This is a genomic window from Cytobacillus sp. BC1816, assembly GCF_051353635.1.
In the GTDB taxonomy this organism is placed as follows: domain Bacteria; phylum Bacillota; class Bacilli; order Bacillales; family Cytobacillaceae; genus Cytobacillus; species Cytobacillus oceanisediminis_C.
In genome coordinates this window covers 3,821,381-3,878,236 of sequence record NZ_CP195611.1, presented here as the reverse complement: position 1 = coordinate 3,878,236, position 56,856 = coordinate 3,821,381, and the positions used below count along the sequence as shown (strand labels likewise).

The following is a 56,856-nucleotide window of genomic DNA, read 5'->3' as shown; positions in this document are numbered from 1 at the left end:
TAAGGAGCGCGAGCAGGATAGAAGTTTAATGTATACAAAGCCGCCTGCAGACCTTTCAGAATATGTGAATGATTCACGGCAGGAAAAAGCTGATTTGAATGTAAGTCTTTATGATATGCTTGGTGCTCTGCAAAAGTTATTAAGAAGGAAGAAACTGCAAAGGCCGCTTTCCGCGAAAGTCGCACGTCAGGAGATTCCCATAGAGAAGCGGATGGCTGAAATTGTGGACCAGTTAAGGAATTTTAAGGGGAGGAAAAAATTTACCGACCTTTTTCCAATATCAGACAGAGAACATATAGTGGTCACTTTCCTGGCGGTGCTGGAGTTAATCAAGCGTAAAGAAATACTGGTCGAGCAGGACAGAAACTTTTCGGATATCTTTGTAGCTTCCATGGAAGGAGACAAATAGTATGGAGATTATTAATTGGAAAGGAATTGCTGAAAGCCTTCTGTTTGCAGCCGGTGATGAGGGCTTATCCTTAAAGCAAATTGCCCATGTTCTGGAGGTGGAAGAACTTCAGGCCCGTGAAATCATGGACAGCCTTATTGAAGACTACGGCAATAGCAGCCGGGGAATTATGGTGGTTGAACTGGCGGGGACTTTTCAGCTGGTTACGAAAAAAGAGTTTTCTTCGTATTTAAAAAAGCTGGTAGAATCTCCATCTTCCGCCTCCTTATCTCAGGCGGCACTCGAGACATTAGCAGTCATTGCTTACAGGCAGCCTATTACAAGGACAGAGATTGAAGAGATAAGGGGAGTCAAGACAGAGAGGCCTCTTCAGACATTATCGGCAAAAGCACTGATTAAAGAAGTTGGACGGGCAGAAGGAACAGGGCGGGCCTACCTGTATGGAACGACTAAAGAATTCCTTGATTATTTTGGTCTTAAAAGCATAGAAGAGCTTCCGCCGCTGCCGGATAAGATTAGTGAAGAAGAGGATTCATTCCAGGAAGAGGCAGATTTATTCTTTGAGAAGTTCCAGGAGCTAGATTCTTGAGTTTTCTGACACATTACATAGGAAGTGTGGTAAAATAGATTTATATTTTTCCCTTTCCTTAAAACAGCTGTCATACATATCATCTTAAAACCATCGGGGGAAATAGGAGGGTTTTGCTTGCTGATTAAACATTGCAGAGGATACGAGCTTGAAAAAGAAAAGCCGAACACTTCGGAAGACTTTTTTAACAGAAGCGAGATTGTGTTCGAAGAAGATGGGCAGGAGAAAACTTTTCACGTTTTATATGTCCGTTTCTTTGATGAATCCATGAATGAGTTCACACCCTATGAACAGGACCCAGTCTTCATTGCTGGTTCGAGAGAGGTGCAGTTCAAGGATCTTGTTGCTCTTTCATGTTTATTAAAGAACCCGGGTTTTAGGCATCGCAAACGAATTTATCTTAACTCAAAGGCTGATTTTGCATCCTATTTTCAGGATCTGGACTTTTCCAAGCTTCCCTCCATTTTTGAAGCGCTGGAGAATAAAGAATCCTTTGACCTGCGATCACCTTTAGATTTTATTGTTCAACCGCAGTAATAGCCAGTGTACAAATACGGGGGTGTAATGGATGGGGAATTCAATCGTTAAATCACAAATGGAAGATGTGAAAAATTTCCTCGGTAATAGCGTTGCCGCTTTTGAAGATTTCTTAAATAATACAACGATTAAAGATCTTGAAACAGAAAAGCAGGGAAATGTGAATTATTATAAAAGCATTCTTTCACATGTCAGAAAACTGCTTGTTTATTGTGAAGAAGGGCTTGATACCTGCACGATCATTTTAAAAAGTGACCCCTTCCAAAAGGGGGCTGCCGAAAAGACGTTATATCGGATTTACCATCAATGCATTGAAGAGTTTTTCTCTCCGAAAAATGATGCCTGGTTTGAGAATAGCCGTTCAGCCTATACTGGAAAAAACTCAATCCAATTCCATGAGGAAGTTCCTGACAGCCTAAAAACAATGTTCAGGCAGCTGGAAGGAGAGTTCCAGCGGATTCGGGAGGAACTTGAATATTACGAAACTGATTACCGGACAAAAATGATTCAATCAAAATAGGAATGTTGAAGAACAGCTGGCAGCTGTTCTTTTTTTGTGGGCGGGTTTACCGCAGGTCTAGCGGGCAGTAAAATCCCATTAATTGAAGTTTCACTTTATATGCTGGTTTCCAATTTTCTTTGGAAAACGTACAAACTTCCTCTCATACAAATAGAAAGTGAGCTATAAAAAGAAGTGAGTGAGGGATTCTATGAGTAAAATGGAAGATTACATCAAGGAAGTTACAAAATGGAACAAAGAGCTAAGAGATTTTTTAGACTCGGAGGATGTTGAACAAAACAATGAACTATGGCAAAGGCTGGACCATTTTACCGAAATTATGGATGGAGTAAACGGCCCCCTCGATATAGAAGCCCTGGAAAAGCTGCAGGAACACGTGGATACTCTTCATTCCGATATGGAGAATTATTTTACTAATAGACAGCAGCTTGGAAATATCTATATCAATGAACCGTACATCCCTGCTGGTAAGCATTTTTTGCCTCCGCTCCCTTATGATTACAGTGCATTGGAACCGCATATCTCTGGTGAAATTATGAGACTGCATCATGATAAGCATCATCAATCTTATGTGGATGGATTGAATAAAGCAGAGGTGATGCTTCAAAATGCGAGAGACAATAATGACTACAGTCTCGTAAAACACTGGTCCCGTGAACTCGCCTTTCATGGGTCGGGCCATTATTTGCATACGATATTCTGGAATAATATGAGCCCTGAGGGCGGAGGAAAACCTTCTGGGGCACTCCTCAAAGAAATTAACAAATACTTTGGGAGCTTTGAGAGGTTCAAAAGCCATTTCACTGAAGCAGCCAAACAGGTAGAAGGCGTAGGCTGGGCAATCCTGGTCTGGTCGCCAAGAGCACGCAGACTCGAAATACTTCAGTCGGAAAGACATATGCTTTTAACCCAGTGGGATACGATACCATTGCTGGTTTTAGATGTATGGGAACATGCTTATTATCTGCAATATAAAAATAATCGCGGAGATTATGTGAAAAATTGGTGGAATGTTGTCAACTGGAAGGATGTAGAAGACAGGTATTTAAAAGCATCTGAGTTAAAATGGAAGCCATTCTAAATGGAGCAGAAATAAGTAGGAGGGGAGTACCAAGAGTATTCCCTTCATTTTTGATGGACGAGCCTTCTCCAAAGCCGCCAGACAAGTAAACTTAATAGTCATATCACTACTTGTCCTGCATAAACTTGTACAAATAAATGAAAAACATGGAACTCCTCCCTGCGGGGAGATCCTGTATTTCGCTCAATTTGACATTCCACAAAGGAGACGGGGTTTTGTGCAATGAAATGGTTTAGAAGGCTGATGGCCATGGTTTTGGCCACCGCGTTGATTATGATGAATATTTCTCAGAAGGCAGAAGCGTCTGTTTCAGTAAGTGCCCGGAGTGCCATATTAATGGAGCAGGATTCTGGCCGAATCCTTTACCAGAAAGATGCAAATGAAGTGAGGAGAATAGCAAGCATTACAAAAATCATGACTGCAATTCTGGCTATAGAGTCCGGGAAAATGGGCGACATGGTTAAAGTTAGTGATCGTGCTGTCAGAGCGGAAGGCTCCTCGATTTATCTAAAGGCAGGAGAAAAAATTAAGCTTGAAGATCTGGTCTATGGACTCATGCTTCGTTCAGGCAATGACTCTGCTGTTGCAATCGCAGAGCATGTTGGCGGAAGTCTTGAAGGATTCGGCTTTTTAATGAATAAGAAGGCGGAAGAGATTGGCATGAAGAACACACATTTCGCAAATCCTCATGGTCTGGATGATCATGAAAATCATTATTCGACCGCGTATGATATGGCTTTGCTGACCAGGTATGCAATGAATAATGAGACCTACCAAAAGATTGCTGGTACAAAGGTGCACAGAGCGCCAAACCCGAATGAAAGCTGGGACAGGGTGTGGAAAAATAAAAATAGGCTCCTTACTGAATTATATGAGTATTGCACCGGGGGAAAAACAGGATATACCAAAAGGGCAAAGAGAACCCTTGTTACCACAGCATCCAAAGGCAGCCTAAATCTGATTGCAGTAACCTTAAACGGACCCGATGACTGGAATGACCATATTAATATGTATGAGACCGCTTTTAAAACCTATGATATTGTGGAAGTCTTGCCCGAGGGAATTATAGAAGATATTGATGAAGAGTATTATAAAGGCAAAGTTTATTTAAAGCATTCCTACCACTACCCTGTTTTAAAAGAGGAAAAAGACAAGTTTAAGATTAATATAAAGCTGCAGAAACCTGAAACAGAATGGGAAGACAGCCGAAAAATGCCTGAAGTCATAGGACAGGCAACAGTGTATTTTGAAGATAAGCCTGTTAGAAAACTTCCTTTATATTACAGGCATGATAAAGCAAAAGAAGATAAATCGCTTTTAGAATACTTTAAGGGCCTTTTTACCTCCATTGCGGGAGTGAAGATCAATGGTTAACATCATTTGGGTGATGCTTACCGCTATAGGCATTGTCTTTGCCATGATAAACGGCACCATGAGCGAAGTGAACGAAGCCATTTTCAATGGTGCAAAAGAAGCGGTCACGTTATGCATCGGTCTAATCAGCATACTCGTTTTTTGGCTGGGAATGATGAGAATCGCAGAGGATGCCGGATTGCTGAAAAAACTTGCTTCCTTATTCAGGCCTGTTGTGAAAAGGCTTTTTCCAGAGGTGCCCGGTGATCACCCGGCGATGGGATATATTCTGTCAAACATGATGGCCAATATGTTCGGTCTTGGAAACGCAGCTACCCCGCTTGGCATAAAAGCTATGGAAGAGCTGAAACAATTGAATGGGGGCAAAAATGAAGCGAGCCGCTCTATGATTACCTTTTTAGCCATCAATACATCAAGTCTTACTTTAATCCCTACAACCGTGATTGCAATACGGATGAATTATAATTCCGCCTCGCCGACCGATATTGTAGGTCCCACTTTAGTGGCTACATTCTGCTCAACATTGGCCGCAATAATGATTGATCGTTATTTCTATTACCGAAGAACGCGTAAAGGATGAGGTTAGGATGGAGATTGTGTCAGCTGTTTCCCTTTGGTTAATTCCTATTTTAATAGGCTTTATATTAATATATGGAACTTTTAAGAAAGTTCCTACCTATGAAAGTTTTACTGAAGGCGGAAAAGAAGGCATAAAAATTGCTGTATCCATCATTCCGTTTCTTGTCGGCATGCTTGTAGCCATATCGGTCTTCAGGGCTTCCGGCGCTCTGGAGTATTTTATGGATCTGATCAGGCCTGGACTAAATGCCATTGGAGTACCTCCTGATATCGTACCCCTTGCTATCATTCGCCCTATTTCTGGAACTGCAGCGCTGGGAATGACCAGTGACTTAATTGCAGTCCATGGGCCCGACTCGTTCATAGGCAGACTTGCCTCAGTGCTTCAGGGCAGTACAGATACAACTTTTTATGTACTGACGGTCTACTTTGGGGCGGTAGGAATCAAAAAAATGGGAGATGCCCTCAAAGTCGGACTCTTAGCCGACTTGGCAGGCATCATTGCCTCCATAGTGATCGTGACAATTGTTTTTGGAAATATGTAAAACAGAATGGAAAATAAAAGGCATTTTAAATAGGGGCTTAACGACGATTCAGGTTACTGCTATTTAGCTGCAATCGAAGTTTAATCACTGAGCTGATTGGAGCGGAGAGCACTTGATCCTCGAAATGCATACGCATTCTTCGTACGGTGTATTCACAGAAGCAAATTCAATATCCAGCGGAGGAGGCTTTCGTTCATCCCTGCGGGTTCGCTGAGTGCCCGCAGCGGAAATCAACGGACATCAGTTTAAAAACAAAACATTCTATTAAAAAAAGGTACCTAATTAGGTGTCTTTTTTTATTTTTATCTAAATTCCAACATTCAGTAATTACAGACTATTTCTGATGCAAGCTGTTTTAACTATGGTTTGCTTTGAAAACTTGACGAATTATGTCATAATTCAGTAGGAGTGAAAAAGTATGAAATACTGTTAATAAAACTTTGAGGTGACATATATGGAAAGATTGCAGAAGGTTATTGCCCATGCTGGGTTTGCTTCGAGAAGAAAAGCGGAAGAGCTAATGGCTGAAGGCCGTGTAAAGGTTAATGGAAAAACAGTGAAGGAGCTGGGAGTTAAGGTCTCTCCTTCAGATCGGATTGAAGTGGATGGAATTCCAGTTGAGAGAGAGGAGCCCGTTTATTTCCTTCTCTATAAGCCAAGAGGCGTAATTTCTGCCGTTTCGGATGATAAAGGCAGAAAAGTCGTCACGGATTTCTTTATGGGAATCAAACAAAGAATTTACCCTGTTGGAAGACTGGATTACGATACATCCGGAATTCTCATTCTTACCAATGACGGGGAGTTTGCAAATCTTTTAATGCACCCAAGCAATGAGATTGAAAAAGTCTACGTTGCCAAGGTCAAAGGCATCCCTTCGAAAGAAAGCATGAGAAGCCTTCAAAGAGGTGTGGTCCTCGAAGATGGAAAAACAGCGCCTGCGAAAACCAAACTTTTATCAATGGATAAGAAAAAACAGACAGCCATAGTGGAAATCAGCATCCATGAAGGACGCAATCGCCAGGTTAGAAGGATGTTTGAAGCCATTGGCCATCCCGTTCTGAAACTGAAGAGGGAGAGATACGGCTATCTTACTTTGCAGGGTTTGTCAGCGGGAGATGCGAGAGAACTTACGGCCCATGAAGTTAAACAGCTGCGGGCACTTGCTATGAAGAAGAAATAATGAGGTGAGCACAAAAAATTCATAGAAGTGTCACAGTTACGATAATTTGTTAACAATATAGGTATGATGAAAAATGCTATAATAGTAAACAGCTATGAGGCTCAATTCATTTTCCATATGTTACATATTAACTTGTTCAAGGTACGATTTTTATCTGAAAAGGATGCCTTAGGAGGGAAGTTTTTTATGAAGAAGCAGCGTCTGGTAATGAGAACAATCATATTGCTTGTCCTTGGTGCTGCCGTGGCATATACGCTATACGCTAATTTTACGAAAGACAAGATTCAAAAGGTTGCCGTAGGAGAAAAGGCACCTGATTTCGTTTTGACAGACATGGATGGAAATAAACACCGGTTATCAGATTATGAAGGGCAGGGTGTTTTCCTGAACTTTTGGGGGACATGGTGCAAGCCCTGTGAGAAAGAAATGCCATATATGAACAACCAATACAAGCAATTTAAAGATGAGGGTGTTCAGGTTTTGGCTGTCAATGTAGGAGAAACAGATTTGGCAGTAAATAAATTTTCTGAGCGTTACGATTTATCGTTCCCGATTGTCATTGATAAGAATACCCAGGTCCAATCAGCTTACGGGATTAATCCTCTTCCTGCAACTTTCCTTATCGATAAAGACGGGAAGGTAGTCAAGTATATTACAGGAGAGATGACTGAAGATACGATCAAGAACTATATGGAACAGATTAAACCATAAGTTACGGGGAGTTTTATATATGAAAGAAGTAAAATGCGACTGCGGCCATGTAAACCCCATCGGTACGATTTTATGTGAGTCATGCGGCAAGGTATTGGAAGAAAAAGAAAAAGATAAGAAACTTCTGGATATGCGGTATGAAGGAAGTGCACGCCGTTCGCAAACCTATAACAAAACGATAATTGATAAAATCTGGAATTTCTTTTCATCTGTAAAGGTTGGAGTCTGGCTGATTGTCATAACGCTGATTGCTTCTGCCCTTGGAACAATTCTGCCTCAGGAAATGTATATTCCGCCGATCATGCCTGCTGAAGAATATTACGAAGATCAATATGGCTGGATAGGTAAATTATACTATGATTTAGGGTTTCATAACCTTTACAGCTCATGGTGGTATTTGATTTTGATTGCCTCAATCGGCATATCGCTTGTGATATGCAGTCTGGATAGGGTTATTCCTTTGTACAGGGCTCTAAAAAAACAGAGGGTAAGCCGTCATGAAAGCTATCTCCAGCGCCAGCGGGTTTTTGGGGTTTCACAGCCAGAAGCCACTGATCAGGCATTTACTATGGCAAAAGAAAAGTTAAAATCCAAAAAATACAGCATCAGAGAAGAGAATGGAAACATCCTTGCCGAGAAGGGACGTTTTTCAAGGTGGGGCCCATACGTTAACCATGTAGGGCTTATCATATTTTTAATCGGCGGAATGCTGCGTTTTGTACCAGGCATGTACGTTGACAAAATACTTTGGATCCGGGAAGGCGAGACAAAGGTCATTCCTGAAACCAATGGAGAATACTACCTTAAAAATGATGGCTTCATCCTTGAAATGTACGATAAAGAGAAAGATAAAGAAGTGTTTGAAGAAGCGATTGATAAAGCAGGGATGGTAGCAAAGAATTATCAGTCCAATGTAACTCTTTATAAAAAACAGGGAGATACAGTTGCGGGGGAAGAGGCTGATCTCGAGAAAGTTAAGGACTTTGAAATTAAGGTAAATAAACCTCTGAAGTTTGAAAAATTTGCATTATACCAAGTAGATTATAAGCTTAATGAGCTTAACAAAATGTCCTTTGCCCTGACAAATAAAAAAACGGGTGAAGAATATGGTGATTTAACAGTCGACCTGAACGATCCTCAGGATGTATATGATCTTGGAAATGGCTATAAAGCTGAAGTTGTCAGTTATTTTCCCGATTTTGAATTTGATGAAAATGGGGAGCCGATAACAAAGTCCAGAGTTCCTAATAATCCTGCCTTCGTTTTCAAAATGTTTACTCCGGATAAGCCGGATGGCGAAATTAGTTTCGTTGCAATCAGACAGACAATTGAACCTTTTGGTGATAATGAATATAAGATGGCATTTAAAGGCATAGATACTAAAAATGTATCGGCTCTGACTGTCCGAAAAGATTTGACCCTATGGATTATCGCTTTGGGCGGTGTTATTTTCATGATAGGTGTTGCACAGGGGTCTTATTGGAACCATCGAAGAATCTGGCTTCGCCGTGTCAATGGAGAAGTATGGGTAGCCGGACACACTAACAAAAACTGGCATGGACTTAAAAGGGAAATAGAGGCAGCATTGGACGGAACCGGAATTAAGGTACCGGAAGACCAGCTGCAAAATCAAAGTGAAAAGAAAGGCTAAGGAGGAATCTGAGTGGTTACAATAAGCAGCAATTTACTATACACAGCTTTTATCCTCTATTTAATTGCTACTGTCTTTTTTGCTGGCTCCATAAAGGATAAGAAAAATACAAACAAAGGGCCAAACAAGTGGGCGGCAATCGGATTATGGATTACCATTATCGGGTTTGGAGCACAGTTGGGCTACTTTATTACAAGATGGATTGCAGCCGGGCATGCGCCTGTCAGCAATTTATTTGAATTTACAACATTCTTTGGAATGTCGCTTGTAGGTGCTTTTATAGTGATTTACTTAATTTATAAAACACCTATCTTAGGAGTCTTTACGCTTCCTGTTGCTGTGCTAATGATCGCTTATGCAAGTATGTTTCCGCGTGAAGTTTCACCACTGATCCCGGCTTTGCAGAGTGATTGGCTTCATATTCACGTTACAACTGCAGCAGTTGGACAGGCTATATTAGCTGTAAGCTTTGCTGCAGGAATTATCTATTTGGTTAAATCAGTCGATCAGTCTAAGCAAAGCAAACAGAGATTCTGGCTAGAAGCCGTTATGTTTGGCTTAGTTTGTACGCTTGGCTTTATTATTATAAGCTCAAGCTTTTCAGTTTCCGGCTACAAGGCAGAATTTAACTGGGTTGATAAGAACGGACAGGAAGATGTCCTTGAGTATCATATGCCTGCTTTAACTGGTCCTAACGAAGCAAAGCTGATTACGGAAGGGAAATTTGAACCGCTGGCGGAAATGCCTGCAATTATTAATGCAAAAAAATTAAATACAGTTATATGGTCATTGGCTTCAGGTATCATTCTATATCTTGCTTTAAGATTGATTCTCCGAAAAAGAGTTGGAGCTGCACTTCAGCCGCTTGCAAAAAATATTAATCTGGATTTGGTTGATGAGATCGGCTACCGTTCTGTATTAATCGGATTTCCGGTATTTACGCTCGGAGCGTTGATATTTGCCATGATATGGGCACAAATAGCCTGGACTCGTTTCTGGGGATGGGATCCAAAGGAAGTATGGGCACTTATTACCTTTCTTTTTTATGCTGCCTATCTTCACCTTCGCCTTTCAAAGGGCTGGCATGGTGAAAAGTCTGCGTGGCTTGCAGTAATCGGCTTTATCATTATCATGTTTAACCTGGTTGCGGTAAACCTGGTCATTGCAGGATTGCACTCCTACGCCGGATCATAACGAACACATACAAGCCTTCACTTCACAGCAGTGAAGGCTTTAATTAAAGCTATAATTCTTTCTATGGTTTTCTGCTCTAAATATACTATGTTTCACCAACGTCCTACGGGAGTAGCGCACCAGGAATGACCCCGCAGGCGCAGAACGTCAAAGGGGCTCCCGGCAGCCCTGTGGGTTTGCTGAGCTGCAGCGGAGAATTCTTTAGCTATAATAAATTTTGAGAAGAGCCATTTCTATTGAACGTTAGGGGGATTGGAAAAATGGAAAACCAAGTAAAAATTTTACTAGTGGATGATGAAGAAAGAATCCGCCGTTTATTAAAGATGTACCTTGAGCGTGAAAATTATTCGATTGATGAAGCGGAAAATGGAAACCAGGCTTTGTCAAAAGCTCTGGCAAATGATTACGATGTCATCCTTTTGGATTTAATGATGCCAGGCAAAGACGGCATTGAAGTCTGCAGAGAGCTGAGAGAGAAAAAAGCTACTCCTGTGATCATGCTGACAGCCAAAGGGGAAGAAGTTAACCGCGTACAGGGGTTTGAAGTGGGCACAGATGATTACATTGTAAAGCCCTTCAGCCCAAGGGAAGTAGTACTGAGAGTGAAGGCATTATTGCGCAGGTCTTCTAAAACTACCTACCTTCAAACAGAAACAACAGCAAAAGATGTAATTGTTTTTCCTCATCTAACGATCGATAATGATGCTCACAAAGTGTTGGCTGATGGGAAAGAAGTCAGTTTAACGCCAAAGGAATATGAACTTCTCTATTTCCTGGCAAAGGCACCGGAAAAGGTTTTTGACAGGGAACAGCTGCTTAAGGAAGTTTGGCACTATGAATTTTTCGGAGATTTAAGAACAGTTGATACACATGTGAAGCGCTTGCGTGAAAAATTAAATAAAGTTTCTGAGCAGGCTGCCAGAATGATTGTCACTGTTTGGGGAGTGGGCTACAAGTTCGAGGTTATTAATGAATGATGCTCTTTCGGAGTGTTGCAGGTAAACTATGGGGCACAATTCTTTTATTAGTTTCCTTTGTACTGCTGATTTTAACAGTCATGCTGCTTGAGTTTTTTGAAAATTACCATATAAATGAAACAGAAAAAGGATTATCGAATACGGCCCATAAAATAACCAGAATTTTAAAAGAGCATAATCGTGAAGTCGGTTTGGAGATTTCCTGGGAACTTGTCGACGATGTAACAAAAGTAGTCATTATTAATTCGCCGAAAGAGTACTACTATTCTCCAAATCATACAGGTTCATTAAAACTCCCCATCTCTTACCTCACCGAGGAAGATGATTTAAAAGAAGTCCTAACGGAAGGTAAGACTGTAAAAAAAGTAACATCCGTTAACCCTGAGTATACAGATGTAGCCGCAGATGATGACAGCAATATTCTTATAATTGGGGTCCCTCTCGAAGGTGACAGCAGCAATGGGGCCGTCTTTATTTATCAATCCATTGAAGTTATGCATGAAACACTGCGTTCTACGACTAAGTTTATTTTGCTGGCTGCAGGAGTTGCCATTATTTTAACAACCATCTTTGCATTTTTCTTATCTACAAGAATTAATGCTCCGCTCAGAAAAATGAAAGAAGCTGCCTTTGAGGTAGCAAGAGGAAAATTCGATACAAAGGTTCCGATTCTGACTAATGATGAAGTTGGCGAATTAGCCATGGCTTTTAATCAGATGGGCAGACAGCTGAAATTCAATATGAATGCTCTAAGCCAGGAAAAGGAACAGCTGGCAAGCATTCTAAGCGGGATGGCTGATGGGGTAATCACCTTCAACCGCGATGGCACGATCCTCATCACAAATCCTCCTGCAGAGCGGTTTTTGCAAAGCTGGTTTTATGAACTGGATGACATTGAGAATAATACAGAGGAAGTGCCATCCAAAGTCATGGAGCTTTTCCAGCTTGCTGTAAATACCGAGAAAGAGCAGATTGGCGAAATCTCTATACAAGGACGTTCCTGGGTGATAATCGTCAGCCCTCTTTATAATAATAAATATATAAGAGGAGCGGTTGCGGTTATCAGGGACATGACGGAAGAGCGTAAGCTTGATAAGCTCCGGAACGATTTTATAGCGAATGTTTCTCATGAATTAAGGACGCCGATTTCTATGATGCAGGGGTATAGTGAAGCGATTGTCGATGATATTGCCGGAACGGACGAAGAGAAAAAAGAGATGGCAAGTGTCATTTATGATGAGTCTCTAAGAATGGGCCGGCTTGTGAATGAATTGCTGGATCTTGCCAGAATGGAAGCCGGACATATTCAGCTGACAATGGAAGAAACTGAAGTGAATTCCTATCTGCAAAGAATTATCAGGAAGTTTCAGGGGCTGGCAAAAGAGAAGGAAATTAGTCTGGAACATGATCTGCAAAGCAAGGGTGTCCCTATTCAAATTGATCCGGACAGAATTGAACAGGTCATGACTAATCTGATTGATAATGCCATCCGGCATACCCCTCACAATGGTGAGGTAAAAGTGCTCGAAAGAAGTGATGAACGGGGACTGTTTATAGAAGTGAAAGATTCTGGCTCAGGGATTCCCGAAGAGGACCTGCCATTTGTATTTGAACGCTTTTACAAAGCGGACAAAGCAAGAACGAGGGGCCGATCTGGAACTGGCCTTGGCCTTGCAATTGCAAAAAATATAATTGAAGCTCATAAAGGCCATATTACCGTTCAAAGCAAGACCGGACACGGTACGACATTTTCAATCTTTATCCCTCGAAATGAAGGATAAAGACGAGAAATGTGGCGATTGTTCTTGATACACGGGAAACAATTTATTATAGGCTTAGGGAAGGAGATGCATAATGTTTCCTTCCCTTTTTTTTTGAAATATAGTTCTAAGCAATGGGCCGGGCGTTTTTGATGGCAGGGAGTAATCCCTCACCCAAACAGCCTCTTGCGCTTTTCTGCAAAATAATAATATAGTTAAACTGTAACTTTTTTTAAAGAGAGAACGACTATTTTATTGAACGGGGAGGGGAATCCATGGACTCCGTTTTTGATGAACTTTATAAAAAATACCATCAGGACGTTTTTCAATTTCTTTTTTATATGGTCAAAAACAAGGAACTGGCTGAGGATTTAGTCCAGGAAGTCTATATAAGAGTATTAAAATCATATGAAAAGTTTGAAGGGAAAAGCAGCGAAAAAACATGGCTCTTTTCAATTGCGCGGAATGTTGCCATAGATTCTTTTCGCAAGCAAAAGGGCTGGAAGCAAAGGATTATGGAGAAATTTGACTGGTCAACTCAGGAGGTAAAGGATGTTCTGCCCTTGCCGGAAGAAATTGCCGTGCAAAGAGAAGAAATTCAGCTGATCTATCGCTGTCTGGATTTATGCACCATTGACCAGAGGCTTGTCATAATTATGAGATATATACATGAACTCAGCATTAATGAAACAGCTGATTCACTTGGCTGGACCGAAAGCAAGGTTAAAACAACCCAGCATCGTGCTTTAAAGGTGCTTAAAAAACATATGGAAGATTTTAAGGTAAAGGAGGGAATGGATAATGAAGGAATCAAAGTGGAGCGATGAGCAGCTTCAGGAATTGCTGAACCAGCTGCCTAAAATTAAAGATGATCGTGATCCGAGAGACATTTATCAAGCTATCGAAATTAAGATGGGAAAGCAAAAAAACAGAACATGGATCCTGCCATCTATTGCAGCGGCTGCTGCCTTGCTCCTGCTTTTTATTCTCGTCCCAAACCTTATGAGCTGGCAGGAGTCTGCCGATAAGCAGGTCGAATTGAAAGCGGACCGATCAACCTCATCTGAACAAATAGCAAGTGAAAATAACACTATTCTGGAAGCGAAAGAGGAAGACTCCGAATTAATTGCTCAAGATAAAGGCTCAGAAGAACAGGACCAGGCACAGCTGTTTACTGAGCCGGAAGCGGAAATAAATGATGAGATAAGCAAGAAGACAGTTGAGTCAGAATCAAGTCCTACTGCCGTTTATGAAGAAGATTTGGCAGGGAAAGAGGTACTGACTTATGCGATTCCAGATAAGGCAGCACAAAATATTGTACCCGTCAGTGTTTTAGTTGATGAAAATCCTGCCAGGACGAAATTTGAATTATTTGAAGACACGATGAGCAGGCTAACCGAAGATAAATGGGGTTTAGAGGATTACTATCCTCTGAAAGCAAATTTCACCTATGATCAGGGAAATAAGATGTTAACTGTCGATATGCCAGCGGATCATCCATATAGCATGTCTTCCACGACAGAAATACTATTAGAGAAGGTCTTGTCCAATATAATGAATAATCTTGATATAGAAAAGATTAACTTCATGACTGAAGGGGAAATCGGCATTGAATTTAGCCATTACGGATATAGGAAGGAATTTATCCCGGAAAATAGCAATGGTAACTTAATTTATTATTTCTTATATCCAAATGGCGCAGATTCAACACCATTCCTGGTCCCGCTAAGAGAAGAGCTCAATTCTATAAAAGATGCTCTACTAGCCATGAAGAAAAACCGGACTGAAAATAATTTACAGGCATCCATACCGGAAGACATTGATTTTGAAACAGAAGAAATACAGGATGGCAAACTCTTAATCCGTTTTAATAATGAATCAGAAATAATTAATGATGAATCAACACTTCATGCGATTGAAGCAATACTTCTGACGGCAAAAGACTTTGATTTTGACACGGTTAAATTGGAAAATGCAGATGTTGATAAAATCGGCAAGTTTGACCTTACTGAAGAATTAAAGGTACCAATAGCAGCTAATAAACGAGATTTGCCAAATTAGGGAGGCGGCCATATGGCTGTCTTTTTTTATGGAAAAAATCCCTCAGGTCTGCATAAAAACTATACTGCTGGAAGTATACTAATAACTGTGCTTTTAAGAGCTTTATTGTTAATTGTTCTAAAAGAGTACAAGCTGTCATAGGGTGGAAGAGAGTGCGGTCAATGACCAGGCATTCGTACAGATATTTCAGCTTACAACATAGGAGGAAAAGAATGAAGGATTACATAAGGCGTTTCTTTATCGCAGGAATAATGGCTCTTTGTGTGAGTCTGTTATTTCTGGGTGGGAAGCATTCTAAAGCTGCCGAGCCAATAATTCCGGAACTGACAGAGCTTTGGGTATGGCCTGCAGATGGTGTAATTACAGACACGTTTGGGACAAGAGAAGGACAGCATAAAGGCATCGATATAGCTGGAGATTCCGGGTCTCCAGTTTATGCTGTTGACGCAGGAATTGTGTCCAGGTCTTATCATTCCCAAACATATGGAAATGTGATATTCATTAAACATAACAACCAAACTGAAACAGTATACGCCCATCTGGATAAACGCTTTTCTTCTGAAGGCGAAAAAGTTGTGCAGGGACAGAAAATCGGACTGATGGGAAGCACGGGTGACTCCTCAGGAGTGCATCTCCATTTTGAAATACATACGCAGGCATGGACAGCTGATAAAATAAATGCAATTGATCCCTCTGTTGCATTTGGGACGGGAGAAGTTGGACAAGCTGTAATTGCAGTGATGAAAGATGAAAATGCGCGTGAAGTTTCAGCACCGCCGTCTAATCTTGAGTCAGGGAAAATAAAAAATGATTCCGTGGAAACTTACCATATAGTTAAAACAGGGGAAACATTATGGTCTATTGCTGCACACTATAATTTGCGGGCCGGGGATATTGCGGATTTAAATAATATTAATCCTGATCACATTATTTCAGGTCAAAAGCTATTGATAAAACCCGAGAACTCTATAGAATACACTGTTAAACAGGGAGATACTCTAACTTCTATAGCAAAAATGCATGATACAACTGCAGAAACAATCAAAGACTTAAATAATGCTGATTCAGATACTATAAAAATTGGACAAATTCTAATCATTCGCAAAAAATAGAATAGAAATGATTGCACCGCTTTACTCCCTTAAAGTATAATGGGTAAAAAACTGGGGGAGTTAAGAAATGCTTACAGACTATCATAATCATCTCGAAAATGGCACGTTAAGCCTGGATTATTTAAAAAAATTCACAGATGCGGCAGCCCGGAAAGGGATTGAATCTTTTGGAATCTCAGAGCATGCCTATCATTTCTATCAGACAGCAGACATCCTGCAGAATCCATGGGTAAACGAAAGGCGTTTTTATGATATGAAAGACTATGTGAATGTTTTTCATGAAGCTTGGAGCAATGACATAGATGTGAAGATGTCAATTGAAATGGACTACACGCCCGGCAAACACGATGAAATGGCGAAGTTTATCAATAGTTATTCTTTTGACTATGTTATCGGATCCATTCATTGGGTTGGAGATTTCGGCATAGACCTGGCTGAATTTAGGAAAGAATGGGATAAACGGGATCTATACGAAGTATATCGAAAGTACTTTGATCAGGTAGTCACTCTGGCACAGTCAAATTTATTCGATATTGTTGGCCATTTAGACCTCGTGAAAATTTTTAAGTATGTTCCCCGGGACGAAGAATTTTTGCTGGAGCAATATGATCGTGCAGCCAACGCGCTGGCAGAATCCAAGACATGTGTTGAAATCAGTACAGCTGGTCTGCGAAAACCAGTGGGGGAACTATACCCGGACAAACGACTTCTTCAGAAATGCTATGAAAAAAATATCCCGATTGTTCTATCGTCTGATGCGCACTTTCCTGAACATGTAGGTGCAGATTTTGAAAAAGCAATTGATCTTGCAAGAGAAGTGGGGTATCAGTCCATCATGACTTTCTCAAAAGGAGAAAGAAAAGAATTTCCGCTTGGATAAAATAAAAAAGATGGCATATCGCCGTCTTTTTTTGTTATATCAATAAAAATCTGTAAAGGTTCTTGGATAGAAAGATTCTCTAAACCTGACAGGTAAACATATCCCTTCACAGAATAACTTTTTTTCAGTATAATTAATCTGTATAAATAAATACGGTCTATCTTCGGGGCAGGGTGAAATTCCCGACCGGCGGTGATGGGTTATTCTTGACTCTAAGCCCGCGAGCCTGAAAGCAGAGTTTTTAAATTAAAAGCTTTGCGGTTAATTTGGGCAGGATTTGGTGCGATTCCAAAGCCGACAGTACAGTCTGGATGGGAGAAGATGGAGGTTCTGCAAACGTTCAAAAATGCAGGTTTTGAACGTTATTAAGCATGCCTTTGCAACTCTCCCTCAAGCTATATTAGCTTGAGGGTTATTTATTGCAAAGATATTTGCTTAGCTGAACCTTTCTTCTTTAGGAGAGATAGTCCTAAAAAGGAGAGAGGAACTTGAAAAAACTTAATATCAAAACTATGGTTGCCATCGGAATGCTAAGCAGCATCTCTTACGTATTAATGCTGCTCAATTTTCCAATCCCGCCGTTTCCGCAATTTCTGATGATTGACTTCAGCGATATTCCTGCATTAATCGCAGCGTTAATCTTTGGTCCAGCAGCAGGGATTTTAGTGGAACTTATTAAGAATATTCTTGATTACTTCATGACAGGGAGTGCAACAGGAGTACCTGTAGGACATATTGCAAACTTTGCCGCTGGCATCTTGTTCGTCCTGCCAACTTATTATGTGTACAGTAAGCTGAAAACAAAAAAAGGCATGACGTTTGGACTTGTAATCGGCACAATGGTTATGGCTGTCATAATGAGTGTACTTAATTACCTTGTAATTCTGCCGGCATATACATTCTTTCTTAATTTCCCTGCAATGTCAGCACCTGAAATGAGAACAATGATTGTGACAGGGATCTTGCCATTCAATATTATAAAAGGTGTAATCATTTCTTTTGTTTTCATGCTTATTTTTACACGCATGAGAACTTGGGTGGAGAAGCAGGCTGTTATAAAAAGCGCAGCTTAATAATATATAAGTTTAAAGCAGCGGCAAATGTGCCGCTGCTTTTTCTGTTCACTCCAAGCATGCTTGTTAAATGTAAATATAAAAAACTCCCTTTCATGATGAAAGGGAGCAGCAGCTTAACATAGGGTAAAGTATGGTTGAAGGATTATTCGTATTTAAGCGGATCGCCATCAAAAGCATCATCAGCTACTTTGATTGAATCGGTTGGGCAGCCTTCAAATGCATCCATCATATCATCAACTAATACATCAGGAATTTCAACGATACCCTGGTTATCATCAAGGGTAACGAAAGCGATGCCTTCATCATCATAATCATAAATGTCCGGTGCAGCTGCGCCGCAAGCTCCACATGCAATACATGTTTCTTTGTCAACAATTGTATACTTTGCCATGAAAAAAACCTCCCAAGATTTAAACAATTAATCGTCCATCAAGATGATGGTAACACATTCCTCACATCTATTGTAAAACTGAATGTTCAACTTTTCAATAGAAAATGTATTGAGAATGCTTATCACACAAGGGTTTAGGCATAATTTGCCCTGTGGAAAAATAATTAAAACGGCCTGCAGATTTCTTTCATGATAAAATGGAAGAAGGACAACAAGCTTATTAAAACAAGAAAAAAATCTTTGGCCGTTAGGTGAAAAAAATGGAAAGATCTTATTTGAAAACTGTAATCATGTACTGTGTTAAAGAGTTACAGGGACAAAGAACTATATATTCTATTTTACATTTGCTCAATGGGAAAAAATCTTCCCAAACCATTCAAGATGCTCATTTATTTCAGCTAACCCCGCTTTTTAGAACATTTGGAAGTTTAAGCCGGGATGTTCTGGATCAACTTGCACAAGAACTTGTAAGCAGCTGCTTGATGGCTCCAACTGATGAAAAGCATTTCATTTTGACTTCAGAGGGTCAGGAAGAGCTGGGAAGGTCTCTTTTAGAATGTCCAATACCGTCTTCATTAAACGGATGGCTGTATCATAGTGCAGGCGACCTGTTTTGGGAGAGGATTACTCTTTTAATTCAGGTTATATCACATTTAAATAATAACAATGTAAAATACCTTCCGATTCAAAGAAAAAGAGATGTTCATGAATGGCTGAAATATTTTTTGAGAACATCTGGATTCGCCCGCAATGAAGTAGGAGTTGTGCTAAACAGGGAACTTTGCCAGTGCCTTGAAAGACTAAGTGATATTAATCCTGCTGTACTGACATTGAGGCTGACAGGCTATAACCGTATTGGCCTTACTGCTGTTCAGACTTCAGAACAGCTGGGAATCAGTCATGATTATTATCACCATCAGTTCCTTGGAGCCATTCATCATATCCTTGCAAGCGTAAAAGAAAATCCTGCCGAATATCCGCTTATCGATAAATTAGTGAGCGGGACAGGAAATGAAGTTCAGTTAACGTTGTCTGCCCAAAAAACATACACACTTCTAAAACAGGGACTGAACTTGGATGTTATAGCAAAAACGAGAAATTTGAAAAAAAGCACAATTGAGGATCATGTTGTGGAGATAGCGTTAAATGACAGCGGCTTTAATATCACAAGTTATGTTTCAGAAAAGAAGCAGAAATTGATTCTTCAAGCAGCGAACAGTGCTGATTCATTGCAATTAAAGCAAATACGTCAAATGGTGCCGGAATCCGATTATTTTGAAATCAGATTAGTCATGGCAAAGCTTGGAGAGGGACAATGAGATTAGAAGCGGTATTGCAGAGCAAATTTGGATATCCTGCCTTCAGGCCTGGACAAAAGGAGATCATAGAATCTGTGCTTTCAGGGAGGAATACTGTTGCCATGCTGCCTACAGGAACTGGTAAATCCCTTTGTTATCAGCTGCCGGGATATGTGATTGAAGGTCAGGTGATTATTATATCTCCTTTGCTGTCCCTGATGCAGGATCAGGCTGAACAGCTTATGATGAATGGAGAAAAAAAGGTGATTGCATTCAATTCCTTTTTAACCAGCGCAGAAAAGAAACAGGCATTGATTCATCTGAATCAATATAAGTTTATCTTTATTTCACCAGAAATGCTTTATTATGAGTCATTACTATCACAGTTGAAAAAATTGCGCATTGCTTTATTTGTTGTGGATGAAGCTCATTGTATTTCCCAATGGGGATATGATTTCAGGCCCGATTATTTAAAGCTGGGGGAAGTCAGAAAAATTATAGGGAACCCGGTTACACTGGCATTAACTGCTACAGCTACCTCTGAAGTTAAAGGCGATATAAAAAAATCACTTGGCATACTGGATGATTGCAGTGAATTTATATACTCCGTTGACCGTCCTAATATTGCATTATCTGTAGAAAGGTTAGACAATTTCCGTGAAAAAACAGAGAGGCTTGTGGAGCTTGCTGAAATCCTTAAGGGGCCAGGAATTATTTATTTTTCCAGCAAAAAAAAGGCGGAACAATCAGCTGAGCTGCTTAGGGACAAAGGAGCAAAAAGAGTGATGGCTTACCATGGGGGAATGGACCAGGAAAGCCGTATCCTTGTGCAGCAGCAATTTATTCATGGACAGCTCGATCTTATTTGTGCTACAAGCGCCTTTGGCATGGGGATTAATAAAGATAATATCAGGTATGTAATACACTTTCATATGCCTCTTCAAATTGAATCCTATTTGCAGGAAATTGGCCGGGCAGGGAGAGATGGGAAGCAAAGTATAGCCATTATGCTCTATTCACCGGGTGATGAGCAGCTTCCCATACAGCTTGCAGAAAGTGAATTGCCTGACAAAGCACAAATTGATTGGATTATGGAATGGGTAGAAGTAAACCCAAATGCGATCCCGAATATCGGTCTATTTGAAGAGCAAATTAAGCAGCGTTCGGGTTTGACCGATGTTCAGTGGAGAATTTTTAATGATTTTTTTGATAGGAAAAGCAAATCTGGACTCGATTACAGAAGGATTCTGCAGGATATGAAGGGGTATTATGAAGGCAGGATCAAATTAAAAAGGGATAGCATTGAGGAAGTATATAAGTGGATCCACAAGAAGACATGTCGGAGAGAGAATATACTTTCCTACTTTGATGAGGGAAAAAATGCCTCAGTCCCATCCTGCTGCGATATTTGCGGTTTACAATTGGGAAATTTCACAAGAAATACAAATTCAGATAATCAGGAAAGCCCGCTGTATGATTGGAAAAATCATCTGGAATACCTCCTGATTCCAAGTGAGTGAACCAAAATGAGGAAAAGATACGCGGACATCATTAAGGAATTGACGGACAAGGAACTATTATTCCATCTTTATCTTACTCAGGTGCTTATTTTATCCATTTCTTTGATTCTGAGTATAATATTTTTTAATAGTTTTGAGGAGTTCCAAGCTCTTTTTGAATTCAATGATATAAACATTCTTGTAATTGGAGCGACAGTAGGAACGGCAGTTGTCCTGATTGATATCGTCTTAATGAAGGTTATTCCTGAAGTGTTATATGATGATGGAGGATTAAATGAGAAAATCTTCCAGAGACGCGGTTTTATTCAAATTGCTTTTATTGCTGCTGTGGTTGCGTTTAGTGAAGAACTTCTATTCAGGGGAGTCATTCAGACCCATTTCGGCCTTGCCGTTTCCAGCCTTATTTTTGCGCTTGTTCATTATCGATATCTTTTTAATTGGTTTTTGTTTGTAAATATTATTACATTAAGCTTTTTAATAGGTTATATTTATCATATAACCAATAATTTGCTTGTTACGATTGTTATGCATTTTCTGATTGACTTTCTTCTTGGTATTCTTATTCGAAAACGCTACCTGAAAAAAACTAAAAGGAAAGCGGAAGAGGAGAATGCATTTAACGATCATTAACAGCAGCACCCAAATATACTTCTTATGATTTTTTTATTACAGGAAGGGATGAAACATGAATAAAGAAGACCCATATAGAGATCAAGCTGAAAGACTCCGTAAGAAGATCGAGCGAAAACAGGAAACGGATTACAGCGGGCAAAAATCCGCTTTGCCGCCACGGAGCCGTGTTCATCATGAAAAAAGAAAAAAGAGTAAATGGAAGGTTAAATACCCTGTTATTCGCTTGCTTGCTTTATTTTTTATCCTTCTGCCCATCACCATTTTCAGTATATATCAATATGTAAGTAGTGATAAAAGCATCAATGCCGGGTTAAATGCAGAAATTGAAGAAACCGGTTCTGAAACGGTCGTTTTTGCCACAAATGATGAAGGTAAAGGGACAACTATAGAAGTAAGAGAAGAGCCGGAATCCGAGGAACCTGCAAAACCTGAAAAAGCTGAGGGCGTTCAGGAAAAAGAAGATGCCAAAGTCCAGCAGGAAAAACAGGCCCCTCAAACGACTGATACAGAAGATAAAGGATCTGAACCCAATTCCAATAAGCAAGCCCAGCAAACCGCTCCAGAAAGTACAGACTCTTCCAAAACTGCCGGGACACAGGAACAGGAAGAATTAAAAACGGAAGGCAAAGTTGTTTACCATACCGTCAAACCAAAGGAAACAATCTTTAGAATTGCCATGACCTATTATAAATCCCAATCAGGAATTGAAAAAATAAAGCAAGCCAACAATTTGCCGTCGAATGAAATACAAACTGGCCAGGTATTAAAGATTCCGCTTGAGCAATAGAAGGAGCGGAAACAGATGAGGCTGCGCTCTCTCTTTCTTAGTCATATAATAATGTACAAGCTCATACATTATTGAGAAAGGGAGGGAGACTTTTGGAATCGCCGATTAGAATGCTTGACGATCGTACAGATCAGGCTACAAGGAAAATGCTTGAGAAAGTGGTAGAGAGAAAGCAAAAATTTAATCGATTCAAGTCATGGCATTTAATTGCCATGTGGGCAACTGTTTTTATTTCTTTTTTATTCTTTTTTTATATTTACAAAAGTGTCATGCAGCCCTACTCTTACTCGTTTGCTTCCATGTTTTCGGCTTTTGTCAGTAAGTCATCTAATTTTTATTTGCTCGTTTTTACGGTAGGCCTATACGGGCTTATGAATCTTCTGAGGGAAAAAAGAGAAAAAGCGGAAAAAGAATTTCATGCTCTAAGGTGTGAAATAATAGATAAGAGCAAAGACCTATGGAAAAAAGAAGATGAATGGAAAAACCGCCATACCGTTTTCGAAATGATGAAAAAAAATTATGATATAAATCTTTATCATGAGAATAAATGACACCACAGTAAATGGAAAAAGAAGCAGCCCTCTGCTTCTTTTTTGTTAAGTATCATTTTAAAAGAATTTCTTCTTATCCCGTTCTTCCTTAAGAATTTCCACGGCTTCTCTAAAGCGCTGGGAATGAATAATCTCTCTTTCTCTTAAAAACCGGAGTCCGTCATTTAAATCCGTGTCATCACTCATATTTATGATCCACTGATAGGTTGCTCTGGCTTTCTCTTCTGCTGCGATATCTTCGTATAAATCTGCAATTGGGTCCCCCTTTGCCTGGATATAAGTAGCTGTCCAAGGGACACCTGCAGCATTATGGTAAAACAGTGCGTTATCATGGTTAGCATAATGGTCACCGAGACCGGCGGCTTTCATTTGATCAGGTGTAGCGTCCTTCGTTAATTTGTATACCATTGTTGCAATCATTTCCAGGTGGGCAAACTCCTCTGTTCCAATATCTGTAAGGAGCCCGATTACCTTATCAGGTATAGAATAGCGCTGGTTCAAATATCTTAGGGCAGCAGCAAGTTCGCCGTCAGCCCCCCCATATTGTTCAATTAGAAACTTTGCCAGTTTGGGGTTGCATGTGCTTACCCTTACTGGATATTGCAGCTTCTTTTCATAAACCCACATTCTTTCTCAGCCCCTTTCAAATGTCCGGATATATTCCTATTTAGCGCCTTCATACAAGAAGGCGCCGGGAAAAAAGTTTATACTTGCCATGGCCACGGGGCATCATCCCAATTCCAAGGCTGACCGGAATAGCTGTGTCCAAATTGCATTAATGGACCATACTTGCTCTCAATGGCATTTCTCAGTTTTTTTCGTTCCTTTGCATAGTGATTGAATTGCTTAATGGCTTCAGTATCTTTGTTATGAGTGTCAAGGTATAGAGTAAGTTCAACAAGGACAAAATCCACAGCCTGGAGCTGTTCAAGAAGCTGATAGTAATCTGCCGGCAATTGTTTCATGGCTATTGTCCCTCCCTGGCTTTTTCATAGGGACTGTACCATGGATCATAGAAAGCCTTCCAAAGCGTTCCTGCTCTTAAAGCCTCCATTGGTGTAAATTGTTCAAGTCCTGGCGGCTGAAATCCCATATATAGATTTGGAGGAGTGGAATAAGTTTTGACCTTTATAGGAGTGCAAGGGTCAAACGGACTTATATAAGGATGCCAGGTTTTACGGAGTGTATTCATCATAATCCCTCCTTTTTATGCGTCATTGAAACTTATGAAAAGTGCAGTGTTTTTATGATTGTTTACTCTAATAAAAAGAAGGGAAAGTTCAGGTGATGGCGAAATTAAATGTTAGGTCTAATTAATATTACTCTGAGGTGATGGCAATGTTTGTGAAAAGTATCATGATCCCCAAACATACCTGTTATACAATCGGACAGGATGCACCATTGAAAGAAGCTCTGGCTCTGCTGGAGGACCATCAGATTGACGGGATTCCTGTATTGGATGGCGACCAATATGCCGGCATAATTACGAGATATGGAATATATGAAAACTTCTTTTTGTCAGGTAAATCAAAGGAAGATTTCCTGGAAGGAACACTTGTCAAGGATATTGCGATTCATCAGGAGCAATATTTAAAAGGAAATGAGATTTTTGAAAAAACGCTTTTGGATTTAAAGGATTTCCCTTTACTTGCAGTTTTGGGCGATAATCGTAAATTTCTGGGCATTGTTACACGCTTTGATGTTCTCGCTCAATTCCAATCGGCCTTCGGAACCAATAAATCCGGTGTCAGGATTGCGTTTACTTCTGTAGAAGCGGAAGGGCGAATTGCACGTTTAGCCGAAATCGCCCATTATTTCCATGAACACATCATCTCCCTTGTTACCTTTGATGAAACAGACAAACTGGTCCGCCGCATTGTGATGAAGGTTGAAAAAAATAATAATATGGATAAGTTCATCAGCCGGCTAGAAAAATCCGGTTTCCGTGTTCTGGACATAACTGAGGATTAATGTAAATATAGTCAACAAAATAAATCCTTCTCATACACTTTGTATGGGAGGGATTTATCTTGTTTTTTATTTTGCTGAAGCTATTTACAGGGTTTATTAGCGGCATATTATTTATTAAATTTTTTCCGGTGTCTATTCCAATGGGCATCTCGGATATGATTGTCATTTTTGTACTGGAGCCGGCTGGCTTCGTCATGGGAATGACTTTTTTCCTTATCTCCTTTATAGCCAACGCAGAGATCATCAGAAGTATCATCGAGTGGACTGCCAGGCTTTTAAAAAATATGAGGTCATTAAAACATATTGATGCTTTATTTGGGCCTTTGCTGAGTTTATTGCTTATTGGAGGCTTTTTTGTTTTGTTAGTCCTTTCGCCATGGGAAGCATTTGCCCTTTTCTGTTTTTCAGTAATTTATGGTATTATTTCTTTAGATTTCAAGAAAATCAATCTTGCCGAAGACTGATTGAAGGCAATTGATGGCAGGAGGATTTATGATATACCTAATAGCTTTGGCCCTAATTGGCGGTGCATGTTTACTAATGTATATGCTTAGGGAGGCATTTGCAGATAGAATTGTATATAAAGAGCTTTCTTTTCCTGAATTTCCGGAAAGCTTCGGTGAAGTAAAGCTTTTTTTTATTTCGGATATTCATAAGAGGACGGTGTCAGAAACGATAATCGGGGAGATTAAAGAAAAGAAGCCTGACCTGGTCATCATCGGCGGCGATCTCTTGGAAAAAGGAGTCCCTTTTGAAAGAGTAAAGAAAAACCTTATGGGTTTAAAGAAATGCGGGCCCGTCTATTTCGTTTGGGGGAATAATGACTATGAAGCGGATTACCACCAGCTCGATGCTCTGCTTCTAGAATGTGGAGTGAAAATTCTAGATAATACTGCCCTTTCATTTGAATCAATTGAAGGAGAACGTTTTATTTTGATGGGAACGGATGATCTCAGCAAGGACAGGGATCGGCTCGACCTGGCACTTAAGGATGCGGGTTCAGGAGGGTTTCGGGTGCTGGTAAGCCATGATCCAAGAATCATTAACAGTATAACAAAAGAACAAAATATTCACCTGGTCTTAAGCGGCCACACCCATGGCGGGCAAATTCGTATTTTCGGGTTTGGTCCTTATGAGAAGGGTCGGATAAAAGCGCTGCCGCAAACAACCATTCTGATCAGCAACGGCTATGGTACGACCGGTGTGCCATTGCGGCTCGGGGCAAAGCCGGAAACTCATTTCATTACTCTTAATAAAAGCTGAAAATAAAATACACCCAGATTTTACAGTTCCAACGGCGGTTTTTTATAATTAGTAATGAATGGAGGGCTGGGTATGGCAACTGAAGAAGGAAAATATAATATTAAGGCTGTATCTAAGATGCTCGGCATTCAGCCAGGAACGTTAAGAGCATGGGAGAGACGGTATCAAATTGTTGCTCCAAAGAGAAATGAATCTGGCCACAGGCTATATACAGAGGAACATATCAAAGTGTTAAAATGGCTGATCAGGAAAGTGGATCAGGGTTTTTCCATAAGCCAGGCTGTTTCCCTTCTGGAAAATAAGGAACTGAATGCCGAGCCGCTTCAGATGAATAAGGAAGGTGATCGGTCTGGTGCCCTCACCAATGAGCTGCTTGAAGCTCTTCTTCAGTTTAATGAAACAAAAGCACATGATTTAATTAATCAGGCTTTCAGTTTTTATACAATAGATAAAGTCCTTATTGATATATTAGGCTCTCTTCTTGTGAAAATCGGACATCAATGGGAAGAGGGGAAAATAACAAGTGCCCATGAGCATTTTGCCTCTTCCATATTAAGATCCAGAATTGGGATGATTCTGCATTCTTTTCCCCATAACGGAGTCCTGCCAAAGGTGATAGCAGTCTGCGGACCAGGTGAAGCTCACGAATTAGGGCTTTTAATTTTTACTTTATTTCTGCGCAGAAGGGGATTTGAAGTCGTTTACCTTGGGACAAGCATCGCTGAGGAAGATATCGATACTGTGATTGAGATTGTTAAACCTAAATTTGTATTTTTATCCTGTACGATGAAGTCCAACGTACCAGAAACCCTTAAACTGTCAGAGAGACTTGCAGAAACTTATGGAAAATTGAATGTAGGCATTGGGGGATTCGGCATTGATACCCTTAGTAATGAAGATAAGACGAAGTATGAACAGTTTATTCCCGGCAGTTCCACAAATGAATGGGAAGAATGGATTAGAGAACGGCTCCAATAACATAAGATCTGGCGGTAAATTGCCGGGTCTTTTCTTTTTAACCATACAAATTAAGACGACTCACAAACTTCGCAATGTTTCATACACTAAATCAAAGAGTTGGTTCAGGGCAGGGGGCTTATTATGCGCTTAGAACGTTTGAATTATAATAAAATCAAAATCTTTCTCACATTAGATGATTTAAATGATAGAGGACTGACTAAGGAAGATGTCTGGAAGGATTCACTTAAATGGCATCAGCTTTTTCATGAGATGCTGGAAGAAGCAAGTGAAGAATTCGGTGTAGACATTCAAGGTTCAGTTGCTGTGGAGATATTCTCCATGCAGGCTCAAGGAATGGTTATGATCGTTACAATGGAGGAGCAGATGGATGATGAAGAGCTCCTTGAGGATGGTTTTATTGAAATGCAAGTAACTGTTGAGGGCAGTGAAGATATATTATTCGAGTTCCAGGATTTTGAAGATGTAATTCAAATGGCTAAAGAGCTGAATCGTGTGCAGATTGAGGAGGGAAGCCTATATTGTTATAAAGAGAAGTATTATTATCATGTTATTGACATAGCGGGAGAAGACATTCCCAGAGTAATTGCCATATTAGCCGAGTACGGTGATTCAGCCTTTACCAGCATATATATAATTCAGGAATATGGGAAAGCACTTATCGAGTCTAAAGCAGTAAAAGAGCTGGTGAAATACTTTTCATAAGATTGAAAAGGGGGAAATCCTCTTTTTTTTTTGAACAAAAGAAACCTCGTTTTTGCAGGTTTCCACAGAGATTAGCAGGGAGGATGAGTGCAGGGAAATGCAGTGATTTGGATTAAATGGTCATGAACTATATAAAAATTGGGTAAAACAAGTATAGTCAATTGTCTGCAATAATAGCATAAAAATGGAAAAGTTTTTAAATAAACAGTAAAGAGGGAAATGGGATGTTTCTTTTAGGCTAAACCGGGAAAACGGGTACTAGGAGTAAACAGAAAATTCCCTTTAATACCAAGGCTGAGAGCGGTTTCATGAAAATATTAAAAAATGAGGAAAAGTACATTATTCTTCTTGCATAAATTAGGCAAAGGTGTATACTAATCCATGGAAGCGGACAACTAATGAAAGTGATTTTTCTAGGAGGTTTACAAATGGTAGCCGAGAAAGGTACTGATTCAAATAAAGCTGAAAAATTGGACGTCTTAAGGTCGACTCAAACTGTCATACATAAGGCTTTAGGGAAGCTGGGATATTCTGATGAGGTCTATGAGCTTCTAAAAGAGCCAATTCGCATGATGACAGTGAAAATTCCTGTACGGATGGATGACGGAACAGTAAAAGTCTTTACTGGCTACCGGGCCCAGCATAATGATGCAGTTGGTCCTACTAAAGGCGGTATTCGTTTTCACCCGAATGTCACTGAAAAGGAAGTAAAGGCACTGTCAATCTGGATGAGCTTAAAATGCGGAATTGTGGATCTTCCATATGGCGGAGGAAAAGGCGGAATCGTTTGTGACCCTCGCGATATGTCCTTCGGTGAGTTAGAGCGGCTAAGCCGCGGGTATGTACGGGCAATCAGTCAAATTGTGGGACCGACAAAGGATATTCCTGCACCTGATGTATTTACCAATTCGCAGATCATGGCATGGATGATGGATGAATACAGCCGGATTGATGAATTTAACTCTCCAGGCTTCATTACTGGTAAACCACTTGTACTAGGCGGCTCACATGGACGGGAATCAGCAACAGCTAAAGGGGTTACAATTTGCATCCGCGAAGCTGCAAAGAAAAAAGGCATTAACCTTGAAGGTGCAAGAGTTGTTGTTCAGGGATTCGGTAATGCTGGAAGTTTCCTCTCAAAGTTTATGCATGATGCTGGTGCAAAGGTTGTTGGCATTTCAGATGCTTATGGCGGTTTATATGATCCAGATGGCCTTGATATCGATTACCTCTTGGATCGCCGTGATAGCTTTGGAACTGTGACAAAATTGTTTAATGATACAATTACAAATAAAGAGCTGCTTGAACTTGATTGCGATATTCTGGTTCCTGCGGCCATCGAAAATCAGATAACAGAAGAAAATGCACATAATATAAGAGCGAGCATTGTAGTGGAGGCGGCTAACGGCCCAACTACTTTGGAAGCAACACGAATTCTTACCGAGCGCGGAATTCTGCTAGTGCCTGACGTGCTGGCTTCGGCCGGAGGAGTAACGGTATCATATTTCGAATGGGTGCAAAACAACCAGGGATATTACTGGACCGAAGAAGAAGTAGAAGAAAAGCTTGAGAAGGTAATGGTTAAGTCATTTGATAATATTTATCAGACCTCCCAAACCCGCCGAGTGGATATGCGCCTGGCTGCTTATATGGTTGGTGTGAGAAAAATGGCGGAAGCTTCAAGATTCCGCGGATGGATTTAATTATAAATCTCCATTGATGAAAGTAAGACATTTGAATAATTATAAAAAATCTCCTATCATAAACTGATGGGAGATTTTTTATAAACTTAAATATGGAATTTTTTTCCTTGGTATTGATTAAGGAGTGAGAACCTTGAATATAGACGTTATTATTGTTGGCGGAGGACCATGCGGATTGGCAGCTGCCATAGCCCTTCAGGAAGCTGGGAGAAACCCGCTTGTTATCGAAAAAGGCAATATTGTAAACGCAATTTACAACTATCCAACACACCAAACCTTCTTCAGCACGAGCGAAAAGCTTGAAATCGGCGGGGTACCCTTCATAACGGAAAATTATAAGCCTAAGAGAAACCAGGCGCTAACTTATTACCGGGAAGTTGTGAAGAGAAAAGGCATTAAGATAAATGCCTTTGAAAAAGTTCTCAAAGTAATTAAAAATCCATCTAAGCTATTTGAAGTAGAAACAGATAAGGCGACTTATACCGCCAATAACGTAGTAATTGCTACAGGCTATTACGACCATCCAAATTACATGGGAGTTCCAGGAGAGGACCTGCCAAAGGTTTTTCACTATTTCAAAGAAGCCCATCCTTATTTTGATAAAGACGTAACGGTAATTGGCGGGAAAAACTCAAGCGTGGATGCTGCCATCGAACTGGTTAAAGCAGGAGCCAGAGTTACGGTGATCTATCGTGGAACAGAATATTCACCCAGCATAAAGCCATGGATTCTCCCTGAGTTTGAGTCCTTAGTCAGAAATGGAGTCATCAAGATGGAATTTAATGCCCATGTGAAAGAGATCAGTGAAAATAAGCTGACCTACATGGCGGATGGCCAGCAATTTGATATTAAGAACGACTTTGTATTTGCCATGACCGGCTACCATCCTGACCATGAATTTTTAAGGAGTATGGGAATTCAAATAAATGAAGAAACAGGCCGCCCTCAATTTAATCATGAAACGATGGAAACGAATGTCCCAGGAATATTTATTGCGGGTGTAATAGCTGCCGGAAATAATGCCAACGAAATTTTTATTGAAAATGGCAGATTTCATGGCGGACAAATAGCAAAAACTATAATTGATAAAGGCAATAACAAAGGCTGATCACATGTGATCAGCCTTTGTTATTGCCTTTTTATATTTGGAAAATCTCTTCGATATTTTGCTGGGTTTCCAGTCCGATTAGCAGTTTAATTCTTGCTTTTTGCCCGTTTAGTCCATTTGAGAAAATAACACCCATATCCTTTAGATGCTTTCCCCCTCCGTCATAGCCATATACATCTTGTGCAATTCCATTGAAACATCGGGAAACCAGTACAATCGGAATGTTCTTTTCTGTTAGAGCCTTAATGCCTTCAATTGTGGCTGGAGGCAAATTACCTTGTCCAAGTGCTTCAATCACAACTCCGTCAAAATCTAAATCACCTATCGCATAAAGCAGAGAAGAATCCATTCCGGCAAATGCTTTAATAAGTGTGACTTTTTTTACAATTGCATCCAAAAGGTAATATTCTCTATTTGTGGGAGTATTATGGAATAATACACCTCTCTTTGTGACTATTCCGATTGGTCCATATTGCGGGCTTTGAAAAGTAGATACATTGCTTGTGTGTGTCTTTGTCACATTTTCCGCAGTATGAATTTCATCATTTAGAACAACTAGAACCCCTTTGTCTTTTGCTTCTTCACATGAAGCTACGCGAATGGAGGAAATTAGGTTGTAAAGTCCGTCAGAGCCAATTTCATTACTTGATCTCATTGCACCAGTAACAACGATGGGAAGGGATGTTTTAACAGTCAGATCCAAGAAATAGGCTGTCTCTTCTAGTGTATCTGTCCCATGGGTAATGACTACGCCGCTAATTTTTTCCTTTGCCAGTTTTTTTTCAATGATTTCCTTCAATTTAAGCATTTCTCTAGGTGTTATGTGCGGTGAAGGGAGATGAAAAGGCTCTTCAACCAGTAATTCTGCAAGGGAAAGCAGTTCCTTTGTTTTTTCAGTTAATGGATTATTATCTGTTGGCTTAACAGCGCCAGTTGCTGCATCCTCACTCATTGAAATGGTGCCTCCAGTGTGTATAACAAGTATCTTTTTTTTCTCCATGTTAATCCCCCAATTCTAGCTTTGACTCAAAATATGATGCGAAATATTTGTTTTCCAATATTTGAATAATCATTTTAATTCTTTCTATATCATGATACGATTAAGGAAACAGATTGAAAAGAGGGCAGCTCATGCTGGGAATATTATCCGCTGGCATCGCGCCGGGGTTGGCATTATTAAGCTATTTTTATTTAAAAGATCAATATGAGTCTGAACCCATATCAATGGTTTTTAAAACTTTTTTGTTTGGTGCTTTGCTCGTGTTCCCCATTATGTTCATCCAGTATGTTTTAGAGACTGAAGGGGTGCTGCAGTCTAGTTTGATGGATGCATTTCTGTCATCAAGCCTGCTGGAAGAATTCTTTAAATGGTTTATATTATTTTATACTATCTATCAGCATATAACATTTGATGAACCATATGATGGAATTGTGTATGGTGCATCTGTATCACTTGGCTTTGCTACTGCAGAAAATATCTTCTATCTCGTCGCTCTCGGTGTGGAACACGCTCTTGGAAGGGCCTTACTTCCGGTTTCCAGCCATGCTCTTTTTGGTGTTATCATGGGCTATTATATAGGAAAAGGAAAATTCTCGGCAACCTCTACAAAAAAATGGATAGCCTTTTCGCTATTTATACCTTTTCTCCTTCACGGTATTTACGACTACATCCTGATCTCTCTAAAACATTGGATTTTTATCATGTTTCCATTTATGATCTTCCTTTGGTGGCTGGGCTTAAGAAAAGTCAAAAAAGCAAGGGCACATAGTGTAAGCCACATGGATAACCAATTTGATTTACAGAAAACTCTCCATTCCTGATGGAGGGTTTTTTATTTTGCGAAAATAAACCAAAAGCAAAAAGACTCAAGTTATTGAATAAAAAGCCAAGGACTACAAAAAATAGGGTCAATGAAAAAAGATTGACTTTTGGAGGTTAAAATCCATGAAAAAGAATTTTTTGGCAGGAAAGGTTTTACTCATAATCTCCCTTTGTGTTCTAGGAATTCCTTTGAGCGGGAATATGGACAAAGCTAATGCCTTTTCCAACCAGGTTATCCAGCACGGAGCAGTGGGAGATGATGTAATCGAGCTTCAGTCCCGCCTGCAGTATTTAGGATTCTACAATGGGAAAATCGATGGAGTGTTTGGGTGGGGAACCTATTGGGCACTCAGGAATTTTCAATATGAATTCGGCCTTCCGATAGACGGGCTTGCTGGCCAGGAAACAAAAAACAAGCTTGTAAAAGCATCCAAGTATAATGAACAGTATGTGAAAGAACAAATTAATAAGGGCAATAAATTCACCCATTACGGCGGGGTGGACACTGAAAAGCAGACTAAGCCTCAGCAAGGGGGATCTTCCGGGGGAACGGCACAGCAGGAAGCTCCTAAACAGCCGACTGCTGCAAATGTGCCTAACGGATTCTCAGAAAATGATATACAGTTAATGGCCAATGCGGTTTATGGAGAATCAAGAGGGGAGCCGTATACAGGCCAGGTGGCAGTTGCCGCAGTCATCTTAAACCGTGTAGACAGTGCATCATTTCCGAACACTGTTTCTGGGGTTATTTTTGAGCCGCGTGCTTTTACGGCCGTTGCCGATGGCCAGATATGGTTAACGCCGAATGAAACAGCAAAAAAAGCCGTCCTTGATGCCATTAATGGATGGGATCCAACAGGAGAGGCGCTGTATTACTTTAACCCGGATACAGCTACAAGCGGATGGATTTGGACACGGCCGCAAATCAAGCAGATTGGAAAACATATATTCTGTAAATAGAGGGGTGAATGATCATGCTTAGAGGAATTCTCATAGGCGTACTTGCACTGGGTGTTGCCGGTACAGCGTTTTGGGGTTATCAGGAACACCGGGAGAAAAATGCAATCCTAATTAATGCCGAAAATAATTATCAAAGGGCATTTCATGATTTAACTTACCAAATTGACCTATTGCATGACAAAATCGGAACAACCTTAGCAATGAATTCAAGAGCTTCACTATCACCTGAATTGGCAGAAGTATGGAGATTAACTTCAGAAGCGCACTCAGATGTTGGCCAGCTGCCTCTCTCGCTTCTTCCTTTCAATAAAACAGAAGAGTTTCTATCCAATATCGGAGATTTCAGTTATAGGACAGCAGTAAGGGATTTGGAGAAAGAACCTTTATCGGATAAAGAATATCAAACACTAAAGCAGCTCTATAAACAGTCGGCTGATGTTCAGCAGGATTTGCGCAAAGTTCAGCATATGGTGCTTGAAAAGAACTTACGGTGGATGGATGTAGAAATGGCGCTGGCCTCCAATGAGGAAGCTGCAGATAATACAATCATAGATGGATTTAAGACAGTGGAAAAAACGGTTGAAGGCTATGGAGAGACAGACTTTGGACCTGCATTTGTAAATATGCAGAGGAAGGATGAAAATTACAAATATCTTAAGGGTAAAGAAATAACAGAAGAAGAAGCTGCACGAATAGGTCAGCAGTATGCAAAGTTGGGGAATAATGTAAATATTAGAGTGACTGAAAACGGCAAAGGGTCTGATTACGGGTTTTATAGTGTCAGTATTCAAAATAAGAAAACAAAAGAAGAAGCAAACATGGATATTACTAAGAAAGGCGGCTATCCTATCTGGTTTATACTGGATCGGGAAGTGGCGAAACAAAAGGTAAGCCTTAATGAAGCAAGCAATAATGCGGTTAAATTTCTGAAAGACAATGGCTTTAAGGACCTTGATTTATTCGAGAGTGCCCAGTATGACAATTTAGGCGTATTTACCTTCGTGTCCAATCAGGATGGCGTAAGGATTTATCCGGACTCCATTCGTGTGAAAGTTGCGCTTGATAATGGCAGAATGTCAGCCTTTTCTGCTGAGGATTATTTAAAGGCTCATCACCAGAGAGAAATTCCTGAGCCTTTAATCACTGCAGAAGAGGCGAGAGCCAAGGTGAATCCCCAGCTGAAAGTCATGGAAGATAGACGGGCAATCATCATTAATGATTTAAATCAGGAAGTTTCCTGTTATGAAATTCTAGGCACATTGGGTGAAGATACCTACAGAATCTATATAAACGCAGAAACAGGACAAGAAGAAAAAGTAGAAAAGCTAAAAAATGCTGAACCAGTATTTGAAGATGTACTGTAGAGAAAGCCGGATAGGCTTTCTTTTTTTGCCTTAAAAAGCATTTGGGCCTTTTTGCCTAAATCTTTTAAAAATGCTATTGCAGGATTCTTTTATACCGGTCATAATGAAATGACAAGATTATCCTTTTAATAAGGGGAAGTGAGTCAGTGTGATAAATATTGGAGAGACAATGCTGCTCGAATTAACATACTCGGAAAAATCCGAGAAATATAAATGCAAGCTTGTTGAAAGAGAAGGAAATAATTTATATATTGATTATCCGATAAAACAGGAAACGAATAAAACTGCATTCCTGATCGATGGAACCCAGCTGAAGGCAACCTTTTTGGCTGAAGATGGGACGGTATATCTTTTCGAAAGCGAGGTTATGGGAAGAGTTAAGCTGAAGATCCCGATGATGGTTTTATCATATCCGGGGGACGAACATTTGGTGAAAATCCAGCGGCGTCAGTTTGTCCGGGTTGAAACACCAGTTGATGTTGCTATCCACCCGGAAAGTAATGAGTTTACTCCTTTTGTATCAATTACGGATGATATTAGTGCGGGCGGTGCTGCAATCATCGCACAAACGAGCAGCTCTTTAAAAGCGAGTATGCAAATACAAACTTATTTCGTATTAGCTATGCAGAACGGCGACAATTATTATTTACGGCTTAAAAGTAAGGTAATCAGAGTTTCTGAACCCCAGAATGGAAAATCGCTTATTTCTGTTCAGTTTTTGGAGGTAAGCCCCCAGGATAGACAATTGCTCCTGCGATTTTGTTTCGATAGGCAGCTGGCAATGAAGAAAAAAGGCCTGGTAATATAAATAAAGGAATATTTTTTATAATCATCTCTCATAATAGATGGTGAAGTCTATTGGCTTATTCTTATTTTATCAGTTGGAGAGATGGCATTGATGAAAACGGTGGAGAGGATTATTCTAAAGTTAATTATTCTGCAATTTGTTTTCTTGCTTTTCACACAATTTTTTTTTCATCGTATGGATGCTTTTCCGGAATTAAAGCAGCTGACTCAGTATGAGGGTGTTACAGATCAGAATTTCACTGAGCTGCTTGAAACGTTCAGGAAAGATTATTAGCAGGCAGGCGCCTGCTAATTTTTTGTTCTGGCGTCGGAAATATCGATCATTTATAAGCCTTTCAGGGGCTATTTTTAAAAATTTGCAAGACTTAAAAAACAGCTTAATTATGCACTGATGCAGACTTGTTATGTTAAAATAAAGCTGAACGAACCTGGGGAAGAAGCGGCCAGGGGTACAGGAGGAACTATGAGCAAACGTATATCAATTGCAATTGACGGCCCAGCTGCTGCAGGGAAAAGTACAGTAGCGAAGATTGTGGCAGAAAAATTATCTTACATATATATTGATACTGGTGCCATGTATCGCGCCTTGACTTATAAAGCTATTCAGAAGAATGCAAGTCTTGAAGATGAAGCTTCTCTTATGGAGATTCTAAACAATACAGTTATTGAACTGCAGCCAGGCGAAAAAGGGCAATTAATTTATCTGGACGGGCTGGAAGTGACAAATGAAATCAGGACTTCTGAAGTGACAAATTCTGTTTCTATAGTCTCCATGCATAAGCTTGTTAGAGAAGAAATGGTATTGCGCCAGCAAAACTTTGCTTTAGATGGAGGAGTGGTAATGGATGGCCGGGATATCGGAACCCATGTCCTGCCCCATGCAGAAGTAAAGATTTTTCTTTTAGCCTCAGTTGATGAAAGAGCTGTTAGGCGTCATAACGAAAATATCCAGAAGGGATATCCATCTGATCTTGAAAAGCTAAAGGAAGAAATTTCCTTAAGGGACAAACTGGACTCTGAGCGTGAAATAGCTCCCTTAAAGAAAGCAGATGATGCAAAAGAGATTGATACAACTTCTTTGTCAATTGGACAGGTAGTCGATAAGATAATGCATCTGGCTATTGAAAGGATTGGTTCAAAGTGAATCTCTATTCTTTTGCCAAAGCAGCAGTCTATGGAGTTCTAAAACCCATTTACAGATTTGAAGTAATTGGGAGAGAGAACTTTCCTGCTGAAGGGGGCGTCCTTTTATGCTCCAATCATATAGATAATCTCGATCCTCCGGTAGTCGGCATTAATGCTCCAAGGCCAGTTTATTTTATGGCCAAAGAAGAGCTCTTTAAGGTACCCGTCCTGGGGAAAATTCTTCCCGATTTAAATGCATTTCCTGTCAAGAGAGGAATGAGTGACAGGGAGGCATTAAGAAAAGGGCTTGGAATCTTAAAAGAAGGAAATGTTTTAGGGCTGTTTCCAGAGGGTACTAGAAGTAAAACGGGGCAGCTGGGTAAAGGGCTGGCGGGTGCAGGTTTTTTTGCTCTCAGGTCAGAAGCGCATGTCGTTCCCTGCGCCATTATTGGCCCCTATAAAGCTTTTTCTAAATTGAAAGTTGTTTATGGTAAACCAATTGATATGAAAGAGCTAAGGGAAAAAAAGGTTTCGGCGGAGGAAACCACCGAAATGATTATGTCAGAAATACGTAAATTAATTGAAGATTATTCATAGACCTTCTTGCTTGACAAAAAACTTCTTTTGTAAGAAGTTAGTAAAAAGGCATTTTTTAAAAAGGCGAAAATATTCGAAAAATAAGGCTGTCCTTTACTTTGAACTTCAAGAATTATCTAGCGCAAGCAGCCTAACCCCTTGAGGTCACAAGCTTGTCTTGTTTCGGGCGGTCCTCCCAAAAAGGCAATCTTTCCGTGAGGCCGTCTGTGCTTGTCGGGGGTGGGCAAGGCGCTTGCGCTTTTCTTATGAGGGCAGGAAGAGACATTCAACTACAGTTGAAAAATAGCCTGCAAAATAAATAGCTATTCGAGTATTTCTGCTGCTGACACAGGGTTCTTGCCTGGATGGCAGGCAGTTGAATACAGATTAAAAATTTAAAAGCAGCCATTGGATTAAGGAGGAATACATATGTCAGAGGAAATGAATCAAGTAGAAGTTAAAAATTTTGAGGTGGGTGACAAGGTAAAAGGCCAAGTTACCAAAGTGGAAGAAAAGCAAGTCATTGTTGACCTTACTGACAGCAAATTGGATGGGATTATCCCAATCAGCGAGCTTTCAAGCCTTCATATTGAAAAAGCAGGCGATGCGGTCTCAGAAGGAGATGAGCTCGAGCTTGAGGTTTTAAAAGTGGAGGAAGAAGCCCTTATTCTTTCTAAACGAAAAGTTGATGCTGGTAAATCATGGGAAACTCTTGAGAAGAAATTTAATGAGGGCGAAGTTTTTGAAGCAGAAATAAAAGATGTTGTTAAAGGCGGCTTAGTAGTAGACTTGGGTGTGCGCGGATTTGTTCCTGCTTCCCTGGTTGAAGCTCACTTTGTTGAGGACTTTACTGATTATAAAGGCAAAACGATGACATTTAAAATTGTAGAGCTTGATAAAGATAAAAATCGCCTGATTCTTTCTCACCGTGCTGTAATAGAGGAAGAAAAAGGAAAACAGAAGCATCAAGTGCTTGAATCCCTTCAGGCAGGTCAGGTTTTGGATGGAACAGTTCAAAGAATTACTGACTTTGGAGCATTTGTTGATATTGGCGGGATTGATGGTCTTGTCCATATTTCCCAGCTTTCTTATGAGCATGTAGAGAAGCCTTCAGATGTTGTGGAAGAAGGCCAAAAAGTGAAGGTTAAAGTATTAAGTGTAGACCGGGACAATGAACGCATCTCACTTTCCATTAAGGAGACTTTGCCAGGGCCGTGGGATAACATCAGTGAAAAGGCTCCTAAAGGAAGCACTCTTGAAGGAACAGTAAAAAGACTTGTGTCTTATGGAGCATTTGTTGAAGTTTTCCCAGGTGTGGAAGGCCTTGTCCATATTTCACAAATTGCGCATAAGCATATTGGAACTCCTCATGAAGTATTAAGCGAAGGACAAGAAGTAAAAGTAAAGGTTCTTGATGTGAACGAACAGGACCAGCGCCTGTCATTGAGCATCAAAGATCTTCTTGAAAAAGAACAGGAAGAAGTGACTGACTACGAACTTCCTGAAGAAAACAAAGGCTTCTCGCTTGGTGATATGATAGGCGACCAGCTAAAGAATTTAAAAAAGTAATGGTGATAAATTTTGTCTAGATCAAAACGTAAATGGGATCATATCCAGCATGCTTTGGCAACGGGCCAAAACAGCAATACCGGTTTAGAGGATATTGCATTTATTCATCAAAGTCTTCCTGATGCGTTTCTTGATCAGGCTGATTTAGGCACTTCAATTGGCGAACTTTCATTAAGTTCGCCAATTTTTATAAATGCCATGACAGGGGGCGGAGGAGAAAGAACGGTTCAAATTAACCGGGATCTAGCCCTTGCTGCCAGATCCACAGGCCTTGCTATGGCAGTGGGGTCTCAAATGTCTGCACTGAAGGATCCCGGTGAAGCAGAATCCTATAGGGTTGTCAGGAGAGAAAACCCCGGTGGAATTATTTTTGGCAACTTAGGCAGTGAAGCTACAATCGATCAGGCAAAAGCAGCGGTGGATATGATTGAAGCAGATGCATTGCAAATTCATTTAAATGTAGTCCAGGAATTGACCATGCCTGAAGGTGACCGTGATTTCCGGGGTGCCCTAAAAAGAATTGAAAATATCGTCTCCCATTCTGAAGTTCCAGTAGTTGTAAAAGAAGTGGGATTTGGCATAAATAAAGAAACAGTTTCAATGCTTGCATCAGCCGGTGTTACAGCAATCGATATTGGCGGATTTGGCGGAACGAATTTCTCCCGCATAGAAAATGCAAGAAGAGATAGACTGTTAACGTTTTTCAATGAGTGGGGAATCCCGACGGCTGTCTCCATTGCAGAAGCTGCATCTTTGGGAAAAGATATTGCTGTCATAGCTTCGGGGGGCATCCAGACAAGCCATGAAATAGCTAAGGCAATTGCTCTTGGTGCAGGAGCTGCAGGGATGGCGGGATACTTTTTGAAAGTTCTCATGAAAGAAGGACTTGAAGCACTCATTGAAGAGATTAACAATATGAATACCGAATTGAAAGTGATCATGACTGCCTTGGGGGCGGCAAACATCGCCCAGCTTCAGCAGTCTCCAATTATCATAACTGAAAGGACCCATCATTGGCTGAATGAACGTGGCATTGATACAAAGGCATATTCTCAGCGGATAATACAAAAATAAAACTCTTGTCAAATGACGAGAGTTTTATTTTTGCCTTCAGAGGCGTGTATATTAGATATTTGACCTTCGATAACTGTCCTGCTTCACAAATAACGCTTCGACAGGATGATTAGCGCACGATTAATAGCGTTAGCTTTTAAGAGGAGCGCCTAACCCCCTCGAGGTCACCAGCTTTTCCAGTTTCGGCTCCCAGCCGCCTCCACATTTCGGGCAAGCCTCCCAAAAAAGCAAAAACGCCTTTCCGGGAGGCTCGTCTTGTGCTTAAGGCCTACAGGACAAGGTAAGGCTTCTTCAGCATAATTTATCGCACGACCAAAAGCGTCAGCTTTTGAGAGGATGGGGGTCAGGCAGACATTGCCGCAGGGCGTGGCGTTCTTAGTCTGCGTTTCTTTGGGAGCAAGGCGCTTCCGCTTTCTTTTTTAACTGTATTTTGAATCATTCAAAGATCTGGCTTCTTCGGGGCTCTGCATCTTGGCAGCTCCAGGATAATGAAGTGCCTGGTCGCGATCGGATTCCACTTTTCCGCTATTTTTAAGCTTTTTTTCCTGTCTGTCTTTGCCCATATTAAACACCTCCATGTTATTAAGATGAAATGAGTGCAAAAGAATTATGCAAAAAGTTGATTCAAAAGGAATTATCCTTTTGAATTGACAGGGTTATTTTACATACGAAAAAGCCATAATGGAAATGATAGGAGGTAGAGGATGGAAGGATTAATTTTCTATTGGATTTCCTGGATGGTTTGGATTGTGACGACTTTTTTTATGGATCGAAATAATAAATACAGGTTTCTATTGTCTGCCTGGATTTTATTTTTTATTATGCTGTCACCCTGGACACTTAAAATCTTCAATGTTGAAACTGGTATTGGTGGCCTTTATCTGCTTGTTTCTTTATATATTTTTGCTGGGAGATTAAAAAAACTGGGTAAACTTTATTTCCTTTTTTGTGCTTTCATCCTGATGATGGCATATGTCACATTTCATCTGTTTGAACTGTTTGATCCGGTTTGGGTTATATTCTCACGGAATTGGATGCTGTCAGTCCTTCTTGTTTATTTGGCTGTCCTCCTGCAAAAAAACAGAATGCTCAGACTGCCGTTAATATTGCTCGGGGGCATCCAGGGAGAGGTTCTATATGCGCTCATTCTTAATCAATTTTCCTTTCCGTACACTATTGGATCATTGGCCTTTCTGGATATCATGGCAACCTCTATTTCTATATCGGCTGTATGGATTGCAGTGCAATGGGCCGTCAAATATATTGAAGCCAACTTTAAACATTTTGAAAGGGAGAAACAAAAATTATCATGAGCGAATATACCTACCCGATACTTTTTGGTCTGGCAGCTGGAACTTTGACCCGTATTTATATGCTGCGGACCGATTACCGGCAATACCCTACATACTTACATGGAAAGATTATACACGTTGCATTGGGATTCATTGCTGCCGGACTGGGAACGGTGGCCATCCCTTCAATAATGGAGGAAGAATTCACAGCCGTTACCTTCCTGACCCTTGCTGCATCGCAGTTTAGGGAAGTCAGAAACATGGAGAGAAACACGCTTACTGAACTGGACAGCTACGAAATGGTTCCCAGAGGCAAAACGTATATAGAAGGCGTGGCGATAGCCTTCGAAAGCAGAAATTACCTTGTGATTTTCACATCTTTATTAAGTACGCTTGGCTATCTGGTATTTAATATATGGGGCGGGCTTGCGGCAGCCATTCTGGCCGTGCTTATTTCAAAGAAATTAATGTCAGGGGGAAGGCTGAAGGAAATCGTTGAAGTTGAGTTTGTAGAGCCGCGATTTGATGGAGCAGGCTTGTATGTTGACAATATTTATATCATGAATATTGGTTTGCCCGAAAGACAAGAGGAAGTGCTGCGATATGGGATGGGATTTATTTTAAAACCTAAAAATTTCAATGCCCGCTCCACTATTGCCAATCTTGGGCAGAGGCAGGCTATATTGCATGATGTCTCCACTGCTTTGGGTGTTTACCGGGATTCCGGAACTCCTGCGCTTGTTCCGCTAGCGAAAAGGGACCTTGATGATGGGCGTATAGGGGTTTTTGTATTGCCGCAGGAAAAGAATATCAATAAAGCCATAAAAATCATCGAAGCGGTTCCAACACTTGAAAACGCGATTAGGATGCCTACTGAACGGCAAACGAATGAGAAAGGAAGTTAGGGAATGGTGCTTGAAAAATTCATACTGGCTGCAATTACAACAAATCCATCCAAGATACCATCAGGAACCGCCGTATTTCATTGTGAAGATAAAAAAGAAATGGAAATCATCGCAGCCAATCTTGAAGCTATTCTTGACGGTATTGCCCATGCTTTAACAGAAGAACTATATGTAATTGTTAAGCATTAATGAGGCTGCCAAGTTTTTATAAAATCAGAAATTATATCTTTGAACTTCGATGACTGTCTAGCTCCAGGCGCTATCGGCTCTCGGGTCTAAGCCAATCCGTCCAAAAGGTTAAAGAACAGCCTTTCAGCATGCTCGTCTTATGCTTGAGGCCCACAGGACAAGGAAGGCTTCGACAGCAAAAAAATCGCACGACCGAAAGCGGCAGCTTCTGGGAGGATGCGGGTCATGCAGAAGTTGCCGCAGGAAGTGGTGTTTTTAGTCTGCGTGCCTTCATTAAACGGTCGCCTTCCGCTTTTCCTATTGCTAGGAAGGTTTCTCTTTGTTAAAATATCTAAGTTAGACCCTTCTATCTTTGAGAAGGGTTTATTTTATAAATGTACAGCTGTTTGGATGGTTTTAACATCAATGTAGTGTTATTGTGGACAGCCATCTGTATGCTTACTCAAGGTAAAGGCATTTCTGGAACATAGATGGGATGTTTAAACAATTTAAATAAAGAATTGAAAGGGTGATGTTCATGGCAAAACCAGTGGTGGCTATTGTCGGGCGTCCTAACGTTGGAAAATCAACGATATTTAACAGAATTGTAGGAGAACGGATATCCATTGTCGAAGATATTCCGGGAGTGACAAGGGACAGGATTTATAGTTCGGCAGAATGGCTGACTCATGATTTTAATATTATTGACACAGGCGGAATTGATATTGGTGACGAGCCATTTTTAGAGCAAATTCGGCTTCAGGCAGAAATTGCGATAGATGAAGCAGATGTCATTATTTTTCTTGTAAACGGGCGAGAGGGTGTTACCTCTGCAGACGAGGAAGTTGCCAAAATTTTATATAAAGCCAAAAAGCCTGTAGTTCTTGGGGTAAATAAAATCGATAACCCTGAGATGCGGGATTTAATTTATGACTTTTATGCACTTGGCTTTGGTGAACCATTTCCTATTTCAGGTTCTCATGGGCTTGGTCTTGGAGACTTGCTTGATGAAGCAGCCAAGCATTTCCCGAAACATGGCCAAGCTGAATATGGAGAAGAGGTCATTAAGTTTTCATTAATTGGACGCCCGAATGTCGGGAAATCCTCTCTTGTAAACGCAATGCTTGGTGAAGAACGGGTCATTGTCAGCAATATCGCAGGCACCACAAGAGATGCTATCGACTCGAAGGTGAAAGTTGACGGACAGGAATATGTCATCATCGATACTGCAGGTATGCGAAAAAAAGGGAAAGTCTATGAAACAACAGAAAAATACAGTGTTCTGAGAGCTTTGCGGGCAATCGAACGTTCTGATGTTGTCTTAGTGGTCATCGATGGGGAAGAAGGAATCATCGAGCAGGACAAGCGCATTGCCGGTTATGCTCATGAAGCAGGCAGAGCTGTTGTTATTGTAGTCAATAAGTGGGATGCAGTTGAAAAAGATGAGAGAACAATGAAGGAATTTGAACAAAATATCCGTGAGCATTTTCAATTCCTTGATTATGCACCAATTGTTTTCCTTTCAGCTAAAACGAAAAAGCGTATTCATACCCTAATCCCAATGATTAACACAGCCAGTGAAAACCATGCTTTACGTGTTGAAACAAGCGTCCTCAATGATGTCGTCATGGATGCTGTTGCGATGAATCCGACACCTACAGATAAAGGAAGACGCCTAAGAATTTATTATACAACACAGGTTGCTGTGAAGCCGCCGACATTTGTTGTGTTTGTTAATGATCCTGAACTTCTTCATTTTTCATATGAACGTTTCCTTGAAAACAGAATCAGAGACGCTTTTGGTTTTGAAGGCACACCTATTAAGATATTTGCAAGGGAAAGAAAATAATGCGATGATGCCAGCCAGAAAGCTTTATTATTGTCTGGCTGGCAGAATTGGATTAATTTTTGATCCATCCCAATACATTAAAAGGCAGTGATCAAATGGAGCGGAAAAAAGAAAGTGTAGCTGTAGCAGGTGCTGGGAGCTGGGGTACTGCCCTGGCGATGGTGCTTGCGGATAATGGGCATGACGTCAGACTGTGGGGCCATAATCCTGATCAGATAGAGGAAATTAATAAGCACCATACTAATCAAAAATATTTATCAGGGGTACATCTGCCTGTAGAAATAAGAGGATATACGTCGCTTGAAGAGGCTTTAAACGGAACTGACACTTTGATTTTGGCAGTACCGACAAAGGCCATTCGTGAAGTAATCGGCAAGATCAAAGGAATTAGAAAAGAGCCTTTAACCATAGTGCATGTAAGTAAAGGCATTGAACCTGATTCACTTCTCCGGATTTCTGAAATGATTGAAGAAGAAATGACTGGGAATCTTCTGGATAGTGTAGTGGTACTCTCTGGACCAAGCCATGCAGAAGAAGTTAGTCTGCGGCATCCAACTACTGTTACGGTATCATCAAAAAATATGGATGCTGCCGAAAAAATTCAGGATTTGTTTATCAATAACAATTTCAGAGTATATACAAACCCGGATATCATTGGAGTGGAAATTGGCGGAGCTTTAAAAAATATTATTGCCCTTGCAGCTGGAATTACAGATGGCTTAGGCTATGGAGACAATGCAAAGGCAGCCCTGATAACCAGAGGTCTTGCTGAAATTGCCCGTCTCGGTATGAAGATGGGGGCAAGCCCGCTTACTTTCTCCGGATTAGCGGGAATCGGTGATTTGATCGTTACATGCACTTCTGTCCATTCACGCAATTGGCGAGCTGGAAATCTTCTTGGAAAGGGACATAATCTGCAGGAAGTCCTTGATAATATGGGCATGGTCGTAGAGGGAGTCAGGACAACAAAGGCAGCACACCAGCTGGCTCAAAAATATGACGTGAAAATGCCGATTACTACTGTCCTGTATGACGTTCTTTTTAATAATGTAAATGCGAAGGATGCTGTTGATCTTCTGATGGCAAGAGGAAAAACACATGAGATGGAAGATCTTGCGAACGTTTTGGAAGATCAAAGCGGGAATAAAAAGAACTGAAATGTTTATTAATTGAAAAATATAGGCATTAGATGATGCGAGACAGCAGGTTCCTGCATACAATGCAACGAAGCAAACTAGTGTAATGAACAGGGTGCTGGGTTATTTAGTCAAATGGCTGAGGTAAAGAATTGCCCCTTCTTTGCCTCAGTTTTTTTGTGTTTAATTTTATTCGTAATGAAAAGCTGTTAGATTTATTCATTTAATATGTTATAATACATTTCGGAAAAGGGAGTTGATTTGTATGTCGCCGGCTTTAATGAAAATGTGGATATCCCTTGCTTCTATGGGATTTATGTTTTTATCTATAATATTAATTTATCTTAGCCGCTACAAGCTGAAAGCTGGGGTTTTTAAGATTATAACAGCCATTGTTGCCTATCTTTTAATGATAATAAGCGGGATTATTATAGTGCTTGTCGTGTTCAGCGGTCCGACAAGCAGCTAGCACTTTTACATAAAGGGTTGATTAAATGAAAAAAGCTTTTAACATATTTTTGCTTTTGTTGAGCGGTGCTTTGATTCTGACGGGCTGTATGTATCCTGAAGAGAAGTTATCTCAAAATCAGATAGCCTATAAGGATCAGCTCCAGTCTGTCCAGTCGGCAGTGGACCAATATCGGGAAGCAAATGGAGGCCTTTTGCCGATCAAAACCAAGGATCAGACAACCCCTATTTATCAAAAGTATCCAATTGATTTTAAGAAAATTGCCCCCAAATTTATGGCAGAGCCGCCTGGGAATGCCTTTGAATCCGGCGGAGTTTTTCAATATGTGATCGTTGATGCGGAAACAGATCCAAAAGTAAAGATTTTTGATTTAAGAATTGCTGAAACCATCAGGGATATTAACCTGAGGGTTAAGGCGCATGGGTTCCCTCCATATAAAGAGCAGATTGCAGAAAATGTCTTTACGATGGATTTCAAAAAATTAGGGTTTAAGGAAGAACCTAAAGCCCTCAGTCCATACAGCGGCAAGACCCTCCCGTATGTTGTTACCGGCAATGCAGAGGTATACGTGGATTATCGGGTTGATTTATATCAGGCATTGGAGAATAAGGAGAATAAGCCTAAACCTGGAGAAGATATTAGAGATCTTCTTGTGGAGGATTCTGACTTTGTTCCCGCCTATTCTCTGCCTTACACAATCGATTCCGCCACGAATGATCCAATCTTTTTGGTGAAATAGTCATAACCCTTCTCCTGCAAAATATATTGTAGGAGAAGGGTTATTTTTTTATATACTTTTATAACCACTCTTCAACTATTGACTATAAGCATAAAGGTGAAGAAATAAAGAAGTAAGGGGAGTTTGAAAATAAAAAAGGAAATTTGGAATGGTAAGCTGTCCATTTCAGACTGTCATTGGTTTGGAGATTTCCAGCTGGCCTGGCAGGTGCAGTGCACATTCCTGTTAGGGGGTAAAAATTTTAAAAAACTGTCATAACAATGTAGGACAACATCATACACATATAATGTCCAAACATAATAGATAGGATAATATTATCCCATTAACTCAAGATTTCAGGAGGGGATCACTTGGAAAAGGTTGATATTTTTAAAGATATTGCCGAAAGAACTGGCGGCGATATATATTTTGGAGTAGTTGGCGCAGTTCGCACCGGCAAATCTACATTTATAAAAAAGTTTATGGAACTGGTTGTACTGCCAAATATGGAGAATGAAGCAGAACGTGCCCGCACACAGGATGAGCTTCCTCAAAGTGCTGCCGGCAAGACAATTATGACAACAGAACCGAAATTTGTCCCTAACCAGGCAGCTACAGTGCATGTTGCAGAAGGGCTGAATGTAAATATCAGGCTTGTGGACTGTGTGGGATATACAGTACCGGGGGCGAAGGGCTATGAAGACGAAAACGGCCCGAGAATGATCAATACACCTTGGTATGAAGAGCCGATTCCTTTTCATGAAGCAGCTGAAATAGGAACAAGAAAGGTAATTCAGGAGCATTCGACTATCGGAGTGGTGATTACAACCGACGGAACAATTGGAGAGATCCCGCGTGCGAATTACCTGGAAGCCGAAGAAAGGGTTATTGAAGAGTTAAAGGAAGTTGGCAAGCCATTTATCATGATCATTAACAGTGTCCAGCCCCATCACCCAAATACGGATGCCCTTAGAAATGATCTGGCTGAAAAATACGATATCCCTGTCCTGGCCATGAGTGTTGAGGGCATGAGGGAATCAGATGTACTAAACGTTATGCGTGAAGCTCTTTATGAGTTCCCGGTACTGGAGGTCAATGTAAATCTTCCGAGCTGGGTAATGGTGCTCCATGAAGATCACTGGCTTCGTGAAAGCTATCAGGAAGCTGTTAAAGAAACGGTTAAGGATATAAAGAGGCTAAGAGATGTAGACCGTGTTGTCCATCAATTCAGCGACTTTGAATTCATTGATCGGGCTGGCCTTGCAGGTATTGAAATGGGGCAGGGTGTAGCCGAAATTGACCTATATGCTCCAGATGATCTTTATGATGAGGTACTTAAAGAGATAGTGGGGGTTGAAATCCGCGGAAAAGACCACTTGCTTGAGCTGATGCAGGAATTTGCTCATGCTAAAGCAGAGTATGACCAAATTTCCGATGCATTGAGAATGGTGAAGCAAACCGGCTACGGCATTGCTGCTCCTTCGCTGGCTGATATGAGCCTCGATGAACCGGAGATTACACGCCATGGTTCCCGCTTTGGTGTAAGGCTAAAAGCCGTTGCCCCATCCATTCATATGATTAAAGTGGATGTAGAATCTGAATTCTCACCTATCATCGGAACAGAAAAGCAAAGTGAAGAGCTAGTCCGCTACCTGATGCAGGATTTTGAAGACGATCCGCTTTCAATCTGGAATTCCGACATCTTTGGACGCAGCCTAAGCTCCATCGTTAGAGAAGGAATTCAGGCCAAACTCTCCCTGATGCCTGAAAATGCAAGATACAAACTGAAAGAAACATTAGAAAGAATCATCAATGAAGGCTCTGGCGGATTAATTGCGATCATTCTTTAATGAAGGCTCCTTTTGGAGTCTTTTTTTCGTTTATCCTAATTTAAAGGAAACGATTGAAATATCCTCTGCTTAATTTGCAATTGATTTGCTATAATAGTGTTTTAAAAAGCGCCGTTAGGGTAATAAAAACAGGTCAACTTATTACAAATATGTTGCAAAGAAGAAAAGATTCCCATTAAATCATGAAATATTCTTGATAACCGCATTTGATTGTGATAATCTTTTAACAGAATTACCGTTATGGCGGCCGAAACCCTTATATTTAAAGGGTTTATAATGATTTTTGGATTGAAAAATTTCAATTTATCATTTATTATAGGGCTTGTTAAACAAAAAAACGCCATAACGTATAGAATTCAGTAATTTTGTTTACAAATGTATGTAAGGAATCTTATTTTACTGGGTTTTATCCATATTTGGGAGGAGGTGAAAGGCATGAACAAAACAGAACTAATTAACGCAGTTGCTGAAGCTGGCGAACTTTCTAAAAAAGACGCGACTAAAGCAGTTGATGCTGTTTTCGATACAATCCTTGATGCTTTGAAAAATGGTGATAAGGTACAACTAATCGGTTTCGGAAACTTTGAAGTTCGCGAGCGTGCGGCCCGTAAAGGACGCAACCCGCAAACTGGCGAAGAAATCGAAATCGCTGCAAGCAAAGTTCCTGCTTTCAAACCAGGTAAAGCGCTTAAAGATGCAGTTAAATAATCTACATACAAGTGCTTAAAGCTTATGCTTGAGCTAAAAACCGCGAATAATCGCGGTTTTTTCTTTTTTATCCGTTCTGAAATCACGCTGCCTACAGGGGAAAGAGCCGTATACTTATATTAGAGAGAGACACGGAAGTTTCAGTTTTGCCTGAATGAAAGGGTTATGCTAATATGAACATATTATTACCATAGTGTTAATACATAGGAGGCATAATTATGGCAGAAGTGAATCGTGCCCAGATAGAAGATGCGGTGCGTTTAATATTAGAAGCAATCGGAGAAGACCCGAATCGTGAAGGCCTTCTTGATACGCCAAAGCGAGTCGCAAAAATGTATGAAGAAGTTTTTATGGGGCTTAACCAGGATCCTAAAGAATACTTTGAAACAGTATTTGGCGAAGATCACGAGGAACTTGTTTTAGTTAAAGATATTCCTTTTTATTCTATGTGTGAACATCATCTTGTACCTTTCTTTGGTGTGGCTCATGTAGCTTACATCCCGAGGGGCGGCAGAGTAACAGGTTTAAGCAAACTCGCCAGAGCAGTAGAGGCAGTTGCCAAGCGTCCTCAGCTTCAGGAACGCATTACATCTACTGTAGCAAATTCCATCCTGGAAAAGCTTGAACCCCATGGTGTAATGGTCGTTGTGGAAGCGGAACATATGTGCATGACAATGCGCGGAGTTAAAAAGCCTGGTTCAAAAACGGTGACATCAGCAGTAAGAGGTGTGTTTGCAGAGGATGCAAGAGCACGGGCTGAAGTGCTTTCGCTTATTAAACAATAAAAATGAGAACTCTGTAATGATGGAGTTCAGGCTATAAATAGGTCAAAGGCTGAAAGATAAAACTTTTAGCCTTTTTTTGTAAGTAATTATCATGAACAATATGAAGCAAAGGATGGTTTAAATGGAAAAGAAAAGTCCATCAGCGAATGATTATATTGTGATAAAAGCCAAAGAAGACGGTGTTAATGTCATAGGGTTAACAAGAGGCTCTGATACAAGATTCCACCATTCAGAAAAACTTGATCAGGGAGAGGTAATGATTGCACAATTTACCGAGCATACGTCTGCGATTAAGATCCGGGGGAATGCAAGAATAATGACAAGCTGCGGGGAACTTGAAAGTGAAGCTAAGAAATGACCTTCCCTTTGAGCAGAAGGATAGGATATTTTCACAAGAGAATGTCCTGACATGTTCCTGTAATTTATGATATAATTGTCTCTGCTTGATTATTTCTCTTGAATACAAGATACCGGGAAAAGGCTTTTTTTTGCCCGTTTTACTTTAATAGTAACCAATGAATTGGCTAAAATAATAAGATGTGTAAGGCAATATGTGCCCGTTCTCTTTGTCGCAGTATTTACATGGAGAAAGCGCAGCTGTGGAAATAGAAAACTAAGGGGAAACAAGGGTGATGGCATGCATGATGTGAAGATTAAATTAGCAGATGTAAAAGAACAGATTGAGAAAAAAGTTAACCACCCTTATCTGCTCAGGTATATTGATTCTCCTGTTATTGATGAAGACAAGCTTCTGCTTCTGATCTCTTTCCTGGATGATGTGGAAATACCTGACACAAAAGCAGAAAAATATGCAGTAACTGCAATGCTTATCCAAATCGCCCTTGATACCCATGAACTTGTTAAGAACGATGAATCTGAAGACAAAGGTCTTAAGCATAGACAGCTCACTGTCCTTGCAGGTGTTTATTACAGCGGTTTATATTACAAGATTCTTGCAGCTTTTGATGATATCAAAATGATCAGGGCCTTCGCAGATGGGATTAAAGATGTAAATGAGCATAAAATATCGCTATATCAGAAGTCACCTGATGCAGTTGACAGCCTGATGAATTCAGTCAAAAAAATTGAGGCGTCCCTTTTTGAAAAACTGGCTGATGCATTCAGCAAGGCAGCTTGGAAAGAGGTAATATCCAATCTTTTATTCATCAAGCGATTGATAGCAGAGAAGCAGGAGTTCATGAAGGAAGGCACCTCAGTTGTTTTTGAAGCCCTGAAAAAGCTGACTTTCCCAAAAGTGAAAGACATGTCTGAGGAGCAGCGGAGATATCTGATTCTCATTTGTGACAGATATATTGATTTTTCAAGGAATATAGTTGATCAATCCATGAGGAAATTCCCTCTTGCAAATGAATTATTAGAGCAGCGCATTCACTGCATTTTTAATAAAAGTCAGTCTGTGGCTAAAACTTTTGTGGAAGAAGGATAAAATATGCAGCAATCAAAAGAAGAACGCGTTCATAGCGTATTTGAAAAGATTTATGGCAGCTACGATAAAATGAATTCAGTTATCAGCTTTCAGCAGCATTTAAGATGGCGCAAAGATACAATGAAAAAGATGAATGTTCAAAAGGGTTCAAAGGCGCTTGATGTTTGCTGCGGTACTGCCGATTGGTCCATTGCGCTTGCTGAAGCCGTGGGTGAAAGCGGTAAAGTAGTAGGTTTGGATTTCAGTAAAAATATGCTGAAAATCGGTGAGGAAAAAATTAAGGATCGGAAACTGACGCAAGTGGAGCTTGTGCATGGAAATGCAATGGAGCTTCCGTTTGCGGATAATTCCTTCGATTATGTTACAATCGGTTTCGGTCTTCGCAATGTTCCGGATTATCTGCAGGTATTGAAGGAAATGCACCGTGTTGCAAAGCCTGGCGGTATAGCAGTGTGTCTTGAGACTTCTCAGCCAACGCTGTTCGGATATAAGCAGGCTTATTATTTCTACTTCCGTTTTATCATGCCTATGGTTGGCAAGCTTTTTGCCAAAAGTTTTAATGAATATTCCTGGCTGCAGGAATCAGCCAGAGACTTTCCTGGGATGAAAGAACTTGCGGGAATGTTCGAGGAAGCAGGCTTTAAGAACGTCACATTCAAGCCTTATAGCGGCGGTGTGGCTGCAGTACACATTGGAACGAAATAAAAATAATAACTTGTTCTGTATGTTTCTCATTGAACGATAGAGAAGAGATCAGACGGGATCGATAAGCTGGGTGAGTAAGCAAATGAAATTGAAAATGATGTATTCATTTTTAAATTCAGATTTAACTGTTATAGAGAACGAGCTTGAGGAGACGATTAAAGCTGAGTCTCCTCTATTGCATCAGGCTTCCCTGCATCTGCTGCAGGCCGGGGGGAAGAGAATCCGGCCAGTTTTTGTTTTGCTTGCTGCAAAGTTCGGAGACTACGATATTGATAAAATTAAAAACGTAGCGGTATCACTGGAGCTTATCCATATGGCGTCGCTTGTCCATGATGATGTTATTGATGATGCAGAACTGCGCCGGGGACAGCCTACTATTAAAGCAAAGTGGGATAATAAGATTGCCATGTATACAGGTGATTATATTTTCGCGCGCGCTTTGGAATTAATAACCAATGTAGAAAATCCGCATGCTCACAAAATTCTTTCTCATACCCTTGTGGAACTATGCATAGGAGAAATTGAGCAAATTAAAGATAAGTATAACTATGATCAGAATATAAGAACATATTTCCGGAGAATTAAAAGGAAAACAGCCATGCTTATTGCGGTGAGCTGTCAGCTTGGCGGCATTGCAGCTAATGTAGAGGAAGATATACATAAAAAACTCTTTAAATTCGGCTATTTTGTGGGAATGTCCTATCAAATTATTGACGATGTCCTGGATTTTGTCGGTACAGAAAAAGAACTTGGCAAGCCGGCAGGAGGAGATCTCCATCAGGGTAACATTACGCTCCCTGCTTTATTTGCAATGGAGGACAGCATCATCTGCGACCAAATCAGCAGAGTCCACGAAGGTTCTGAACGAAGTGATATAGAGAAGATAATTGCCTTGGTCAAAGAATCCGGTGCAATTGAAAAATCTCTGCAAATTAGTGATAAATATCTGCAGAAAGCCTTGGGGGTTCTCGAAGAGATGCCTCCTTCCAGGTCAAAGAAAGCTTTGCGGGATATTGCAAAATTTATAGGCAAAAGAAAATTTTAATCCGCCATTAATTGCCAGCACTTTTACAGGTGCCGGCAATTTTGTTTATGAAGAAATTTTTTAGTAAAAGCGCTTACAGATTTCTGTTGCTAAATTTTCAAAACAATGTTAATATTTTCGTGGATTAACATAAATCACTATACATAAAGTTTTAGGAGTGGAATCAATGGAAAGAACATTTTTAATGGTTAAACCAGACGGAGTACAGCGCAATCTAATCGGGGAAATCGTTTCCCGTTTCGAAAAGAAAGGCTTTCAGCTTGTTGGCGGCAAGCTGATGAGCATCAGCAAGGAACTTGCAGAAGAGCATTATGGAGAGCATAAAGAGCGTCCATTCTTCGGAGAACTTGTTGATTTTATTACGTCCGGACCAGTATTCGCGATGGTTTGGGAAGGTGAAAATGTTATCGCTACAGCTCGTCAGATGATGGGTTCAACAAATCCTAAAGATGCTGCTCCTGGAACAATCAGAGGAGATTTCGGCATTACAGTTGGAAAAAATGTAATCCATGGATCAGATTCACCTGCAAGTGCAGAACGTGAGATCGGCCTGTTCTTCAAAGAGGAAGAAAAAGTGGAATACAATAAACTAATGAATGAATGGATTAACTAATATTCAAAAAAGTACTTGTCCCTGACAAGTGCTTTTTTTGTAACCGAATTCATTTTTACAGCCGGGCGGGCATAGATAGAAGACAAAAAGCTCACCAATTATTATCAGAGGGGAAAAGGAATGGCTAACGACTATCAGGATTTTATACTAAATATTAAAAGAAAAACAGGAATCGATCTTTCTCTGTACAAAGAAGCACAAATGAAAAGAAGGCTCATATCGTTGTATGAGAAAAAAGGCTTTAATTCATTTGGTGATTTTTTTAATGGCATAGTCAAGGATAGGGAACTTCTGAATGATTTTTTGGACAGGATGACGATAAATGTTTCCGAATTTTACCGTAACGCGCAGAGATGGGAGGTGCTCGAAAAAAAAATCCTGCCGCGGTTATTAGAGCAGAACAGGAATCTGAAAATCTGGAGCGCAGCATGCTCCACTGGTGAAGAGCCCTATACAATTGCCATGATATTATCAAAAATGCTGCCGCTATCCCAAATAAAGATTACTGCAACAGATATTGATGAAAATGCCCTTGCGAGGGCCAGGATGGGAGTATACCCTGAGCGTTCGCTTAATGAGGTCCCTGAAACGATGAGACAGAAGTTCTTTGGCCGTGAAGGAAGTTTCTATAAAATATCCGGGGATATAAAAAGGACGGTAAACTTTAAAAAGCAAAATCTCCTTGCAGACGATTTTGGCGGGCCGTTCGATTTAATTGTATGCAGGAACGTTCTCATTTATTTTACAGAGGAAGCAAAGGATCAGCTATATCATAAATTCAGCAGCGCATTAAGAAAAGATGGCATATTCTTTGTTGGGAGTACTGAACAGATTTTTAACTCTAGCCGCTATCACTTGGAATCTGCTGAAACCTTTTTCTATAGAAAAGAATAAAAATAGCTGCAGAATAGGGGATGATTTTCTGACATCCTCTTTTCTTTTGTTATTCTCCGTTTTGTAGTAAATATCTATTCGTGTTAAAATGGCTCCATTCATAAGAAGAAATAAAATATTATAGGAATTTTCAATTTTATCTATTCTTATATTTATCATTATGTTATATTGATACATAATCCTTTAATGAGTTGAAGGGGGAAAGAGTTTTGAGATATCTTACATCTGGTGAATCTCACGGACCGCAGCTGACCACTATAATTGAAGGGCTGCCTGCAGGAATGCCGCTGATTGATTCAGATATAAATGAAGAGCTTGCCAGACGCCAGAAAGGCTATGGCAGAGGCAGAAGGATGCAAATTGAAAAGGATACTGTTCAAATAACCGCGGGGATCAGGCATGGATATACATTAGGATCGCCGGTGGCACTTGTTGTTGAGAATAATGATTGGAAGCATTGGACAAAGATTATGGGCCAGGACCCTCTTAGTCCTGAGGATGAGGGTGAAGTGAAGAGAAAAATATCCCGTCCCCGTCCAGGCCATGCTGACTTAAATGGAGCACTTAAATATGGGCACAGGGATATGAGGAATGTGTTGGAGCGATCTTCAGCCAGGGAAACCACAGTGAGGGTGGCAGCCGGTGCAGCTGCCAAAAAACTGCTCTCTGAATTGGGGATTGAAGTTGCAGCCCATGTTATTGAAATTGGCGGGGTTGTTTCAGGGAAAAGAGATTATTCTTCACTAAAAGAGTTAAAGGAAGTCACAGAAGAATCACCTGTTCGCTGTCTTGATCAGGATGCCGGCCAAAAAATGATGGATGCCATTGATTCCGCGAAAGAAAATGGCGATTCCATTGGCGGAGTAGTGGAGGTTATTGTTGAAGGTATGCCTCCGGGAGTAGGAAGTTATGTACACTATGACCGCAAGCTCGATTCAAAGCTTGCGGGGGCAATGGTGAGCATTAATGCGTTTAAAGGTGTTGAGTTTGGCATTGGCTTTGAAGCTGCAAGGAAGCCTGGAAGTGAAGTTCATGATGAAATCACATGGGATCCTGATAAAGGCTATTATCGGAAAACGAACCGGCTTGGCGGCTTGGAAGGGGGCATGACAACGGGTATGCCTATTGTCGTCAGAGGAGTAATGAAACCAATTCCTACCCTCTATAAGCCCCTTCAAAGTGTCGATATTGAAACAAAGGAACCCTTCTCAGCAAGCATAGAGCGTTCTGACAGCTGTGCAGTGCCTGCAGCTGCAGTCGTTGCAGAAAATGTAATTGCCTGGGAACTGGCTTCAGCCATTGTGGATCAATTTTATTCTGACCGGTTTGAAGCATTAAAAGCTTCGGTTGAACAGCAAAGAAAATTTGCGAGGGAGTTTTAATGAATAGTATTTCAATCAAAACCCCCGGGAGGACCTATCCAGTTTATATAGGATCAGGAGCAATTGAGGGATTGGGATCATATATTAAAGATACTTTTCCGGTCATGACCAATATAATGATAATCACAGATGAAACGGTCCGGGCCATACATCTGCCTGCGCTGGAAGCAGCACTTAAGGGGATAGATGCAAAAGTCTGCACAGTGCCAAGCGGGGAGAAAGCCAAGACATTTGAAGTTTACTATCAATGCTTGTCATTTGCTTTGGAACATAAGCTTGATCGAAAATCTCTTATTCTGGCGTTTGGCGGGGGAGCGGTTGGAGATTTGGGAGGTTTTGTAGCGGCCACATTTATGAGGGGGATACCTTTCATTCAGATTCCTACTACCATATTGGCGCATGATAGCGCCGTTGGGGGGAAAGTGGCCATCAACCATCCTTCAGGAAAA

General features: G+C 40.5%; 64 protein-coding genes and 1 riboswitch (2 of these 65 only partly in view). Of the genes, 58 read left to right on the top strand and 6 right to left on the bottom strand.

Features of this window, described 5'->3' with window-relative positions:
* The 19 genes from ACR42H_RS19740 to ACR42H_RS19650 all read left to right on the top strand — a co-directional run.
* Positions 1-409, top strand: partial view of a segregation/condensation protein A gene (locus tag ACR42H_RS19740; protein WP_113884474.1) — the 3' portion only. It extends 353 nt beyond the left edge of the window; only the last 409 of its 762 coding nucleotides appear in the window; its start codon lies off the left edge, out of view; its stop codon occupies positions 407-409.
* A 1-nt stretch (position 410) separates the two neighbouring features.
* Positions 411-998 (top strand): SMC-Scp complex subunit ScpB, encoded by a 588-nt coding sequence (gene scpB, locus ACR42H_RS19735; protein WP_113884475.1) that lies wholly within the window; start codon positions 411-413, stop codon positions 996-998.
* A 117-nt stretch (positions 999-1,115) separates the two neighbouring features.
* On the top strand, positions 1,116-1,535 hold the full coding sequence (locus ACR42H_RS19730) for a hypothetical protein (protein ID WP_113884476.1): 420 nt from the start codon (positions 1,116-1,118) through the stop codon (positions 1,533-1,535).
* Positions 1,536-1,566: 31 nt separating this feature from the next.
* The gene (locus tag ACR42H_RS19725; RefSeq protein ID WP_113884477.1) at positions 1,567-2,055 is read left to right on the top strand and encodes a YpuI family protein; all 489 of its coding nucleotides are present in this window, start codon (positions 1,567-1,569) and stop codon (positions 2,053-2,055) included.
* Between the two features lie 190 nt (positions 2,056-2,245).
* Positions 2,246-3,136 carry a superoxide dismutase gene (locus ACR42H_RS19720; protein WP_113884478.1) on the top strand — a complete coding sequence of 297 codons (891 nt, stop codon included), beginning with the start codon at positions 2,246-2,248 and terminating at the stop codon, positions 3,134-3,136.
* Positions 3,137-3,358: 222 nt separating this feature from the next.
* Entirely contained in the window at positions 3,359-4,510 is a 1,152-nt protein-coding gene (locus ACR42H_RS19715; protein ID WP_436372750.1) for a D-alanyl-D-alanine carboxypeptidase family protein, read from the top strand.
* Complete coding sequence (locus tag ACR42H_RS19710; RefSeq protein WP_113884480.1) at positions 4,503-5,090, top strand: nucleoside recognition domain-containing protein; 588 nt, start codon at positions 4,503-4,505, stop codon at positions 5,088-5,090. Before ACR42H_RS19715 ends, ACR42H_RS19710 begins: the two co-directional genes overlap by 8 nt.
* A 7-nt stretch (positions 5,091-5,097) precedes the next feature.
* Positions 5,098-5,634 (top strand): spore maturation protein, encoded by a 537-nt coding sequence (locus tag ACR42H_RS19705; RefSeq protein WP_113884481.1) that lies wholly within the window; start codon positions 5,098-5,100, stop codon positions 5,632-5,634.
* A 454-nt stretch (positions 5,635-6,088) separates the two neighbouring features.
* Positions 6,089-6,814 (top strand): 23S rRNA pseudouridine(2605) synthase RluB, encoded by a 726-nt coding sequence (gene rluB / locus ACR42H_RS19700; protein ID WP_113884482.1) that lies wholly within the window; start codon positions 6,089-6,091, stop codon positions 6,812-6,814.
* Between the two features lie 186 nt (positions 6,815-7,000).
* The gene (resA, locus tag ACR42H_RS19695; protein ID WP_113884483.1) at positions 7,001-7,525 is read left to right on the top strand and encodes a thiol-disulfide oxidoreductase ResA; all 525 of its coding nucleotides are present in this window, start codon (positions 7,001-7,003) and stop codon (positions 7,523-7,525) included.
* Between the two features lie 19 nt (positions 7,526-7,544).
* Positions 7,545-9,176: a cytochrome c biogenesis protein ResB gene (gene resB, locus ACR42H_RS19690; protein ID WP_113884484.1), complete on the top strand. Its 1,632-nt coding sequence runs from the start codon at positions 7,545-7,547 to the stop codon at positions 9,174-9,176.
* A 12-nt stretch (positions 9,177-9,188) separates the two neighbouring features.
* Positions 9,189-10,370, top strand: coding sequence for a c-type cytochrome biogenesis protein CcsB (gene ccsB, locus ACR42H_RS19685; RefSeq protein ID WP_436372746.1), 1,182 nt, complete (start codon positions 9,189-9,191; stop codon positions 10,368-10,370).
* A 260-nt stretch (positions 10,371-10,630) separates the two neighbouring features.
* Entirely contained in the window at positions 10,631-11,347 is a 717-nt protein-coding gene (locus ACR42H_RS19680; RefSeq protein WP_113884486.1) for a response regulator transcription factor, read from the top strand.
* A complete protein-coding gene (locus tag ACR42H_RS19675; RefSeq protein WP_113884487.1) occupies positions 11,344-13,128 on the top strand; it encodes an ATP-binding protein in 1,785 nt (594 codons plus the stop codon). The genes ACR42H_RS19680 and ACR42H_RS19675 overlap by 4 nt, the downstream gene beginning before the upstream one ends.
* A gap of 254 nt (positions 13,129-13,382) precedes the next feature.
* Entirely contained in the window at positions 13,383-13,934 is a 552-nt protein-coding gene (gene sigX, locus ACR42H_RS19670) for an RNA polymerase sigma factor SigX (protein ID WP_113884488.1), read from the top strand.
* Entirely contained in the window at positions 13,909-15,168 is a 1,260-nt protein-coding gene (locus tag ACR42H_RS19665) for a hypothetical protein (RefSeq protein ID WP_436372742.1), read from the top strand. Before sigX ends, ACR42H_RS19665 begins: the two co-directional genes overlap by 26 nt.
* 212 nt (positions 15,169-15,380) lie before the next feature.
* On the top strand, positions 15,381-16,280 hold the full coding sequence (locus ACR42H_RS19660; RefSeq protein WP_436372740.1) for a LysM peptidoglycan-binding domain-containing protein: 900 nt from the start codon (positions 15,381-15,383) through the stop codon (positions 16,278-16,280).
* 67 nt (positions 16,281-16,347) lie between these two features.
* Positions 16,348-17,160: a histidinol-phosphatase gene (locus ACR42H_RS19655; protein ID WP_113884491.1), complete on the top strand. Its 813-nt coding sequence runs from the start codon at positions 16,348-16,350 to the stop codon at positions 17,158-17,160.
* A 155-nt stretch (positions 17,161-17,315) separates the two neighbouring features.
* Positions 17,316-17,487: riboswitch (FMN riboswitch) on the top strand.
* A gap of 161 nt (positions 17,488-17,648) precedes the next feature.
* A complete protein-coding gene (locus ACR42H_RS19650; RefSeq protein ID WP_113884492.1) occupies positions 17,649-18,233 on the top strand; it encodes an ECF transporter S component in 585 nt (194 codons plus the stop codon).
* Positions 18,234-18,378: 145 nt separating this feature from the next.
* On the opposite strand, the gene ACR42H_RS19645 is transcribed toward ACR42H_RS19650, so the two are convergent.
* On the bottom strand, positions 18,379-18,627 hold the full coding sequence (locus ACR42H_RS19645) for a ferredoxin (RefSeq protein ID WP_009332793.1): 249 nt from the start codon (positions 18,625-18,627) through the stop codon (positions 18,379-18,381).
* Between the two features lie 260 nt (positions 18,628-18,887).
* Between ACR42H_RS19645 and ACR42H_RS19640 the strand changes: the two genes are divergently transcribed.
* From ACR42H_RS19640 to ACR42H_RS19620, 5 genes are all read left to right on the top strand, one after another.
* Positions 18,888-19,946, top strand: coding sequence for a helix-turn-helix domain-containing protein (locus ACR42H_RS19640; protein WP_436372737.1), 1,059 nt, complete (start codon positions 18,888-18,890; stop codon positions 19,944-19,946).
* Positions 19,943-21,445, top strand: a complete 1,503-nt coding sequence (locus tag ACR42H_RS19635) for a RecQ family ATP-dependent DNA helicase (RefSeq protein ID WP_436372734.1) — start codon at positions 19,943-19,945, stop codon at positions 21,443-21,445. Before ACR42H_RS19640 ends, ACR42H_RS19635 begins: the two co-directional genes overlap by 4 nt.
* A 6-nt stretch (positions 21,446-21,451) precedes the next feature.
* The gene (locus tag ACR42H_RS19630; RefSeq protein ID WP_436372732.1) at positions 21,452-22,075 is read left to right on the top strand and encodes a CPBP family intramembrane glutamic endopeptidase; all 624 of its coding nucleotides are present in this window, start codon (positions 21,452-21,454) and stop codon (positions 22,073-22,075) included.
* A 55-nt stretch (positions 22,076-22,130) separates the two neighbouring features.
* On the top strand, positions 22,131-22,865 hold the full coding sequence (locus ACR42H_RS19625) for a LysM peptidoglycan-binding domain-containing protein (RefSeq protein ID WP_113884496.1): 735 nt from the start codon (positions 22,131-22,133) through the stop codon (positions 22,863-22,865).
* A 92-nt stretch (positions 22,866-22,957) separates the two neighbouring features.
* Positions 22,958-23,416, top strand: a complete 459-nt coding sequence (locus ACR42H_RS19620) for a YpbF family protein (protein ID WP_113884497.1) — start codon at positions 22,958-22,960, stop codon at positions 23,414-23,416.
* Between the two features lie 57 nt (positions 23,417-23,473).
* Here the strand turns inward: ACR42H_RS19620 and ACR42H_RS19615 are convergent, their stop codons facing one another.
* The 3 genes from ACR42H_RS19615 to ACR42H_RS19605 all read right to left on the bottom strand — a co-directional run bounded on the left by ACR42H_RS19615 (position 23,474) and on the right by ACR42H_RS19605 (position 24,608).
* Positions 23,474-24,043, bottom strand: coding sequence for a manganese catalase family protein (locus tag ACR42H_RS19615; protein ID WP_113884498.1), 570 nt, complete (start codon positions 24,041-24,043; stop codon positions 23,474-23,476).
* Between the two features lie 77 nt (positions 24,044-24,120).
* Positions 24,121-24,381: a spore coat protein CotJB gene (locus tag ACR42H_RS19610; protein WP_113884499.1), complete on the bottom strand. Its 261-nt coding sequence runs from the start codon at positions 24,379-24,381 to the stop codon at positions 24,121-24,123.
* Between the two features lie 2 nt (positions 24,382-24,383).
* Positions 24,384-24,608 carry a spore coat associated protein CotJA gene (locus ACR42H_RS19605; RefSeq protein ID WP_113884500.1) on the bottom strand — a complete coding sequence of 75 codons (225 nt, stop codon included), beginning with the start codon at positions 24,606-24,608 and terminating at the stop codon, positions 24,384-24,386.
* Positions 24,609-24,754: 146 nt separating this feature from the next.
* On the opposite strand from ACR42H_RS19605, the gene ACR42H_RS19600 reads away from it, so the two are divergent.
* From ACR42H_RS19600 to ACR42H_RS19570, 7 genes are all read left to right on the top strand, one after another.
* On the top strand, positions 24,755-25,387 hold the full coding sequence (locus ACR42H_RS19600; protein ID WP_436372728.1) for a CBS domain-containing protein: 633 nt from the start codon (positions 24,755-24,757) through the stop codon (positions 25,385-25,387).
* Positions 25,388-25,446: 59 nt separating this feature from the next.
* Positions 25,447-25,851 carry a hypothetical protein gene (locus tag ACR42H_RS19595; RefSeq protein WP_113884502.1) on the top strand — a complete coding sequence of 135 codons (405 nt, stop codon included), beginning with the start codon at positions 25,447-25,449 and terminating at the stop codon, positions 25,849-25,851.
* A 28-nt stretch (positions 25,852-25,879) separates the two neighbouring features.
* Positions 25,880-26,650, top strand: a complete 771-nt coding sequence (locus tag ACR42H_RS19590) for a metallophosphoesterase (protein WP_436372726.1) — start codon at positions 25,880-25,882, stop codon at positions 26,648-26,650.
* A 72-nt stretch (positions 26,651-26,722) separates the two neighbouring features.
* A complete protein-coding gene (locus ACR42H_RS19585) occupies positions 26,723-27,628 on the top strand; it encodes a MerR family transcriptional regulator (RefSeq protein ID WP_436372724.1) in 906 nt (301 codons plus the stop codon).
* Between the two features lie 123 nt (positions 27,629-27,751).
* Complete coding sequence (locus tag ACR42H_RS19580; protein WP_436372722.1) at positions 27,752-28,333, top strand: genetic competence negative regulator; 582 nt, start codon at positions 27,752-27,754, stop codon at positions 28,331-28,333.
* A 428-nt stretch (positions 28,334-28,761) separates the two neighbouring features.
* Entirely contained in the window at positions 28,762-30,036 is a 1,275-nt protein-coding gene (locus ACR42H_RS19575; protein ID WP_436372720.1) for a Glu/Leu/Phe/Val family dehydrogenase, read from the top strand.
* A 133-nt stretch (positions 30,037-30,169) separates the two neighbouring features.
* On the top strand, positions 30,170-31,144 hold the full coding sequence (locus ACR42H_RS19570; protein ID WP_113884507.1) for a YpdA family putative bacillithiol disulfide reductase: 975 nt from the start codon (positions 30,170-30,172) through the stop codon (positions 31,142-31,144).
* Between the two features lie 31 nt (positions 31,145-31,175).
* On the opposite strand, the gene ACR42H_RS19565 is transcribed toward ACR42H_RS19570, so the two are convergent.
* Positions 31,176-32,144, bottom strand: a complete 969-nt coding sequence (locus ACR42H_RS19565; RefSeq protein WP_436372718.1) for an asparaginase — start codon at positions 32,142-32,144, stop codon at positions 31,176-31,178.
* A gap of 131 nt (positions 32,145-32,275) precedes the next feature.
* Between ACR42H_RS19565 and prsW the strand changes: the two genes are divergently transcribed.
* The 9 genes from prsW (at position 32,276) to fni (ending at position 40,441) form a co-directional block, all read left to right on the top strand.
* Positions 32,276-32,965: a glutamic-type intramembrane protease PrsW gene (gene prsW, locus ACR42H_RS19560; RefSeq protein WP_436372715.1), complete on the top strand. Its 690-nt coding sequence runs from the start codon at positions 32,276-32,278 to the stop codon at positions 32,963-32,965.
* 124 nt (positions 32,966-33,089) lie between these two features.
* A complete protein-coding gene (gene sleB, locus ACR42H_RS19555; protein ID WP_113884510.1) occupies positions 33,090-33,926 on the top strand; it encodes a spore cortex-lytic enzyme in 837 nt (278 codons plus the stop codon).
* Positions 33,927-33,940: 14 nt separating this feature from the next.
* On the top strand, positions 33,941-35,290 hold the full coding sequence (gene ypeB, locus ACR42H_RS19550; RefSeq protein ID WP_436372712.1) for a germination protein YpeB: 1,350 nt from the start codon (positions 33,941-33,943) through the stop codon (positions 35,288-35,290).
* Between the two features lie 148 nt (positions 35,291-35,438).
* Entirely contained in the window at positions 35,439-36,098 is a 660-nt protein-coding gene (locus ACR42H_RS19545; RefSeq protein ID WP_436372710.1) for a flagellar brake protein, read from the top strand.
* A gap of 90 nt (positions 36,099-36,188) precedes the next feature.
* Positions 36,189-36,371 carry a YpfB family protein gene (locus tag ACR42H_RS19540; protein ID WP_436377020.1) on the top strand — a complete coding sequence of 61 codons (183 nt, stop codon included), beginning with the start codon at positions 36,189-36,191 and terminating at the stop codon, positions 36,369-36,371.
* Between the two features lie 189 nt (positions 36,372-36,560).
* Positions 36,561-37,241 (top strand): (d)CMP kinase, encoded by a 681-nt coding sequence (gene cmk / locus ACR42H_RS19535; RefSeq protein WP_436372707.1) that lies wholly within the window; start codon positions 36,561-36,563, stop codon positions 37,239-37,241.
* Positions 37,238-37,819 (top strand): lysophospholipid acyltransferase family protein, encoded by a 582-nt coding sequence (locus tag ACR42H_RS19530; RefSeq protein WP_113884515.1) that lies wholly within the window; start codon positions 37,238-37,240, stop codon positions 37,817-37,819. Before cmk ends, ACR42H_RS19530 begins: the two co-directional genes overlap by 4 nt.
* Positions 37,820-38,227: 408 nt before the next feature.
* The gene (rpsA, locus tag ACR42H_RS19525) at positions 38,228-39,367 is read left to right on the top strand and encodes a 30S ribosomal protein S1 (protein WP_113884516.1); all 1,140 of its coding nucleotides are present in this window, start codon (positions 38,228-38,230) and stop codon (positions 39,365-39,367) included.
* Between the two features lie 12 nt (positions 39,368-39,379).
* The gene (gene fni / locus ACR42H_RS19520) at positions 39,380-40,441 is read left to right on the top strand and encodes a type 2 isopentenyl-diphosphate Delta-isomerase (RefSeq protein WP_436372704.1); all 1,062 of its coding nucleotides are present in this window, start codon (positions 39,380-39,382) and stop codon (positions 40,439-40,441) included.
* Positions 40,442-40,860: 419 nt separating this feature from the next.
* On the opposite strand, the gene ACR42H_RS19515 is transcribed toward fni, so the two are convergent.
* Positions 40,861-41,004: a YpzI family protein gene (locus ACR42H_RS19515; protein WP_113884518.1), complete on the bottom strand. Its 144-nt coding sequence runs from the start codon at positions 41,002-41,004 to the stop codon at positions 40,861-40,863.
* Between the two features lie 141 nt (positions 41,005-41,145).
* Here ACR42H_RS19515 and ACR42H_RS19510 point away from each other — a divergent pair, with 141 nt between their 5' ends.
* From ACR42H_RS19510 to aroB, 18 genes are all read left to right on the top strand, one after another.
* Positions 41,146-41,754, top strand: coding sequence for a YphA family membrane protein (locus ACR42H_RS19510; RefSeq protein WP_436372701.1), 609 nt, complete (start codon positions 41,146-41,148; stop codon positions 41,752-41,754).
* The gene (locus tag ACR42H_RS19505) at positions 41,751-42,638 is read left to right on the top strand and encodes a YIEGIA family protein (RefSeq protein WP_436372699.1); all 888 of its coding nucleotides are present in this window, start codon (positions 41,751-41,753) and stop codon (positions 42,636-42,638) included. The genes ACR42H_RS19510 and ACR42H_RS19505 overlap by 4 nt, the downstream gene beginning before the upstream one ends.
* Positions 42,639-42,641: 3 nt before the next feature.
* Positions 42,642-42,827: a capping complex subunit for YIEGIA gene (locus ACR42H_RS19500; protein ID WP_113884521.1), complete on the top strand. Its 186-nt coding sequence runs from the start codon at positions 42,642-42,644 to the stop codon at positions 42,825-42,827.
* 517 nt (positions 42,828-43,344) lie between these two features.
* A complete protein-coding gene (gene der / locus ACR42H_RS19495) occupies positions 43,345-44,655 on the top strand; it encodes a ribosome biogenesis GTPase Der (RefSeq protein ID WP_113884523.1) in 1,311 nt (436 codons plus the stop codon).
* A gap of 95 nt (positions 44,656-44,750) precedes the next feature.
* Positions 44,751-45,812, top strand: a complete 1,062-nt coding sequence (locus ACR42H_RS19490; protein ID WP_436377019.1) for an NAD(P)H-dependent glycerol-3-phosphate dehydrogenase — start codon at positions 44,751-44,753, stop codon at positions 45,810-45,812.
* Positions 45,813-46,056: 244 nt separating this feature from the next.
* Positions 46,057-46,260: a DUF2768 domain-containing protein gene (locus tag ACR42H_RS19485; RefSeq protein ID WP_113884525.1), complete on the top strand. Its 204-nt coding sequence runs from the start codon at positions 46,057-46,059 to the stop codon at positions 46,258-46,260.
* 25 nt (positions 46,261-46,285) lie between these two features.
* Positions 46,286-46,999 (top strand): hypothetical protein, encoded by a 714-nt coding sequence (locus ACR42H_RS19480; RefSeq protein ID WP_436372695.1) that lies wholly within the window; start codon positions 46,286-46,288, stop codon positions 46,997-46,999.
* 350 nt (positions 47,000-47,349) lie between these two features.
* On the top strand, positions 47,350-48,828 hold the full coding sequence (spoIVA, locus tag ACR42H_RS19475) for a stage IV sporulation protein A (RefSeq protein WP_113884527.1): 1,479 nt from the start codon (positions 47,350-47,352) through the stop codon (positions 48,826-48,828).
* 435 nt (positions 48,829-49,263) lie between these two features.
* Positions 49,264-49,536: a non-specific DNA-binding protein Hbs gene (gene hbs / locus ACR42H_RS19470; protein ID WP_009332755.1), complete on the top strand. Its 273-nt coding sequence runs from the start codon at positions 49,264-49,266 to the stop codon at positions 49,534-49,536.
* Between the two features lie 218 nt (positions 49,537-49,754).
* On the top strand, positions 49,755-50,321 hold the full coding sequence (gene folE, locus ACR42H_RS19465) for a GTP cyclohydrolase I FolE (RefSeq protein ID WP_009332754.1): 567 nt from the start codon (positions 49,755-49,757) through the stop codon (positions 50,319-50,321).
* 121 nt (positions 50,322-50,442) lie between these two features.
* Entirely contained in the window at positions 50,443-50,679 is a 237-nt protein-coding gene (gene mtrB / locus ACR42H_RS19460; protein WP_113884547.1) for a trp RNA-binding attenuation protein MtrB, read from the top strand.
* 279 nt (positions 50,680-50,958) lie between these two features.
* A complete protein-coding gene (locus tag ACR42H_RS19455; RefSeq protein WP_436372689.1) occupies positions 50,959-51,768 on the top strand; it encodes a heptaprenyl diphosphate synthase component 1 in 810 nt (269 codons plus the stop codon).
* A 3-nt stretch (positions 51,769-51,771) separates the two neighbouring features.
* A complete protein-coding gene (gene menG / locus ACR42H_RS19450) occupies positions 51,772-52,473 on the top strand; it encodes a demethylmenaquinone methyltransferase (RefSeq protein ID WP_436372687.1) in 702 nt (233 codons plus the stop codon).
* A gap of 82 nt (positions 52,474-52,555) precedes the next feature.
* A complete protein-coding gene (hepT, locus tag ACR42H_RS19445) occupies positions 52,556-53,518 on the top strand; it encodes a heptaprenyl diphosphate synthase component II (RefSeq protein WP_113884550.1) in 963 nt (320 codons plus the stop codon).
* 166 nt (positions 53,519-53,684) lie between these two features.
* Positions 53,685-54,131: a nucleoside-diphosphate kinase gene (gene ndk / locus ACR42H_RS19440; protein WP_113884551.1), complete on the top strand. Its 447-nt coding sequence runs from the start codon at positions 53,685-53,687 to the stop codon at positions 54,129-54,131.
* 120 nt (positions 54,132-54,251) lie between these two features.
* Positions 54,252-55,025 (top strand): CheR family methyltransferase, encoded by a 774-nt coding sequence (locus tag ACR42H_RS19435; RefSeq protein WP_436372683.1) that lies wholly within the window; start codon positions 54,252-54,254, stop codon positions 55,023-55,025.
* A gap of 209 nt (positions 55,026-55,234) precedes the next feature.
* Positions 55,235-56,407 (top strand): chorismate synthase, encoded by a 1,173-nt coding sequence (gene aroC, locus ACR42H_RS19430; RefSeq protein WP_113884553.1) that lies wholly within the window; start codon positions 55,235-55,237, stop codon positions 56,405-56,407.
* Positions 56,407-56,856 carry the beginning of a 3-dehydroquinate synthase gene (gene aroB / locus ACR42H_RS19425; protein ID WP_436372681.1) on the top strand. 627 nt of this gene lie beyond the right edge of the window, so the window shows 450 of its 1,077 coding nt (coding positions 1-450); the start codon lies at positions 56,407-56,409; its stop codon lies beyond the right edge, outside the window. Before aroC ends, aroB begins: the two co-directional genes overlap by 1 nt.

What these genes read in the sequence shown, in the direction of transcription:
- scpB (WP_113884475.1), top strand. Translation starts at nt 411, where the DNA reads ATGGAGATTATTAATTGGAAAGGAATTGCTGAAAGCCTTCTGTTTGCA.
- ACR42H_RS19725 (WP_113884477.1), top strand. Translation starts at nt 1,567, where the DNA reads ATGGGGAATTCAATCGTTAAATCACAAATGGAAGATGTGAAAAATTTC.
- ACR42H_RS19720 (WP_113884478.1), top strand. Translation starts at nt 2,246, where the DNA reads ATGAGTAAAATGGAAGATTACATCAAGGAAGTTACAAAATGGAACAAA.
- ACR42H_RS19715 (WP_436372750.1), top strand. Translation starts at nt 3,359, where the DNA reads ATGAAATGGTTTAGAAGGCTGATGGCCATGGTTTTGGCCACCGCGTTG.
- ACR42H_RS19710 (WP_113884480.1), top strand. Translation starts at nt 4,503, where the DNA reads ATGGTTAACATCATTTGGGTGATGCTTACCGCTATAGGCATTGTCTTT.
- ACR42H_RS19705 (WP_113884481.1), top strand. Translation starts at nt 5,098, where the DNA reads ATGGAGATTGTGTCAGCTGTTTCCCTTTGGTTAATTCCTATTTTAATA.
- rluB (WP_113884482.1), top strand. Translation starts at nt 6,089, where the DNA reads ATGGAAAGATTGCAGAAGGTTATTGCCCATGCTGGGTTTGCTTCGAGA.
- resA (WP_113884483.1), top strand. Translation starts at nt 7,001, where the DNA reads ATGAAGAAGCAGCGTCTGGTAATGAGAACAATCATATTGCTTGTCCTT.
- resB (WP_113884484.1), top strand. Translation starts at nt 7,545, where the DNA reads ATGAAAGAAGTAAAATGCGACTGCGGCCATGTAAACCCCATCGGTACG.
- ACR42H_RS19680 (WP_113884486.1), top strand. Translation starts at nt 10,631, where the DNA reads ATGGAAAACCAAGTAAAAATTTTACTAGTGGATGATGAAGAAAGAATC.
- ACR42H_RS19675 (WP_113884487.1), top strand. Translation starts at nt 11,344, where the DNA reads ATGATGCTCTTTCGGAGTGTTGCAGGTAAACTATGGGGCACAATTCTT.
- sigX (WP_113884488.1), top strand. Translation starts at nt 13,383, where the DNA reads ATGGACTCCGTTTTTGATGAACTTTATAAAAAATACCATCAGGACGTT.
- ACR42H_RS19665 (WP_436372742.1), top strand. Translation starts at nt 13,909, where the DNA reads ATGAAGGAATCAAAGTGGAGCGATGAGCAGCTTCAGGAATTGCTGAAC.
- ACR42H_RS19660 (WP_436372740.1), top strand. Translation starts at nt 15,381, where the DNA reads ATGAAGGATTACATAAGGCGTTTCTTTATCGCAGGAATAATGGCTCTT.
- ACR42H_RS19655 (WP_113884491.1), top strand. Translation starts at nt 16,348, where the DNA reads ATGCTTACAGACTATCATAATCATCTCGAAAATGGCACGTTAAGCCTG.
- ACR42H_RS19645 (WP_009332793.1), bottom strand. Translation starts at nt 18,627, where the DNA reads ATGGCAAAGTATACAATTGTTGACAAAGAAACATGTATTGCATGTGGA.
- ACR42H_RS19640 (WP_436372737.1), top strand. Translation starts at nt 18,888, where the DNA reads ATGGAAAGATCTTATTTGAAAACTGTAATCATGTACTGTGTTAAAGAG.
- ACR42H_RS19635 (WP_436372734.1), top strand. Translation starts at nt 19,943, where the DNA reads ATGAGATTAGAAGCGGTATTGCAGAGCAAATTTGGATATCCTGCCTTC.
- ACR42H_RS19630 (WP_436372732.1), top strand. Translation starts at nt 21,452, where the DNA reads ATGAGGAAAAGATACGCGGACATCATTAAGGAATTGACGGACAAGGAA.
- ACR42H_RS19625 (WP_113884496.1), top strand. Translation starts at nt 22,131, where the DNA reads ATGAATAAAGAAGACCCATATAGAGATCAAGCTGAAAGACTCCGTAAG.
- ACR42H_RS19615 (WP_113884498.1), bottom strand. Translation starts at nt 24,043, where the DNA reads ATGTGGGTTTATGAAAAGAAGCTGCAATATCCAGTAAGGGTAAGCACA.
- ACR42H_RS19610 (WP_113884499.1), bottom strand. Translation starts at nt 24,381, where the DNA reads ATGAAACAATTGCCGGCAGATTACTATCAGCTTCTTGAACAGCTCCAG.
- ACR42H_RS19605 (WP_113884500.1), bottom strand. Translation starts at nt 24,608, where the DNA reads ATGAATACACTCCGTAAAACCTGGCATCCTTATATAAGTCCGTTTGAC.
- ACR42H_RS19600 (WP_436372728.1), top strand. Translation starts at nt 24,755, where the DNA reads ATGTTTGTGAAAAGTATCATGATCCCCAAACATACCTGTTATACAATC.
- ACR42H_RS19590 (WP_436372726.1), top strand. Translation starts at nt 25,880, where the DNA reads ATGATATACCTAATAGCTTTGGCCCTAATTGGCGGTGCATGTTTACTA.
- ACR42H_RS19585 (WP_436372724.1), top strand. Translation starts at nt 26,723, where the DNA reads ATGGCAACTGAAGAAGGAAAATATAATATTAAGGCTGTATCTAAGATG.
- ACR42H_RS19580 (WP_436372722.1), top strand. Translation starts at nt 27,752, where the DNA reads ATGCGCTTAGAACGTTTGAATTATAATAAAATCAAAATCTTTCTCACA.
- ACR42H_RS19575 (WP_436372720.1), top strand. Translation starts at nt 28,762, where the DNA reads ATGGTAGCCGAGAAAGGTACTGATTCAAATAAAGCTGAAAAATTGGAC.
- ACR42H_RS19565 (WP_436372718.1), bottom strand. Translation starts at nt 32,144, where the DNA reads ATGGAGAAAAAAAAGATACTTGTTATACACACTGGAGGCACCATTTCA.
- prsW (WP_436372715.1), top strand. Translation starts at nt 32,276, where the DNA reads ATGCTGGGAATATTATCCGCTGGCATCGCGCCGGGGTTGGCATTATTA.
- sleB (WP_113884510.1), top strand. Translation starts at nt 33,090, where the DNA reads ATGAAAAAGAATTTTTTGGCAGGAAAGGTTTTACTCATAATCTCCCTT.
- ypeB (WP_436372712.1), top strand. Translation starts at nt 33,941, where the DNA reads ATGCTTAGAGGAATTCTCATAGGCGTACTTGCACTGGGTGTTGCCGGT.
- ACR42H_RS19540 (WP_436377020.1), top strand. Translation starts at nt 36,189, where the DNA reads ATGAAAACGGTGGAGAGGATTATTCTAAAGTTAATTATTCTGCAATTT.
- cmk (WP_436372707.1), top strand. Translation starts at nt 36,561, where the DNA reads ATGAGCAAACGTATATCAATTGCAATTGACGGCCCAGCTGCTGCAGGG.
- rpsA (WP_113884516.1), top strand. Translation starts at nt 38,228, where the DNA reads ATGTCAGAGGAAATGAATCAAGTAGAAGTTAAAAATTTTGAGGTGGGT.
- ACR42H_RS19515 (WP_113884518.1), bottom strand. Translation starts at nt 41,004, where the DNA reads ATGGGCAAAGACAGACAGGAAAAAAAGCTTAAAAATAGCGGAAAAGTG.
- ACR42H_RS19510 (WP_436372701.1), top strand. Translation starts at nt 41,146, where the DNA reads ATGGAAGGATTAATTTTCTATTGGATTTCCTGGATGGTTTGGATTGTG.
- ACR42H_RS19505 (WP_436372699.1), top strand. Translation starts at nt 41,751, where the DNA reads ATGAGCGAATATACCTACCCGATACTTTTTGGTCTGGCAGCTGGAACT.
- ACR42H_RS19500 (WP_113884521.1), top strand. Translation starts at nt 42,642, where the DNA reads ATGGTGCTTGAAAAATTCATACTGGCTGCAATTACAACAAATCCATCC.
- der (WP_113884523.1), top strand. Translation starts at nt 43,345, where the DNA reads ATGGCAAAACCAGTGGTGGCTATTGTCGGGCGTCCTAACGTTGGAAAA.
- ACR42H_RS19490 (WP_436377019.1), top strand. Translation starts at nt 44,751, where the DNA reads ATGGAGCGGAAAAAAGAAAGTGTAGCTGTAGCAGGTGCTGGGAGCTGG.
- ACR42H_RS19485 (WP_113884525.1), top strand. Translation starts at nt 46,057, where the DNA reads ATGTCGCCGGCTTTAATGAAAATGTGGATATCCCTTGCTTCTATGGGA.
- ACR42H_RS19480 (WP_436372695.1), top strand. Translation starts at nt 46,286, where the DNA reads ATGAAAAAAGCTTTTAACATATTTTTGCTTTTGTTGAGCGGTGCTTTG.
- hbs (WP_009332755.1), top strand. Translation starts at nt 49,264, where the DNA reads ATGAACAAAACAGAACTAATTAACGCAGTTGCTGAAGCTGGCGAACTT.
- folE (WP_009332754.1), top strand. Translation starts at nt 49,755, where the DNA reads ATGGCAGAAGTGAATCGTGCCCAGATAGAAGATGCGGTGCGTTTAATA.
- mtrB (WP_113884547.1), top strand. Translation starts at nt 50,443, where the DNA reads ATGGAAAAGAAAAGTCCATCAGCGAATGATTATATTGTGATAAAAGCC.
- ACR42H_RS19455 (WP_436372689.1), top strand. Translation starts at nt 50,959, where the DNA reads ATGCATGATGTGAAGATTAAATTAGCAGATGTAAAAGAACAGATTGAG.
- menG (WP_436372687.1), top strand. Translation starts at nt 51,772, where the DNA reads ATGCAGCAATCAAAAGAAGAACGCGTTCATAGCGTATTTGAAAAGATT.
- hepT (WP_113884550.1), top strand. Translation starts at nt 52,556, where the DNA reads ATGAAATTGAAAATGATGTATTCATTTTTAAATTCAGATTTAACTGTT.
- ndk (WP_113884551.1), top strand. Translation starts at nt 53,685, where the DNA reads ATGGAAAGAACATTTTTAATGGTTAAACCAGACGGAGTACAGCGCAAT.
- ACR42H_RS19435 (WP_436372683.1), top strand. Translation starts at nt 54,252, where the DNA reads ATGGCTAACGACTATCAGGATTTTATACTAAATATTAAAAGAAAAACA.